This window comes from Flavobacterium sp. LMO8 (genome assembly GCF_009495755.1).
In the GTDB taxonomy this organism is placed as follows: domain Bacteria; phylum Bacteroidota; class Bacteroidia; order Flavobacteriales; family Flavobacteriaceae; genus Flavobacterium.
In genome coordinates, this window is sequence record NZ_WIBJ01000031.1 from 173,015 (window position 1) to 230,685 (window position 57,671).

53 protein-coding genes and 1 tRNA gene (2 of these 54 running past the window's edge) are annotated in these 57,671 nt (G+C 32.8%); 30 read left to right on the forward strand and 24 right to left on the reverse strand.

The genetic code is table 11. The features are described from left to right. The 5 genes from GFJ94_RS08695 to GFJ94_RS08715 form a co-directional block, all read left to right on the forward strand. Positions 1-655 carry the 3' portion of an NAD-dependent succinate-semialdehyde dehydrogenase gene (locus GFJ94_RS08695; protein WP_153201159.1) on the forward strand. Its footprint begins 635 nt before the window's first position, so 655 of the gene's 1,290 nt are visible here — the last part of the coding sequence; its start codon lies off the left edge, out of view; its stop codon occupies positions 653-655. A 122-nt stretch (positions 656-777) separates the two neighbouring features. Next, positions 778-2,112 (forward strand): ammonium transporter, encoded by a 1,335-nt coding sequence (locus GFJ94_RS08700; protein WP_153201160.1) that lies wholly within the window; start codon positions 778-780, stop codon positions 2,110-2,112. Between the two features lie 44 nt (positions 2,113-2,156). Next, positions 2,157-2,648 (forward strand): nuclear transport factor 2 family protein, encoded by a 492-nt coding sequence (locus GFJ94_RS08705; protein ID WP_153201161.1) that lies wholly within the window; start codon positions 2,157-2,159, stop codon positions 2,646-2,648. A 145-nt stretch (positions 2,649-2,793) separates the two neighbouring features. Next, positions 2,794-3,231: a hypothetical protein gene (locus tag GFJ94_RS08710; protein ID WP_153201162.1), complete on the forward strand. Its 438-nt coding sequence runs from the start codon at positions 2,794-2,796 to the stop codon at positions 3,229-3,231. An 18-nt stretch (positions 3,232-3,249) separates the two neighbouring features. Beyond that, positions 3,250-3,834 carry a hypothetical protein gene (locus GFJ94_RS08715; protein WP_153201163.1) on the forward strand — a complete coding sequence of 195 codons (585 nt, stop codon included), beginning with the start codon at positions 3,250-3,252 and terminating at the stop codon, positions 3,832-3,834. A gap of 50 nt (positions 3,835-3,884) precedes the next feature. Here the strand turns inward: GFJ94_RS08715 and GFJ94_RS08720 are convergent, their stop codons facing one another. Next, the gene (locus GFJ94_RS08720) at positions 3,885-4,841 is read right to left on the reverse strand and encodes an NAD-dependent epimerase/dehydratase family protein (RefSeq protein ID WP_153201164.1); all 957 of its coding nucleotides are present in this window, start codon (positions 4,839-4,841) and stop codon (positions 3,885-3,887) included. Positions 4,842-5,062: 221 nt separating this feature from the next. On the opposite strand from GFJ94_RS08720, the gene GFJ94_RS08725 reads away from it, so the two are divergent. The 4 genes from GFJ94_RS08725 (at position 5,063) to GFJ94_RS08740 (ending at position 11,605) form a co-directional block, all read left to right on the forward strand. Then, positions 5,063-5,668 carry a hypothetical protein gene (locus GFJ94_RS08725; RefSeq protein ID WP_153201165.1) on the forward strand — a complete coding sequence of 202 codons (606 nt, stop codon included), beginning with the start codon at positions 5,063-5,065 and terminating at the stop codon, positions 5,666-5,668. 3 nt (positions 5,669-5,671) lie between these two features. Beyond that, on the forward strand, positions 5,672-7,723 hold the full coding sequence (locus tag GFJ94_RS08730) for a T9SS sorting signal type C domain-containing protein (protein WP_153201166.1): 2,052 nt from the start codon (positions 5,672-5,674) through the stop codon (positions 7,721-7,723). Positions 7,724-7,897: 174 nt separating this feature from the next. Then, the gene (gene mfd / locus GFJ94_RS08735; protein WP_370513828.1) at positions 7,898-11,170 is read left to right on the forward strand and encodes a transcription-repair coupling factor; all 3,273 of its coding nucleotides are present in this window, start codon (positions 7,898-7,900) and stop codon (positions 11,168-11,170) included. A gap of 210 nt (positions 11,171-11,380) precedes the next feature. Beyond that, the gene (locus tag GFJ94_RS08740; RefSeq protein ID WP_153201168.1) at positions 11,381-11,605 is read left to right on the forward strand and encodes a hypothetical protein; all 225 of its coding nucleotides are present in this window, start codon (positions 11,381-11,383) and stop codon (positions 11,603-11,605) included. A gap of 272 nt (positions 11,606-11,877) precedes the next feature. On the opposite strand, the gene GFJ94_RS08745 is transcribed toward GFJ94_RS08740, so the two are convergent. The 6 genes from GFJ94_RS08745 to panC are packed head-to-tail and all read right to left on the reverse strand — an operon-like array spanning position 11,878 to position 16,926. Then, positions 11,878-12,084 carry a hypothetical protein gene (locus GFJ94_RS08745; protein WP_153201169.1) on the reverse strand — a complete coding sequence of 69 codons (207 nt, stop codon included), beginning with the start codon at positions 12,082-12,084 and terminating at the stop codon, positions 11,878-11,880. Positions 12,085-12,126: 42 nt separating this feature from the next. Further along, positions 12,127-13,488 (reverse strand): DNA repair protein RadA, encoded by a 1,362-nt coding sequence (gene radA / locus GFJ94_RS08750; RefSeq protein ID WP_153201170.1) that lies wholly within the window; start codon positions 13,486-13,488, stop codon positions 12,127-12,129. Positions 13,489-13,494: 6 nt separating this feature from the next. Then, entirely contained in the window at positions 13,495-14,709 is a 1,215-nt protein-coding gene (locus tag GFJ94_RS08755; protein WP_153201171.1) for an alpha/beta hydrolase-fold protein, read from the reverse strand. Between the two features lie 40 nt (positions 14,710-14,749). Beyond that, positions 14,750-15,712: a lysylphosphatidylglycerol synthase transmembrane domain-containing protein gene (locus GFJ94_RS08760; protein WP_153201172.1), complete on the reverse strand. Its 963-nt coding sequence runs from the start codon at positions 15,710-15,712 to the stop codon at positions 14,750-14,752. A gap of 1 nt (position 15,713) precedes the next feature. Then, positions 15,714-16,064: an aspartate 1-decarboxylase gene (gene panD, locus GFJ94_RS08765; protein ID WP_008255780.1), complete on the reverse strand. Its 351-nt coding sequence runs from the start codon at positions 16,062-16,064 to the stop codon at positions 15,714-15,716. Between the two features lie 13 nt (positions 16,065-16,077). Beyond that, the gene (gene panC, locus GFJ94_RS08770; RefSeq protein ID WP_153201173.1) at positions 16,078-16,926 is read right to left on the reverse strand and encodes a pantoate--beta-alanine ligase; all 849 of its coding nucleotides are present in this window, start codon (positions 16,924-16,926) and stop codon (positions 16,078-16,080) included. A 107-nt stretch (positions 16,927-17,033) separates the two neighbouring features. On the opposite strand from panC, the gene GFJ94_RS08775 reads away from it, so the two are divergent. From GFJ94_RS08775 to GFJ94_RS08830, 12 genes are all read left to right on the forward strand, one after another. Further along, complete coding sequence (locus GFJ94_RS08775; RefSeq protein WP_153201174.1) at positions 17,034-17,840, forward strand: glycogen/starch synthase; 807 nt, start codon at positions 17,034-17,036, stop codon at positions 17,838-17,840. Positions 17,841-17,936: 96 nt separating this feature from the next. Next, positions 17,937-19,658, forward strand: coding sequence for a DUF4270 domain-containing protein (locus GFJ94_RS08780; RefSeq protein WP_162523830.1), 1,722 nt, complete (start codon positions 17,937-17,939; stop codon positions 19,656-19,658). A gap of 7 nt (positions 19,659-19,665) precedes the next feature. Beyond that, a complete protein-coding gene (gene glmS / locus GFJ94_RS08785) occupies positions 19,666-21,513 on the forward strand; it encodes a glutamine--fructose-6-phosphate transaminase (isomerizing) (RefSeq protein WP_153201176.1) in 1,848 nt (615 codons plus the stop codon). Positions 21,514-21,665: 152 nt separating this feature from the next. Further along, on the forward strand, positions 21,666-23,177 hold the full coding sequence (gene atpD, locus GFJ94_RS08790; RefSeq protein WP_153201177.1) for a F0F1 ATP synthase subunit beta: 1,512 nt from the start codon (positions 21,666-21,668) through the stop codon (positions 23,175-23,177). A 47-nt stretch (positions 23,178-23,224) separates the two neighbouring features. Continuing rightward, on the forward strand, positions 23,225-23,506 hold the full coding sequence (locus GFJ94_RS08795) for a F0F1 ATP synthase subunit epsilon (protein WP_153201178.1): 282 nt from the start codon (positions 23,225-23,227) through the stop codon (positions 23,504-23,506). A 61-nt stretch (positions 23,507-23,567) separates the two neighbouring features. Continuing rightward, a complete protein-coding gene (locus tag GFJ94_RS08800; protein ID WP_153201179.1) occupies positions 23,568-24,713 on the forward strand; it encodes a pyridoxal phosphate-dependent aminotransferase family protein in 1,146 nt (381 codons plus the stop codon). 10 nt (positions 24,714-24,723) lie between these two features. Continuing rightward, positions 24,724-25,341, forward strand: coding sequence for a dethiobiotin synthase (gene bioD / locus GFJ94_RS08805; RefSeq protein WP_153201180.1), 618 nt, complete (start codon positions 24,724-24,726; stop codon positions 25,339-25,341). Positions 25,342-25,344: 3 nt separating this feature from the next. After that, positions 25,345-26,616 carry an adenosylmethionine--8-amino-7-oxononanoate transaminase gene (bioA, locus tag GFJ94_RS08810; RefSeq protein WP_153201181.1) on the forward strand — a complete coding sequence of 424 codons (1,272 nt, stop codon included), beginning with the start codon at positions 25,345-25,347 and terminating at the stop codon, positions 26,614-26,616. A 101-nt stretch (positions 26,617-26,717) separates the two neighbouring features. Then, on the forward strand, positions 26,718-27,890 hold the full coding sequence (locus tag GFJ94_RS08815) for a beta-ketoacyl synthase N-terminal-like domain-containing protein (protein ID WP_153201182.1): 1,173 nt from the start codon (positions 26,718-26,720) through the stop codon (positions 27,888-27,890). A 63-nt stretch (positions 27,891-27,953) separates the two neighbouring features. Then, on the forward strand, positions 27,954-29,039 hold the full coding sequence (gene bioB / locus GFJ94_RS08820; RefSeq protein WP_153201647.1) for a biotin synthase BioB: 1,086 nt from the start codon (positions 27,954-27,956) through the stop codon (positions 29,037-29,039). Between the two features lie 81 nt (positions 29,040-29,120). Next, positions 29,121-30,590 carry an RNA polymerase factor sigma-54 gene (rpoN, locus tag GFJ94_RS08825; protein ID WP_153201183.1) on the forward strand — a complete coding sequence of 490 codons (1,470 nt, stop codon included), beginning with the start codon at positions 29,121-29,123 and terminating at the stop codon, positions 30,588-30,590. 10 nt (positions 30,591-30,600) lie between these two features. Continuing rightward, entirely contained in the window at positions 30,601-31,212 is a 612-nt protein-coding gene (locus GFJ94_RS08830; RefSeq protein WP_153201184.1) for a hypothetical protein, read from the forward strand. Here the strand turns inward: GFJ94_RS08830 and GFJ94_RS08835 are convergent. The 9 genes from GFJ94_RS08835 to GFJ94_RS08875 form a co-directional block, all read right to left on the reverse strand. Next, the gene (locus tag GFJ94_RS08835; protein WP_153201185.1) at positions 31,207-31,866 is read right to left on the reverse strand and encodes a porin family protein; all 660 of its coding nucleotides are present in this window, start codon (positions 31,864-31,866) and stop codon (positions 31,207-31,209) included. The genes GFJ94_RS08830 and GFJ94_RS08835 overlap by 6 nt on opposite strands. 70 nt (positions 31,867-31,936) lie before the next feature. Next, positions 31,937-32,410: a biopolymer transporter ExbD gene (locus GFJ94_RS08840; RefSeq protein WP_153201186.1), complete on the reverse strand. Its 474-nt coding sequence runs from the start codon at positions 32,408-32,410 to the stop codon at positions 31,937-31,939. 21 nt (positions 32,411-32,431) lie between these two features. After that, positions 32,432-33,046, reverse strand: coding sequence for a biopolymer transporter ExbD (locus tag GFJ94_RS08845; RefSeq protein WP_153201187.1), 615 nt, complete (start codon positions 33,044-33,046; stop codon positions 32,432-32,434). A 2-nt stretch (positions 33,047-33,048) separates the two neighbouring features. Continuing rightward, entirely contained in the window at positions 33,049-33,474 is a 426-nt protein-coding gene (locus tag GFJ94_RS08850; protein WP_153201188.1) for a hypothetical protein, read from the reverse strand. A 20-nt stretch (positions 33,475-33,494) separates the two neighbouring features. Continuing rightward, a complete protein-coding gene (locus GFJ94_RS08855) occupies positions 33,495-34,307 on the reverse strand; it encodes a MotA/TolQ/ExbB proton channel family protein (RefSeq protein WP_153201189.1) in 813 nt (270 codons plus the stop codon). An 83-nt stretch (positions 34,308-34,390) separates the two neighbouring features. Further along, positions 34,391-34,478: transfer RNA gene (locus tag GFJ94_RS08860), tRNA-Ser, on the reverse strand. A gap of 75 nt (positions 34,479-34,553) precedes the next feature. Continuing rightward, positions 34,554-35,585, reverse strand: a complete 1,032-nt coding sequence (locus GFJ94_RS08865; RefSeq protein ID WP_153201190.1) for an asparaginase — start codon at positions 35,583-35,585, stop codon at positions 34,554-34,556. Next, entirely contained in the window at positions 35,572-36,711 is a 1,140-nt protein-coding gene (locus GFJ94_RS08870) for a 1-acyl-sn-glycerol-3-phosphate acyltransferase (RefSeq protein WP_153201191.1), read from the reverse strand. Before GFJ94_RS08870 ends, GFJ94_RS08865 begins: the two co-directional genes overlap by 14 nt. A gap of 62 nt (positions 36,712-36,773) precedes the next feature. Continuing rightward, positions 36,774-37,547 (reverse strand): TatD family hydrolase, encoded by a 774-nt coding sequence (locus GFJ94_RS08875; RefSeq protein WP_203228651.1) that lies wholly within the window; start codon positions 37,545-37,547, stop codon positions 36,774-36,776. Positions 37,548-37,651: 104 nt separating this feature from the next. On the opposite strand from GFJ94_RS08875, the gene GFJ94_RS08880 reads away from it, so the two are divergent. After that, on the forward strand, positions 37,652-38,089 hold the full coding sequence (locus GFJ94_RS08880; RefSeq protein ID WP_153201193.1) for a retropepsin-like aspartic protease: 438 nt from the start codon (positions 37,652-37,654) through the stop codon (positions 38,087-38,089). A 207-nt stretch (positions 38,090-38,296) separates the two neighbouring features. Here the strand turns inward: GFJ94_RS08880 and odhB are convergent, their stop codons facing one another. Further along, complete coding sequence (gene odhB, locus GFJ94_RS08885) at positions 38,297-39,514, reverse strand: 2-oxoglutarate dehydrogenase complex dihydrolipoyllysine-residue succinyltransferase (RefSeq protein WP_153201194.1); 1,218 nt, start codon at positions 39,512-39,514, stop codon at positions 38,297-38,299. Between the two features lie 85 nt (positions 39,515-39,599). Next, positions 39,600-42,374, reverse strand: coding sequence for a 2-oxoglutarate dehydrogenase E1 component (locus GFJ94_RS08890; RefSeq protein WP_153201195.1), 2,775 nt, complete (start codon positions 42,372-42,374; stop codon positions 39,600-39,602). 114 nt (positions 42,375-42,488) lie between these two features. Here GFJ94_RS08890 and GFJ94_RS08895 point away from each other — a divergent pair, with 114 nt between their 5' ends. Next, complete coding sequence (locus tag GFJ94_RS08895) at positions 42,489-43,034, forward strand: hypothetical protein (protein WP_153201196.1); 546 nt, start codon at positions 42,489-42,491, stop codon at positions 43,032-43,034. On the opposite strand, the gene GFJ94_RS08900 is transcribed toward GFJ94_RS08895, so the two are convergent. Together GFJ94_RS08900 and GFJ94_RS08905 are read right to left on the reverse strand one after the other, a co-directional pair. Next, on the reverse strand, positions 43,031-43,381 hold the full coding sequence (locus GFJ94_RS08900) for a hypothetical protein (protein WP_153201197.1): 351 nt from the start codon (positions 43,379-43,381) through the stop codon (positions 43,031-43,033). The two genes, GFJ94_RS08895 and GFJ94_RS08900, sit on opposite strands and share 4 nt — an antisense overlap. 107 nt (positions 43,382-43,488) lie before the next feature. Beyond that, positions 43,489-44,463 (reverse strand): polyprenyl synthetase family protein, encoded by a 975-nt coding sequence (locus GFJ94_RS08905; protein ID WP_153201198.1) that lies wholly within the window; start codon positions 44,461-44,463, stop codon positions 43,489-43,491. A gap of 159 nt (positions 44,464-44,622) precedes the next feature. Between GFJ94_RS08905 and GFJ94_RS08910 the strand changes: the two genes are divergently transcribed. From GFJ94_RS08910 to GFJ94_RS08925, 4 genes are read left to right on the forward strand one after another with little or no spacing between them, the layout of a single operon-like run. Beyond that, on the forward strand, positions 44,623-45,225 hold the full coding sequence (locus tag GFJ94_RS08910) for a TetR/AcrR family transcriptional regulator (RefSeq protein ID WP_153201199.1): 603 nt from the start codon (positions 44,623-44,625) through the stop codon (positions 45,223-45,225). Between the two features lie 21 nt (positions 45,226-45,246). Beyond that, positions 45,247-46,593 (forward strand): TolC family protein, encoded by a 1,347-nt coding sequence (locus tag GFJ94_RS08915; protein WP_153201200.1) that lies wholly within the window; start codon positions 45,247-45,249, stop codon positions 46,591-46,593. Positions 46,594-46,602: 9 nt separating this feature from the next. Further along, positions 46,603-47,766, forward strand: coding sequence for an efflux RND transporter periplasmic adaptor subunit (locus GFJ94_RS08920; protein ID WP_153201201.1), 1,164 nt, complete (start codon positions 46,603-46,605; stop codon positions 47,764-47,766). Between the two features lie 13 nt (positions 47,767-47,779). Further along, positions 47,780-51,277, forward strand: coding sequence for an efflux RND transporter permease subunit (locus tag GFJ94_RS08925; protein ID WP_153201202.1), 3,498 nt, complete (start codon positions 47,780-47,782; stop codon positions 51,275-51,277). Between the two features lie 51 nt (positions 51,278-51,328). On the opposite strand, the gene GFJ94_RS08930 is transcribed toward GFJ94_RS08925, so the two are convergent. Further along, entirely contained in the window at positions 51,329-51,673 is a 345-nt protein-coding gene (locus tag GFJ94_RS08930; protein ID WP_153201203.1) for a toxin-antitoxin system YwqK family antitoxin, read from the reverse strand. A gap of 162 nt (positions 51,674-51,835) precedes the next feature. Next, positions 51,836-52,843: a TlpA disulfide reductase family protein gene (locus tag GFJ94_RS08935; RefSeq protein WP_153201204.1), complete on the reverse strand. Its 1,008-nt coding sequence runs from the start codon at positions 52,841-52,843 to the stop codon at positions 51,836-51,838. A gap of 91 nt (positions 52,844-52,934) precedes the next feature. On the opposite strand from GFJ94_RS08935, the gene aspS reads away from it, so the two are divergent. From aspS to GFJ94_RS08950, 3 genes are all read left to right on the forward strand, one after another. Beyond that, positions 52,935-54,680 (forward strand): aspartate--tRNA ligase, encoded by a 1,746-nt coding sequence (aspS, locus tag GFJ94_RS08940; protein ID WP_153201205.1) that lies wholly within the window; start codon positions 52,935-52,937, stop codon positions 54,678-54,680. A gap of 2 nt (positions 54,681-54,682) precedes the next feature. Continuing rightward, positions 54,683-54,913 (forward strand): hypothetical protein, encoded by a 231-nt coding sequence (locus GFJ94_RS08945; RefSeq protein WP_153201206.1) that lies wholly within the window; start codon positions 54,683-54,685, stop codon positions 54,911-54,913. Positions 54,914-54,996: 83 nt separating this feature from the next. Beyond that, positions 54,997-55,197, forward strand: coding sequence for a cold-shock protein (locus tag GFJ94_RS08950; RefSeq protein ID WP_008255794.1), 201 nt, complete (start codon positions 54,997-54,999; stop codon positions 55,195-55,197). 96 nt (positions 55,198-55,293) lie between these two features. Here the strand turns inward: GFJ94_RS08950 and asnS are convergent, their stop codons facing one another. Then, a complete protein-coding gene (asnS, locus tag GFJ94_RS08955) occupies positions 55,294-56,742 on the reverse strand; it encodes an asparagine--tRNA ligase (protein WP_153201207.1) in 1,449 nt (482 codons plus the stop codon). Positions 56,743-56,772: 30 nt separating this feature from the next. Then, a protein-coding gene (locus GFJ94_RS08960) for an RND family transporter (protein ID WP_153201208.1) crosses the window boundary here: on the reverse strand, positions 56,773-57,671 show its end. 1,513 nt of this gene lie beyond the right edge of the window; 899 of the gene's 2,412 nt are visible here — the last part of the coding sequence; its start codon lies off the right edge, out of view; it ends in the stop codon at positions 56,773-56,775.

Sequence of the window (57,671 nt, forward strand, 5' to 3'; positions counted from 1 at the left end):
CATTTTAGAAGACGCTAATTTAGAAAAAGCAGTAGCAACAGCCGTCAATGCTCGAATGCAAAATGCAGGTCAAAGTTGTATTGCAGCTAAGCGATTTTTAGTTCACGAAAACATTGCAGAAGAGTTTGTGGTAAAATTCAAAGTTGCCATTCAAAACTTAAAAACCGGAAATCCGTTTGATAAAGAAACTCAAATTGGTTCGTTAGCACGAGTTGATTTAGCCGAAGAATTAGATGTCCAAGTTCGAAAATCCATTCAAATGGGAGCCAAATTAATCATTGGAGGAAACAGAAAAGATGCTTTTTATGAACCTACAATATTAACGAATGTTTCTACAAAAATGCCAGTTTTCAATGAAGAAACGTTCGGACCAGTTGCTTCCGTCATAACTTTCAACACCACTGAAGAAGCAATTGAATTAAGTAATCAATCGGAATTTGGTTTAGGAGTTTCCATTTTTACTCAAGATATTGATTTCATCAAAACTAAGATTTCAGCATTTAACGAAGGTGCTGTTTTTATTAACGAAATGGTAAAATCTGACCCAAGATTACCATTCGGTGGTATCAAAAAATCGGGTTATGGAAGAGAATTAGCTGAAGACGGCATTAAGGAATTTGTAAATGTAAAAACAGTTGTAATTAATAAAATTTAATTTTATGTTTTTTAAGGCTAAACCTTAATTTTATTACATATTAATCATACATCCCCTATATTTTTATAAAAATGTTTTTTATTTAATACTTTTTTTTAAATTTACCCCTTAAAATTTAGGGTATGAAAGTTAAAAAAAGATGGCTGGTTTCTTTTGTGATTATTGCGATTATATCAATTGTAAGTTTGTTTTGGGAAAATAAAAACCAATTGCAATCACAATTTTCTTCTGTTGAAGCAATAAATTTTGCCGATGTTGCTTGGTTATTGACATCATCGTCATTTGTATTATTAATGACGCCAGGATTGTCTTTTTTCTATGGTGGAATGGTGGGGAAGAAAAATGTTATTTCTACAATGTTGCAAAGTTTTATTTCACTTGGAGTGGTAAGTATACTTTGGGTAGTCGTTGGATTTAGCCTTTCCTTTGGAGAAAGTTTAGGTTTTGAAATTGGAGGAAAGCACTATGGTATAATTGGAAATCCATTTGATTTTATGTTTTTTGATAATGTAGGTACAATACCTCATAAACAACTGGCTGGTACAATTCCTTTCGTCTTGTTTGCCTTATTTCAAATGAAATTTGCAGTAATTACTCCGGCCATTATTACAGGTTCATTTGCAGAAAGAGTTCGTTTCATAGGTTATTTGTTTTTCATATGCTTATTCACTTTGTTTATTTATACTCCATTATGTCATATGGTATGGCATCCAAATGGTTTGTTAGGAGCTTATTTTGGGGTTAAAGATTTTGCTGGAGGTACAGTAGTGCACATGAGTGCAGGTTTTGCTGCATTGGCGGGTGTTTTAGTACTTGGAAAACGTAAAAATAGCGAGCATATTCCAACAAATATTCCATTTGTTTTACTGGGAACAGGAATGTTGTGGTTTGGTTGGTTTGGCTTTAACGCTGGTTCAACATTTGCAGCAAACGGAACAGCAGCCATGGCATTTGCTACAACAACCGTAGCTTCAGCATCTGCAATGTTAACATGGGTGTTTTTTGACAGAATTAATGGAAGAAAAGCTTCGGCTCTTGGCGCTTGTATTGGTGCGGTAGTTGGATTAGTAGCAATAACTCCAGCAGCAGGATTTGTTTCGATTCCAAAAAGTATATTCTTTGGATTCATTACGGCTATTGTTTCAAACAAAATGTTGTATTGGAATAAGCTGAAACAAATTGATGATACACTTGATGTATTTGCCTGTCATGGTGTAGGCGGAATTATGGGAATGATTCTTACTGCAATTTTTGCTGAAGGTCAAAACGCTAGTTTGTTACATGGAGGTTGGTCTGTTTTTGGTCATCATATGATGGCTTTAGTTTTAGTTGCCTTCTTTACTTTTTTTGGATCTATTTTATTATATAAAATAGTAAACTGGTTTATTCCTTTACGTGTTTCTGAAGAATCAGAGCAAATAGGGTTGGATTTAACACAACATAACGAAAAATTTTAAAGAGAAATGTTATTTTTGATATTGATAATTTTAAACAATCAATAATGAAACTTTATTATTTTGTTTTTTTAGTAATAGTTAGTTGTGCATCCCATCAAACTAATGGTGTTCAAAAAGAAACTGTTAACACTCTTTTAGATAATTGGCATAAAGCGGCTGCAGAAGCAAATTTTAATAATTATTTTGATGTAATGTCTAGTGAGTCTATTTTCATTGGTACAGATGCGAATGAAAATTGGAATAAAAAAGAGTTTCAAGCTTTTGCAAAACCCTATTTTGATAAAGGGAAAGCATGGAATTTTACAGCTATTGAACGTAATATTTATTTTAGTTCTGATGGTAAAACAGCTTGGTTTGACGAATTGTTAAATACACAAATGAAAATATGCAGAGGTTCTGGAGTTGTAATACAAGAAAATGGACAATGGAAAGTTAAACATTATGTGCTTTCGATGACCGTGCCAAATGATAATGTAGACGAAGTGGTCAAAATAAAATCAATAATAGAAGATAAAATTCTTTCTGTAAAGCAGTAAGAATTATTAAAAATAGTATTCAATCCCAAGATAATTTGTCTTGGGATTTTTTATGTCCAAATGTTAAAAATTCATTTTTTTTCTGTTTGAGAAAACCAAGGTGATGTAGTTCTCGTAAATGCAACTAAACAAAATCTCAAACAAAATGAAAATTAATAAAAAAGTCAAAATTGCGGTAGGAAGTATTTTTCTTATTTTTTTTCTACTTTTTTTAGTCTTAGTGGTTCATATTGCTACTGCTAAACCAGTATATATTGATAATGCATCACTTCAAATAAGTAGAATTGATTTTAAAGAACCATTAGATTCACTTAAGGCAAAAGAGATTCATCGGAATTTAAAGAAAATACCAGGTGTAAAAACAGATAGAATTAATATTGAAACTGGTGCTTTGGTTTTTTTTCATGATATAAAAATTGCCGATTCCAAAACTATTTATGATAAATTAATGACAATGGGCAATTATAAAGCTGAACGCTATATTGTTTCAAATGAACTTGCTTCAAAAAAAGTATGTCCAGTTATGAACGAAGACAGTTTTAGTTATAAGTTTTCAAGAGGCATTCAACGAATTTTTAATTAATTTCCAAATACTATTACTATGAAAAATTTTTCAAAATTAGCCTTATTGGATTTGTTTATTGCATCGGGAGCATTTGTAACTTCATGTAACGATGACAATGATGATAGAGTTGCAGAACCAGCATCTTTGTATGCTAAATTAGGAGGAACAACAATGGTAGCTGATCCAAACAATCCTAGTCAAATGATTGAGCAAGGGCGTTTAAGTTATCGTTCGGTTGTAGATTCTACAATTACTTTAATTGTGTCTGATGTTTTAGATGGATCTGAAGGTAATTTAGGAGAACATTTTGCACCAGTTCTTTCAGAAGCATTGAGTGGCAATTCAACAAATGTAGCTATTTTAAGTAAAAATCTTACCGATTTCTTTTCAGCAAATACAGGAGGTGGCGCTACAAATACCTATACAGGTTTAAGAATGGGAGCAGCGCATGATCCAGCTCAAAACCCTAGAATGGGTAAAAAAGCTAACGATGCAGATTATGATAAATTTATTGGATATGTAGGCACAGCAGCCGGATTAAATGGGGTAACAGACCCTGAATTAATTGGAGAGGTTGTTGCTGTATTAGAATCATTGAGAGCTCCTATCGTTCAGGAGTAAGTTTGTTTTTTGTTTTAATGGAAAACGCCCCGAGAAATCGAGGCGTTTTTTTATTTATTATAAATGTGTTCTTTTAAATTTTTGAACATATCTACTGTCATATTTTCTAAATCGAAATCGTTTTTCCAACCCCAATCTACTCTTGCTGAAGTATCATCTATACTTGCTGGCCAACTATCCGCAATTTTCTGACGGAAATCAGGTTCGTAACGTAACTCGAAATTAGGATAGTGTTTTTTAATTTCATCCCCTATTTGTTTTGGTGTAAAACTCATCGCAGCTAAATTATAAGATGAACGAATTTTAATTTGTTCCGCTGGAGCTTGCATAATTGCTATAGTAGCTTTGATTGCATCATCCATGTACATCATTGGTAATTCTGAATTTTCAGATAAAAAACTAGTGAATTTTCCATCAATAATGGCTTTGTGATAAATGTCTACTGCGTAATCTGTTGTTCCGCCGCCTGCTTCGGTACTCCAACTAATTAAACCAGGATAACGAATACTTCTTACATCAACTCCATATTGATTATGATAATATTCACACCATCTTTCACCAGTTTGTTTTGATATTCCATAAACTGTTGATGGTTCCATTATAGTGTATTGAGGCGTGTTTTTTCTTGGAGTAGTTGGTCCAAAAACCGCTATACTCGATGGCCAAAATATCTTTTTAATTTTCCCTGCTTTGGCTAAATTTAAAACATGAAATAACGAATTCATATTCAAATCCCAAGCAAAAGCCGGATTTTTCTCAGCAGTAGCAGAAAGTAAAGCTGCCATTAAATAAACATCAGTTATTTGATATTGTTCAATTAAATGCTCAATTTGATTGTAATCTAAAGCATTAACAACTTCAAAAATGCCATTGTTTACTACATCGTTGTTTAATTTTCGTATATCAGATGCAATTACATTATTAACGCCATAAGTAGTTCTAAGTTTAGCTGTAAGTTCGGTGCCAATTTGACCACATGCACCTATGATTAAAATTTTTGTTTCCATTTGGTTGTGTAATAGTGGTAACAAATATAATATTTAGTAGTAATTTTTTTGACGAAATTTTGTGAAATTTTTACAAAATATAGGCTTATTTTAGATATTTAATAAATTAACAACTTTATAATGATTATTCTTAATTGATTAACTAAAAGTGTGTTAAGATTTTATAAGAAAAAACAGTTAGTTAATTAAACATTTGTACCTTTGTATATTAAATTTATATAATGAAAGTTTGTATTTATACTCTATTATTTATAGTATTTACACTATTTGCTTGTGAAACTGAAAATCAACAATTAGAAGCTCAAAAAGTAGCTCAAAGGAATGAGGCAGTTTTTAAGAATATTTCTAAAATGTGGCAGTTTCATTTTCCAAGCCCTAGACCAGAAGTTAATGCTACTTTGAATAAATGGAATGAATGGAGACAGTTTGAAATTGAAATGTTACAGAAACCTCAGTCTACATTAACTGCTTTTCAAATGAAGGCGAAGAATTTGTCTTCGAAAGCAGATACATTGGCTTTATCAATTCCAATCGAATATAATAAGCCACAAATATTAAGTAGAATAACAACGCTGAATACGAAATTAAAATCGTTAGAGACATTTATAAATTTAAGGGTAATTCCCGAACAAAGAATTGCAAAACTAATTCCCGAAATTAATGAAGAAATTAAGGGATTGTATAACCAATGGGATGAAATTATTATTAAGAAAGCCATTCCAAAAGAAATTGGTGAAGAATTAATGTTACAAGCATTAGATACAACTAGAAACGCAAAAGGCGTTAACTTTGATGAATTAGAAAAGAAAGAAATTAAAAAAAATTAAGCTATGAAATTAAAATTACTTTTAAGTTTTATTTTGTTTAACAGTCTAGTTGTTGGACAAAATATAATGACTAATCTTTCCGATTGGACAGCAGGTGGAAATGTTACAACTTTAGCTGTTAATGCTGGAGTTTTAGAAATTACCCCTAATGGTGGGAATTTCCCAACAATAAATTATCCAATATCAGTTGATGGAATGACTTATAAATACGTGAGGGTATTAGTAAGAAATAGCTCATCTTATGATCAAATTAGATTTAGAGATGCAACTCCTACTGCTATTGCAACTCCTACTTCATCAATTTTATTTGGACAATCTGTCGCTGACGGATTTACCAATTACTATATTGATTTAACGGCTTTTGCTGCTTGGAGTGATCCTTCTGAAACACAAGGACAAATTCGTTTTTCATCAACTACAACTGGAAACACTAGTTTAATAGAAATTAAAGAAATTGAATTTTTTGGAGATTCAGCAGTTACAGTTTGGAATGGGTCAACTTGGTCAAATGGAACTCCAGACGCTACTAAAACAGCAATTATAGCTTCAGGAACCTTAAATCTTACAGCTAACACTAATATGTATAGAGCAGTTGTTTATAATGGCTCTAATTTAATAGTTACTTCCGGAAATACATTAACTTTAGAAAAAGAACTATCGTGTATTGGAACAGGTTCAGCTGCATTTAGAGTTAATTCTAGTTTACTTCAAAATGACGTAAATGTAGTTAATACTGCAATTACGTATAGAAGGAATAGTACCATGAAACAATTTGACTATACCTATTGGTCATCTCCTGTTAAAAATCAAGTATTAAATTTATTTTCTCCTTTAACATTAGGGGACAAATTTTTTAGTTTTAACGCAGATCCAGTAGTAAATAATTGGGTATTAGAAAATCAAAATAACGTTATGGATTCGGGTTATGGATATGCTATTAGAGCTCCACAAGGTTATACTACTACACCTCAAACATTTAGTGGAGATTTTATTGGTGTTCCAAATAATGGAGATGTCACTGTAAATGTTTATGCAACTACTGTTGGTAATTATAATCTATTAGGAAATCCATACCCTTCAGCAATTAGAGTGTCAAATTTGATAGCTGGCTCTTCAATAACAACGGTCTATTATTGGACACATATAACAGCCGTAACTTCAAATCTCTATACTGCTAATGATTATGCGGTTAGAACAAGTGTTGCTGGAACCGCAGCTATTTCTGGCGGATCTGCACCTTCAAACAATATGGCAGCGGGTCAAGGTTTTTTTGCAACAAGTACCGCAACCGGCCCTGTAACTTTTACAAATGCAATGAGAGTCCTAGGAAGTAATGCAGGATTTTTTAGAAATGAAAATGATGTTAACGCTGAGGAAGACGATAATTTACTACGCTTAGATGTTACAAATACTGATGGAGCATTTAAACAACAAGTTATTTTGTATTTGTCTTCTGCAACTAATGGATATGATTCTGGTATGGATGGAGATCAATTAGATGGGCAATTTGTGAGTTTTTATTCAATTATCCCGGGTCATAATTTAGCTATTCAAGCTAAGGCATTACCTTGGGAAGTTACAGATGTTGTCCCTCTTGGATTCAAATCTACAATTGCTGCAATTACGAGTTTCGATATAACAATTTCAGAATTAGGAATATTTTTTGATGATAAAGATGTTTTTCTTGAAGATAAAGTAACAAATACATTTCATAATTTAAAGGTGAGTCCTTATACTTTTACAAGTGATGCTGGAATTTTTAATAATCGTTTTGTAATTCATTATCAAGATATTTCACTATCAAATGATGATTTCGCTGGAATTGAAAATTCGGTATATGTTTTCAAAGAGAATAACCAACCAAAAGTCGTTTCAACAAAGTCAAATATTGCAAGTGTAATGGTTTATGATACACTAGGAAGAATTGTGTTTTCAAAAGATAAAGTCAACGCTTCAGAAGTTGTTCTTTCAGATTTAATAGCCAACAATCAAGCATTAATCATAAAAACAACATTAGAAAATAACGTTACGGTTGCTAAGAAATTCATTTTTTAACAAACGTTTCTATAATATAACCACTACTTTTCTATTGAAAACGTAGTGGTTTTTTTATTTTTGTAGTCAATTAAAAAATTCATTTTGAGCAAGTCCGACATTATATCCATTTACGATAAGTCACCAAAGATTGCCGTTTTAGAAAGTACATTCGCAGCGCGCCAAAAGTCTCAGATGACGGGTTTGGTTGGCTCGTCGTTGTCTTTTGTGGCACATTCGTTGTTTAAAAAATCCGAACTTCCTTTCCTGATTTTATTCAGCAATAAAGAAGAAGCGGCGTATTATTTAAACGATTTGGAGCAATTAATTAATGTAGAAGATGTACTTTTTTACCCAAGTTCGTACCGAAGACCGTATCAAATTGAAGAAACCGATAATGCCAATGTTCTTTTACGAGCTGAGGTGCTAAATCGAATCAATTCACGAAAAAAACCAGCAATAATTGTTTCGTATGCTGAAGCCATTTTTGAAAAAGTGGTTACCCGAAAAGAATTAGAGAAAAATACGTTGAAATTATCCGTGGAAGACAAATTGTCCATTGATTTTATCAACGAAACCTTGTTTGAGTACAATTTCAAACGCGTAGATTTTGTTACCGAACCAGGCGAATTTTCCGTTCGTGGTGGAATCATCGATGTGTTTTCATTTTCCAATGATAATCCGTACCGAATTGAATTTTTTGGTAACGAAATTGATAGTATTCGAAGTTTTGATGTTGAAACACAATTATCGATTGAAAAACTGAAAAAGATATCGATTATCCCAAATATTGAAAATAAATTACTAGATTCCTTCGGAATGACAAGAGAGGATTTCTTAGATTTCATCAACGAAAAAACGGTTTTAATTATTCAAAATACCGAATTATTAGGACAACAATTGGATAAATTATTCGACAAAGCCAATGAAGCTTTCGAAAAATTATCTAAGGATATTCAACATGCACCGCCAGAAGAATTATTCTTGAGTCAAAAGCAGTTTTTAAAACGTGCGCTTGATTTTTCTGTGATTGAATTGCATGCTAACGCTGTTTTTAAAACAGACAAAAAAGTCGAATTTCATATTCAACCGCAACCTTCTTTCAATAAACAATTCGATTTGTTGTTGAATAATTTGAGCGAGAATCATTTCAACGGGTACAAAAATTATTTGTGTTGTTCTAATGACAATCAGGCGAGTCGTTTTCATGATATTTTTGAAGATATTGATGAAGCCAATCACGAAAGCATTCGTAAGCAATATAAAACCATGGTATTGCCTTTGTTTGAAGGTTTTATCGATGAAGAAAATCAAATTGCGTGTTATACCGATCATCAAATTTTTGAGCGTTACCATAAGTTTTCCATCAAAAATGGTTATTCAAAAAAGCAAACCATTACGTTAAAAGAACTGACTTCTTTGTCGGTGGGCGATTATGTAACACACATCGATCACGGAATTGGAAAGTTTGGTGGTTTACAGAAAATTCAGGTCGAAGGCAAAACGCAAGAAGCCATAAAATTGGTCTATGCCGATAACGATATTGTGTATGTGAGCATTCATTCGCTACACAAAATCTCAAAATACAATGGGAAAGATGGTGCACCACCTAAGATTTACAAATTAGGAAGCAACGCTTGGAAAACCCTAAAACAAAAAACAAAAGCACGTGTAAAACACATTGCGTTCAACTTAATTCAGTTGTATGCGAAGCGAAGATTAGACAAAGGTTTTCAGTTTTCACCCGATAGTTATTTGCAAAAAGAATTAGAAAGTTCGTTCATTTACGAAGATACGCCCGACCAAATTACCGCAACAGCCGATGTAAAAGCCGATATGGAAAATGAACGTCCGATGGACCGATTAGTCTGTGGTGATGTTGGTTTCGGAAAGACTGAAGTTGCGATTCGTGCAGCTTTTAAAGCCGTGGATAACGGAAAGCAAGTCGCCGTTTTAGTGCCAACAACTATTTTAGCGTATCAACATTACCGAACATTTTCGGAACGTTTGAAAGATATGCCGGTTACCGTAAGTTATGTGAACCGATTTAGAACGGCGAAACAAAAAGCCGATACGCTTCAAAAATTGCAAGAAGGAAAAGTGGATATTTTGATTGGAACACATCAATTAGTGAATAAAAATGTAGTGTTTAAAGATTTAGGTTTGTTGATTATCGACGAAGAACAAAAGTTCGGAGTAAATGTAAAAGACAAATTAAAAACTATCGCTACTAATGTCGATACCTTGACGTTAACTGCCACTCCGATTCCGAGAACGTTGCAGTTTTCGTTGATGGCGGCTCGAGATTTATCAGTAATTACAACGCCTCCACCAAATCGTTATCCAATTGAAACGCACGTGATTCGTTTTAACGAAGAAGCCATTCGTGATGCGATTTCGTATGAAATTCAGCGTGGTGGTCAAGTGTTTTTCATCAATAACCGAATTGAAAACATCAAAGAAGTAGCCGGAATGATTCAGCGCTTGGTGCCAGGAGCAAAAGTGGGTATCGGTCACGGTCAAATGGATGGAAAAAAATTAGAAGAATTGATGTTGGCTTTCATGGAAGGCGAATTTGACGTTTTGGTCGCAACCACCATTATCGAAAGCGGTTTAGATGTACCAAATGCGAACACGATTTTCATCAATAACGCCAATAATTTCGGATTGTCTGATTTGCACCAAATGCGTGGTCGAGTGGGAAGAAGTAATAAAAAAGCGTTTTGTTATTTCATTACGCCACCGTATTCGATGATGACGGGTGAAGCGCAAAAGCGTATTACAGCTTTGGAACAATTTAGCGAATTAGGAAGTGGTTTCAATATTGCGATGAAGGATTTGGAAATTCGTGGTGCGGGCGATTTATTAGGTGGTGAACAAAGTGGTTTTATCAATGAAATTGGCTTTGATACCTACCAAAAAATCATGAACGAAGCCATTGACGAACTGAAAGAAAACGAATTCAAAGATTTGTACCAAGAGGAAAACGACATCGAAACCAAAGAATTTGTCAAGGACATTCAAATTGATACCGATTTTGAATTGCTGTTCCCAGATGAATACATCAACAACATTACCGAACGTTTGAATTTATACAACGAGTTGAGCCAAATTAAAGACGAAGCTACGTTGCAACAATTTGAACAAAAATTAATTGACCGCTTTGGCGTCTTACCAAAACCAGCAATTGCCTTACTAAATAGCGTGCGCATCAAATGGAAAGCCACCGCCATGGGAATTGAACGTTTGATGATGAAACAAGGCAAAATGATTGGTTATTTCATTGGCGACCAACAAAGTGATTTCTACCAAAGTAATCGTTTTATGAAAGTGCTACAATTTGCCCAACGCAACGGTAATGTTTGTAAAATAAAAGAAAAAGAAACCAAAAACGGCTTACGTTTATTGCTGACTTTTGATAACGTGAAATCAGTGAACAAGGCGTTGGAGTTGTTGGAGGGGATTTAGTGGTTGAGTCTTCTGAACTTGTTTCAGAATCTAAAGAAATGTTTAAATGATTTATTTAGTTTGATTGATGGAGATTGTGGGTATTGAATGAAATTCCATGCTATCGAAAAAAATTAGTTGGCAATTTTTAAGTTTGTAAATTCAAAAGTTACATTTGATAGTTGAATCAAGCTTTATTTTCTATATTTGTTACAATTAAAATTTAGAAAAATGAAAAAATTCTTAATATTTACTTTGTTATTTTCTTTACAATTATATTCTCAAGATTGTAAAATTAAAGTAGAAAAAGATGCTTTTAATAAGACAATTAAAAGTAAAATAATTCAAAATAATTTATCAGCGGGCTTGTCATGCGACTTTTATAAACTTGAAAAAAGTGATGAAAAAACCTATTATTTAAGTTTTTTTCTAAATAATATAACTTCAAATGTTTAACTGAAAAATCAAAAGTTTATTTCTTATTAGAAAAGGATGAGGTTCTAGAATTTCTTTATCGTGGAAAAATTGATTGTGGGGGAACGTCAATTATAATTAGATTAGACGAAGAACAAATAAATCTGTTATTGAATAGTAAAATTAAACAAATAAGAATATTAATTGAGAGTAATAAAGATTTTAATATTTCTGAAAAAAAAGATTTATTATTTAAAGAAAATTTAAAATGTCTTTTAAGTGACAATAAAAAATAATCTGATTTCTCGTAATTTTTATTTGTGTCTTGAACAATATGAATCACCTCTTTTTGAAACGCAATTTTTACATTGTTTTTTAGTGCTTTTAGCAATTGCTTTACATTGACCGTGTTTACAAGAAACAACATTTGTTCTTGTAGTTTTATTTTCAGATCTTTCAAGATTTAAGGTCGAAAAACTCAACAATCCTAAGAATAAACTATATAAAAGAATTTTTTTCATAATTTTCGAGGTTTTATTTTTTCGTTAGGGAGATATAAAAATCTACCCAAACAATTCACTCACCACATCTTCTATCTTAGCCACTAGAACAATTTTGATTCCCGTATTTTTCAACGAAATTTTGTTGTGTTTCGAAACAAAAATGGTGGTAAAACCTAATTTCTCGGCTTCTTGAATGCGTTGTTCAATGCGGTTAACGGGTCTAATTTCGCCTGAAAGTCCTACTTCTCCTGCAAAGCAAAAACCTTCGGCAATGGCAATGTCTTCGTTTGAGGATAAAATAGCGGCAACAACGGCTAAGTCAATCGCGGTGTCTTCTACAGAGATTCCGCCCGTTACGTTTAAGAACACGTCTTTGGTGCCTAATCTAAAACCAGCGCGTTTTTCTAAGACAGCCAAAATCATGTTTAATCGTTTGGCGTTGTAACCTGTGGTGCTTCGTTGCGGAGTTCCATAAACTGCTGTGCTTACTAAAGCCTGAATTTCCAACATCAACGGACGCATGCCTTCTAAAGTAGTAGCAATTGCCGTACCAGAAAGTTGCTCGTCTTTGTGTGAAATCAAAATTTCGGAAGGATTGTCGACTTCGCGTAAACCAGAACCTTGCATTTCGTAAATACCTAATTCGGCAGTTGAACCAAAACGGTTTTTTAACGAACGTAAAATTCTATACACGTGATTTCTATCGCCTTCAAATTGTAAAACGGTATCGACCATGTGTTCCAAAATCTTTGGTCCGGCGATGGTTCCGTCTTTAGTAATGTGTCCGATTAATAAAACAGGCACATTGGATTCTTTCGCATATTTAATCAACTCTGCCGTACATTCTCTAATTTGAGAAATACTTCCCGCAGACGATTCAATGTAATCCGTGTGTAAGGTTTGAATTGAATCGATAATAACAATATCAGGTTCAATTTCCAATATTTGACGGAAGATATTTTGGGTTTTAGTTTCGGTTAAAATGTAGCAATTATCGCCAGTTGAGGTAATACGTTCGGCACGCATTTTAATCTGTTTTTGGCTTTCTTCTCCCGAAACATAAAGCGTTTTGTAGGGTAATTTCAAAGCAATTTGCAAGAGCAATGTACTTTTTCCAATTCCTGGTTCACCACCTAACAAAGTTAAGGAACCCGGAACTAATCCGCCACCCAAAACCCGATTCAACTCGTTATCAGTCGTGTTCAATCGGATTTCTTGTGCGGTATCTATTTCTTTAATTAGTAAAGGTTTAGTAGCGGCTTTTGAAGTAGCACTTGTGGTTTTCCAAGCTACTTTTTCTTCTTTTTGAACCAATTCTTCTACAATGGTATTCCATTCTTTACAAGCATTACATTGTCCTTGCCATTTTGAATATTGAGTACCACAATTTTGGCAAAAGAAAGCCGTTTTTACTTTACTCATTTTGTTTTATTCCGTTTTTTCAGTTGGTTCTTCTGTTGGAGTATCAGCTGGCACTTCAGCTGGTACTTCTTCTGTTGGTTTGTCTTCTTTGTCTTTTAAAGCTTCTGCTCTGTTTAGCATAAAGTCTTTTGTCAATTCACGTATTGGTTCTTGAGTAAAAGCTCTTTGGTACATTTTAATAGCTTTTTTATAATTGCCTGTTTTTTCAAAATAAAGAGCTCTATGGTATGTTCCTAAAGTTGATTTTGGATAGTGCTTGTCTGCATATTCGCCTAAATTTTGCAATTCATCATATGCTTTGTTTTTTAAAATTGCCGCTTCAATAGCTTTAAAATCTGACAATCTTGGTTTAATTTTAAATCCAAATCTTTTTTCTAATTCATCGTATTTTGCAATTATATAGTCAGCATAACCAGCGTCTAATTTTAAAATTTTATCTTGAAATTCTACCATTGAAATGGGTTGGTACCCATCAAAAATAAAATATATAGCATTTGGAATCGCTTTTGCTACTAACGAATAATGCGAAGCGCCTTTGAAAGCATCATTTAGATATTTAAAAGTAGCATTTGGAATAGCTTTAATATTTGCATCTAATTCCGCTGCTTTTTCATTGATTTCTTTTAAATCGCCTTCACCAGTAGCTTGATAGTAGAAAAGGGGTTTTGTTATTTTAGCCAAACGTTCTGCAATTCGTTTTTCCATTTCTGGAGCCATTTCTGGTGCTAATGAAATATAAGCGTTAAAAATTGGGTTGTCTTTGTAAAGATAAAAATTCATGAAACCGGCTGTTGTGTCGTGGCCTGCAATCATTCTAAAAGGGATAGTACGATACGTTTTGTCTACATAAGGATATAATTCTTGTCCTATGAATTCGAAGAAATTTGCTCCTGTGCCTGATGGAAATCCTGCTTCGTCAAATTCGCTATCTGCAAAACGAGTTTCACCATAATTTTGATTTACAGCGATGATAATCATTTCAGGTAAATCGTCCCAATAAGCGCCATATTTTAAAATACCTTCAAAAGGATCTAATAAATATTCGCCATCTAAAATTAATAATGTTGGGTAGCTTTTTTCTGGACTAGTTGCGTATGATGCAGGAGTTACAACTGTAAAAGTTCGTGTGCCTAATTTTTTAGATTCGATGGTTTCTGGTGTGCGTTGTGCAAATAAGCATGACGATACCATAAATGCAAAAAGGAAAAGTTTGGTTTTCATTTTAAATAGTTTGGTTAAAATAGATTAGCAATTTACTAATTTATTTTTTATTTAAAATAGGTAAAAGCAAATAAGATAATAATCCCAAGAAAATGGTTAAAAGTGTTTGTGAAACCCAGATTAAATAACCAAAGGCGGTTCCGATTCCTTCTGAAATACCATATAAGCCTAAAATTGATGCCACGGCCCACGGATAAGCACCCAAGCCACCATTAGAAAAACCTACAGCAAGTGTTCCAAAAATAAAACCCATTACCACAACATCAAAACTAATATCAGCCGTTTCGGGAAGGGCAAAAATGGTTACATAAAACATAGCTAAATATGAAAACCAAATGAAAAAGGAATGAAAAATGTATTTCCATTTGTCTTTCATTTTTAAGATGCTTTGCATGCCTTCAATTAGTCCAGAAAGTTTTTGTTTTAATTTTAAAATGATTTTCCATTCGGCATAAATCCAAATTAGAGCAAAAAGTATGAATAGTAAAAAGCCAACGATTGCTGTCCAAATCAAGGTTTCAAACTTTACATTTTTATCAAGTAAATAGTGATAAATAGTATCAAACTGAGAAATAAATCCGATTGCTACAAAAAGTAAAAAAATCAACATGTCTACAATCCTTTCAGCAACAATAGTTCCGAAACCTTTGTCAAAAGGTACGTTTTCGTATTTTTTTAATAATGCAGCTCTTGAAATTTCACCGGATCGAGGAATGGTTAAATTAACCAAATAAGAGACGCAAACTGTAAAAAAATCATTGCGAAATTTAGTTTGATATCCTAAGTGTTGTAAGGCAAATTTCCAGCGATAAGCTCGTGACCAAAATCCAAAAAGAGCAATAAATAAGGATAGAAAAATATAGAAATAATCAGCTTTAATAAAACTGATTTTAATTTTTTCTAATTCTTCTGGTGTAAGTGTGGTGTATTGATAATAAATAATGCCTAACCCAATAAAAAGTGGGATAGTAAGGCTTAAAAATTTTCGAATACCAGCTTTCAAACTACGTTAAAGAATTATCTTTCTCGTTAGGAAAAACTAAGGTAGGTTTGAATTTTTTAGCTTCTTCAAAGTCCATAATTCCGTAAGAAATAATGATTACGATATCGCCACGGTGTACTTTACGAGCAGCAGGTCCGTTTAATGTGATTTCGCCAGTATTTCTTGGTCCTTTGATAGCATACGTTTCTAATCGTTCACCATTGTTGATGTTCACGATTTGTACTTTTTCACCTTCAATAATGTTCGAAGCCTCCATAAGTGCTTCGTCTATGGTGATACTTCCTATATAATTCAAATCGGCACCCGTTACGGTTACTCTATGAATTTTTGATTTTACTACTTGAATTTGCATGATGCAAAGGTAATTAATTTAGTGAAATATTATCAATTAATCTGATATTCTCAATGAAAATGGCTATAAATCCGCGATATTTTTTGTTGGATTCTTTTTCAGAAACTGGTAAAAGTGTTGCTTCATCAGCAATTTCAAAATATTCTAATTCAAATTCAGGATATTTTTCGAATTCCTTTTCTACAAATTTTATCGTTTGTTCGGCTGAATTCGTTTTGAAAATTTCTTTTGCCAAATTTAGTGTTTGATAAATAATAGCTGCATTTTTTCTAGCGGTTTCAGAAAGGCGTTCATTTCTAGAACTCATAGCTAATCCGTTTGTTTCTCTGTGAATGGGGCAACCAATAACATCAACCGGAATTTTATATTTTGAAACTAATTTCTTTACAATTTGTAATTGCTGAAAGTCTTTTTCACCAAAATACGCTTTGTTTGGTTGAACAATTTCGAAAAGACGTTTTACAATGGTTCCCACGCCATCAAAATGTCCTGGTCGGTGTTTGCCTTCCATTTGATTTTCTAATCCATCGTAATTAAAATTTTCAGAAACGGTGTTTCCTTCGTAAATATCGGTTACTTCAGGTGCATAAACGATGATGTTGTTGCTTAAATCTTGCATGATTTGCACATCGCGTTCCAATGTTCTTGGATATTTATCTAAATCTTCTGCGTTGTTAAATTGGGTAGGATTTACAAAAATACTCATCACCGTTACATTGTTTTCTGAAAGCGAATTTTTCAGTAACGATAAGTGTCCTTGATGCAGCGCTCCCATTGTAGGAACAAATCCAATGGATTTTTTTTGTTTGATTAATGGGCTTAAAAAAGCACTTAATTCGGACTTTTTATTAAAAATGAGCATTTTTTACTTTGTTGTTTCAGGTGCAAACTTACTATTTTAGTGGATAAATCCATAAAATTTTGTAATTTTGCAAGGTTTTTTAAAACAATAATTAACTAGAATACATTATGGAAGACAAGAGGATATTGTATGTATCATCTGAAGTGGTGCCTTATTTAGCGGAGAACGAAGTGTCAATACAGTCGTATGAAATGCCAAAAATGATCAATGATTTAGGTGGACAAATACGAATTTTTATGCCTAGATATGGTAATATTAATGAAAGAAGACACCAATTACATGAAGTTATTCGTTTATCAGGGATGAATTTGGTAGTGAATGATATGGATATGCCTCTAATTATTAAAGTAGCTTCAATTCCTAAAGAACGAATTCAGGTATATTTTATTGATAACGACGAATATTTCAAAAGAAAAGCAACTTTTTCAGACGAAGAAGGTGTTTTATATCCAGATAATGACGAAAGAGCTATTTTCTTTGCAAAAGGAGTAGTGGAAACGGTAAAAAAATTAAATTGGGTTCCTGATGTAATCCATGTTCACGGTTGGATGGCAGCGATGTTGCCAGTTTATTTAAAACATTATTATAAAGATGAGGGTATTTTTGCTGAAACAAAAATCATTTCTTCGGTTTATGAGCAAGGATTTGAAGGTCAATTAGACAATGAATTTATCAATAAAGTTGTTTTTGACAATATTAGTAAAGAGGCTGTTTCAGATTTAGAACTGCCTACTTATGAAAACTTAATGAAGGTGTCTATCATGCATTCTGATGCTGTAGTCGCAGGCTCTGAGGCGTTGTCTCCAACTTTAACAAAATTTATAGAAAGTTCAAACAAACCTTTTTTACCTTTCGCCTCTAAAGACACAATTAAAGAAGTGTATACTTCGTTTATCAAAAATCACGTATTATAAAAGGGTTTTACCACTATGAAAAAAAGTTTTATTAAAATATTTGCTTTAATCACAATCACATTTGCAGTTGTTGCATGTGATAAAGATTTTAATACTTTGGGCTCTGATCTTGTAGATGATTCGCATTTTAATTTAGAAGAAGTAGAGGTTGAGAATTTGAAATCTTATTCTATTGCTACTCAGTCTGTTCAGTCTAATAATTTGCCAATTAATGCTTTGGGGATTTATAAAGATCCTTATTTCGGTACATCAAAGGCTCATTTTGTTAGTCAAGTTGAATTAAGCAATTCAAATCCAACAATAGGAGATACACCTGTTATCGATTCTGTTTATTTGTACGTTCCATATTTTAGTACATTGGAATCAACAACAGATTCGGGTGAAAGAATATATGAATTAGATTCTGTTTATGGTTATGATGAAAATGCTAAATTTAAATTGCATGTTTATGAAAACGGTTATTTTATAAGAGATTTCGATCCAAGTACTAATTTTCAGAGTTCACAAAAATATTACACGAATGGAAAATCTATTATAGATCCTTTCAAAGGAACTGAATTATTAAATAATAGCCCAAATTTAGCTCAAAATGATGAATTTTTTATAAGTAATAAAGAACTATATATATATAAGACTAATGGCAGTGGTTTATATGTTGATAGTGCTGGAGATGTATTAGCAAATCAATCAGATGTTTCTTTGCGTGTTATTAAAGAAAGAAAAACACCGGGTATTTGGTTAGATTTAAAAAACAGTTTTTTTCAACAAAAAATATTAGATGCTGCTGCATCTGGAGTACTTTATAATAATAATATATTTAAGGACTATTTTAGAGGATTGTTATTTGAAGTTCAAGAAATTACCCCTGGACAAGGTTCAATGGCTATGTTAGATTTTTCGACAGCAGAATTCAAAATTATTTTTAAATCATCAATTGGTGGAGGAGATATGCTTAGAAGAACATTGAGTTTACAGATGGGTTATTCTTCAACTAGCTCTAAAAAAAGTAATTCAATTAATTTTTTAGAGCATACTAAATCTCTAGATTATAATGCGGCACTTAACGCTTCAAATCAATTAACAGGTGATGATAAGCTTTTTATAAAAGGTGGAGATGGTTCATTAGCTTTTATTGATGTTTTTGATCTAGATGAAGACAACCTTACCCTAACAGATGACGGAGAACTTATAGGTTCTGATTTATTACCTGAACCAAATTTAGTACCTGATGATTTAGATAGATTAAGAAGTAATATGAAATTGAATAAATGGTTAGTTAATGAGGCTAATTTAGTTTTTTATACCGAAAATTCAATAATGAGTGCTACTGACATAGTTGAGCCACAAAGAATTTATATTTTTGATGCTACTAACGATAAGCCAATAATAGATTACTACTCAGATCCATCTACTAATAATTCAGATATTAAGAAAAATAAAACATCATTTGGAGGTTTAATAGCAGAAGTAAAAGATGAAAATGGTGATGTTATTGGGACAAAATATAGTTTCAGAATTACTGAATACATCAAAAGGTTATTAATTAATGAAGATACTAGTAATAATACAAATTTAAGAATTGGAGTTTCAGTTACAGAATCAATAAATATTAATACAAACGCATATATCAATCCTGACAACACTCAACCAATAGTTATTAATGGTGATATTGTTGAATTTTTACCAGTTGCATCTGTTATGAATCCTTTAGGAACAGTATTACATGGACCTTCAAGTACAGCAACTTATGTTGATGAAAAAGGGAATGTAGTTCCTATGAAATTAAGATTAAGAATTTATTTCACTAAACCTAACTAAAGATTATATGTGTGGAATTGTAGGTTACATCGGTCATAGAGATGCCTATCCTGTAATTATTAAAGGATTACATCGTTTAGAATACAGAGGTTACGACAGTGCAGGTATTGTTTTATATGATGGAAAAGATTTAAAATTATCAAAAACCAAAGGAAAAGTTTCTGACTTAGAGGTTAAAGCCCAAAGCGAGAAAACAACTATTGGTAAAATAGGGATGGGACACACACGTTGGGCAACTCACGGAGTTCCTAATGATGTGAATTCTCACCCACATTTTTCTAACTCTGGGAAATTAGTGATTATTCATAATGGAATCATCGAAAATTATGAACCATTAAAACAAGAATTAATCAAAAGAGGTTACACTTTTAAATCGGATACTGATACTGAAGTATTAGTAAATTTGATTGAAGAAGTTAAGAAAAAAGAAAATTGTAAACTTGGAAAAGCAGTTCAAATCGCCTTAAACCAAGTAATTGGAGCATATGCAATCGCGGTAATTGATGTCGAAAATCCAGACGAAATTATCGTTGCTCGTTTAGGTAGTCCGTTAGCAATTGGAATTGGTGAAGACGAGTTTTTTATCGCATCAGATGCAACTCCATTTATCGAATATACTTCAAATGCTATTTATTTAGAAGATGAAGAAATGGCAATTGTGCGTTTACACAAACCATTAAAAGTTAGAAAAATCAAAGATGATTCATTGGTTGATCCTTATATTCAAGAACTTCAATTAAACTTGGAGCAAATCGAAAAAGGTGGTTACGATCATTTCATGATGAAAGAAATCTACGAACAACCAAGTGTAATCAAAGATACATACAGAGGAAGACTTTTGGCAAACAAAGGAATTATCCAAATGTCAGGTGTTGAAGATAACTTAGAAAAATTCTTAAACGCAAAACGAATCCTTATTGTAGCTTGTGGAACTTCATGGCACGCAGGATTAGTTGCAGAATATATTATCGAAGAATTTTCAAGAATTCCAGTAGAAGTAGAATATGCTTCAGAATTCAGATATAGAAATCCTATTATCAATAATGACGATGTTGTTATCGCAATTTCACAATCAGGTGAAACCGCCGATACTTTAGCAGCAATCAAATTAGCTAAAGAAAACGGAGCATTTGTATTCGGAGTTTGTAATGTGGTAGGTTCGTCAATTTCTCGCGAAACTCATGCAGGTGCTTACACGCACGCAGGTCCAGAAATCGGAGTAGCTTCTACAAAAGCATTTACAACTCAAATTACAATTCTTACTTTGTTAGCATTGCGTTTAGCAAAAGCAAAAGGAACAATGCCAAATTCAGATTACCAACGTTATTTATTGGAATTGGAATTAATGCCAGAAAAAGTGCAAGAAGCATTATTAACAAATGACGTAGCCAAACAAATTGCTGAAATTTATAAAGACGCAACCAATTGTTTGTACTTAGGAAGAGGTTATAACTTTCCAGTGGCTTTAGAAGGAGCTTTAAAATTAAAAGAAATTTCATACATACACGCAGAAGGATATCCAGCAGCAGAAATGAAGCACGGACCAATTGCGTTAATTGATGAATCTATGCCAGTAATTGTAATTGCTCCAAATAAAGGACATTACGATAAAGTGGTAAGTAATATTCAAGAAATAAAATCAAGAAGCGGTAAAATTATTGCTGTAGTTACTAAAGGAGATACACAAGTTAAAGCTTTAGCAGACCACGTAATTGAAATTCCAGAAACAAACGAACCATTTACACCATTATTGACTACAATTCCGTTACAATTATTGTCGTATCACATTGCAGTTTTAAGAGGTTGTAACGTAGATCAACCTAGGAATTTAGCAAAATCCGTTACTGTAGAATAACATTTTAAAAGCGAAATTGGAAGATTTCGCTTTTTTATTGCAAAAAATTCAAAAAATAAATTGCAAAATTGTTTTAGAAAAAACTATCTTTGCACTCGGAAAAATACATCATTTTTTCAACATTAATTAGCTATTAAATAAATACATAAGCAATGTCTAGAATCACAGGAAAAGTTGCACAAATTATCGGGCCAGTTGTTGACGTCGTTTTCAACGATTCAAATAACGAATTACCTAAAATTTACGATTCATTAGAAATCACTAAAAAAGATGGTACTTTATTAGTACTTGAAGTTCAATCTCACATTGGTGAAAACACTGTTCGTACCATTTCTATGGACTCTACAGATGGTTTGTCAAGAGGAGCAGAAGTAGTTGCTACTGGTGCTGCAATTCAAATGCCAATTGGAGCAGACGTTTTTGGTCGTTTATTTAATGTAATTGGTGATGCAATCGACGGTTTAGGAGATTTACCTAAATCAGGCGCAAATGGTTTGCCAATTCACAGACCAGCTCCAAAATTTGAAGACTTATCAACTTCTTCTGAAGTTTTATTTACAGGTATTAAAGTAATCGACCTTATTGAGCCTTATGCAAAAGGAGGTAAAATTGGATTATTTGGTGGTGCTGGAGTAGGTAAAACTGTATTAATTCAGGAGTTGATTAACAATATTGCAAAAGGTCACGGTGGACTTTCTGTATTCGCAGGAGTAGGTGAAAGAACACGTGAAGGAAATGACTTACTTCGTGAGATGTTAGAGTCAGGAATTATTAAATATGGTGACGATTTCATGCACTCTATGGAAAATGGAGGATGGGATTTGTCTAAAGTAGATATGCCTGGAATGAGAGATTCTAAAGCTACTTTCGTTTTCGGACAAATGAATGAGCCACCTGGAGCTCGTGCTCGTGTAGCACTTTCAGGATTATCTATCGCAGAATATTTCCGTGATGGAGCTGGATCTGACCAAGGTAAAGATGTATTATTCTTCGTAGATAATATCTTCCGTTTTACTCAAGCAGGTTCTGAGGTATCGGCTTTATTAGGTCGTATGCCATCTGCAGTAGGTTATCAACCTACATTAGCAACTGAAATGGGTGCAATGCAAGAGCGTATTACTTCAACTAAAAAAGGATCTATTACATCTGTACAAGCGGTTTACGTTCCTGCGGATGACTTAACTGACCCTGCACCAGCAACAACGTTTGCTCACTTAGATGCAACAACAGTATTGTCTCGTAAAATTGCTGAGTTAGGTATTTATCCAGCGGTAGATCCATTAGATTCTACTTCTCGTATCTTAACTCCAGAAATCTTAGGAAACGAGCATTATGACTGTGCTCAAAGAGTAAAAGAGATTCTTCAAAAATACAAACAATTACAAGATATCATCGCCATCTTAGGTATGGAAGAGTTATCTGAAGAAGATAAATTAGCAGTATCTCGTGCACGTCGTGTACAACGTTTCTTATCACAACCTTTCCACGTAGCGGAGCAATTTACAGGTATTCCTGGAGTATTGGTTGATATCAAAGAAACTATCAAAGGATTTAACATGATTATGGATGGTGAATTAGATCACTTACCAGAAGCAGCGTTTAACCTTAAAGGTACTATCGAAGAAGCTATCGAAGCTGGACAAAAAATGTTAGCAGAGGCATAATTTTTAATAGCTTAAAGCCTAAAGCTTAAAGCCTAAAGCATAAAAAAATGATTTTAGAAATAGTATCACCAGAAGCTACATTGTTTAAAGGAGAAGTTACTTCGGTAGCAGTTCCTGGAATTAACGGTGAGTTTCAAATGCTAAATAATCACGCACCTATTGTTTCATTATTAGCAAAAGGGAATGTGAAAATCAATGCTCAAAATATTAAAATTGAAAAAGAATTCGTTACTAAATTCAATAAAGTAAATGAGCAAACGTATTGGTTGCCTATTAATTCAGGTACCATCGAAATGAATGAAAACAAGATTATTGTTTTAGCCGACTAAGACAATAGATTTATAGTAAAAAAGTCCTGCAAATTGCGGGACTTTTTTTATTTTTGATACTATGAAAATTCCTAAATCATTACAAGAAAAATTAAACAAGCGCATTGCTGATAACGCATTGCGTCAATTGACTATTCCTTCTAAAAACAGAATAGATTTTTATTCGAATGATTATTTAGGTTTTGCACATTCCGAAATTATATTTAATCAAGCGCATCAGTATCTTTTAGATAATAATTTCAAAATAAACGGAGCTACAGGTTCTCGATTAATTTCGGGAAATCATGAAGTGTATACTATTGCAGAAGACTTTATTTCTAATTTTCATCAATCCGAATCGGCTTTAATTTTTAATTCAGGTTACGATGCGAATGTTGGGTTTTTTAGTGCTGTTCCGCATCGAAACGATATTATTCTGTTTGACGAATTGTGTCACGCTTCTATTCGTGATGGTATTCAAATGAGTCATGCAAAAGCTTTTAAGTTTCAACACAATAACAGGGAAGATTTAGAAAACTTACTTTTGAAATATCAATCCGAAACAAACGAGATTTATATTGTTACGGAATCTGTTTTTTCAATGGATGGTGATGCTCCAGATATGAAGAAACTAATTCAGATTTCTGAACAATATGGTGCTTATTTAGTAATTGATGAAGCACATGCCTTAGGTGTTTTTGGAGAAAAAGGAGAAGGTTTGGTCCAAAGTTTAGGTTTTCAAGATAAAGTTTTTGCCCGAATTATGACTTTTGGAAAAGGATTAGGTTGTCATGGAGCAGCCGTTTTAGGAAGTCAAGAATTAAAAAGTTATTTGGTTAATTTTTCTAGAAGTTTTATTTATACTACTGGACTTTCGCCTCACTCGGTTGCTACAATTTTAATTGCTTACCAATATTTGGAAGAAGAAAAAGTTGCTTTGGCAAAATTAAAAAGCAATATTCAATTCTTCAATCAACAGAAAGTGCAATTGGAATTAAAATCTTTATTTGCACATAGTGAGTCTGCCATTCATTGCGCTATAATTCCTGGTAATGAAAAAGTAAAAAGTGTTGCGAAACAATTGCAAGAAAACGGGTTTGATGTAAAAGCAATCTTATCGCCAACCGTTTCCGAAGGTCAAGAACGATTGCGTTTTTGTTTGCACAGCTATAATTCGGAACAGGAAATTAATACGTTACTTCAACAGTTAAAGTTGTTGATTTTTTAAATTTAAACAGATGAAAATATTCATAACCGGAATAGGAACCGACGTAGGAAAAACAATTGCTTCATCAATAGTAGTAGAAGCTTTAGAAGCTGATTATTGGAAACCAGTTCAAGCTGGAGATTTAGACAATTCTGATAGCCATAAAATCCAGCGTTATATTGTAAATTCTAAAACTAAAATCTACGAGAATAGTTATAAGTTAAATACACCAGTAAGTCCACATTTAGCAGCGGAAATAGACGGAATTACTATCGATTTAAAACAAATAAAAGAGCCAAAAACGAAGAATCATTTGGTAATTGAAGGTGCTGGTGGTGTTTTAGTTCCTTTAAATAATACCGATTCTATTATCGATTTAATTCAAAAAGATTACAAGGTTATTGTAGTTTCACGTCATTATTTAGGAAGTATTAATCATACTTTATTAACACTTGAAGCTTTAAAAAATAGAAATATTTCTGTGGCGGGAATCATTTTCTCTGGAGATGAAAATAAGGCTTCAGAAGAAATTATTCTGTCGAAAACAACAGCGAAATTCATAGGTAGAATAGAAAACGAACCGTATTTCGACCAAAATGTAATTCAATATTACGCCGATAAGTTTCGAGAAAATCTTTTAAGTTTATAGACCATGAACCTTTCCGAAAGAGATAAATTATACAATTGGCATCCGTATACCCAACACAAAACCGCAAAGTATTTCCCTGCTATTGTAAAAGGAGAAGGCGCATTGTTATGGGATGAAAATAATAAAGAATACATTGATGCAATTGCTTCGTGGTGGGTGAATCCATTTGGACATTCTAATAGAACGATTGCAGATGCTATTTACAAGCAATTAACCACATTAGAGCACGTTTTGTTCGGTGGTTTTACGCATGAACCTGCCATACTTCTTGCCGAAAAACTGATGGAAATTTTGCCTTCCAATCAAAAGAAACTTTTCTATTCTGATAACGGTTCCACTGCGGTTGAAGTTGCAATTAAAGTTGCGATGCAGTATTTCTATAATCAAAATATAAAGAAAACTAAAATCATTGCTTTTGAAGATGCTTTTCACGGTGATACTTTTGCAGCGATGGCAGCTAGCGGAATTTCGTTTTTCACCGAAGCATTTCAGGGTTCGCTTTTAGAAGTGGTTCGAATTCCAGTCCCAACAGTTGGTAACGAAGAGAAATCGATTCAGATTCTTGAAAAATTAGTTAATGCTAATGAATATGCCGCTTTTATTTTTGAACCATTAGTACAAGGTGCAGCTGGAATGGTCATGTATCCGTCTGAAGTTTTAGATAAATTAATTTCCATTTGTAAACAAAATAATGTTTTTACCATAGCCGATGAAGTAATGACAGGTTTTGGAAAAACAGGAAAAACATTTGCTTCAGATTATTTGATTGAAAAACCCGATATGATGTGTTTGTCAAAAGCGCTTACAGGCGGAACAATTCCGATGGCGATTACCACATTTACAAAAGATATTTTTGATGGTTTTTATGATGATGACACAAATAAAGCGTTGTTTCACGGACATACGTTTACAGCAAATCCAACTGGTTGTGCTGCGGCTTTAGCAAGTATTCAATTATTGCAAACCGAAGAAATCCAGTTGAATATTCAACAAATTCATCAAAGTCATTTGAAGTTTGAAAACAGTATCAAAAATCATCCAAAAGTAAAATCTACGCGAATTTTAGGCGTTATTTTTGCATTGGAAGTAGTAACGGAAAATCAAGAAAGTTACTATGGCACACTTCGAAATAAATTGTATGATTTCTTTATCGAAAATGGAATTATTTTGCGCCCTGTAGGAAATATTGTCTACATCTTGCCGCCGTATGTAATTTCACAAAATCAATTGGAAAAAGTGTATGAAACAATTGAAAAAGCTTTAGAAATAGTGTAGTTTTGTAACTTAACCGCAAAGGTCACAAAGAATGCACTAAGTGCGCTAAGCTTTGTGTTCATCGTGTTTGCTTAGTGTACTTAGTGGTTAAATTTTTATTATTGAAAACTAAAATTGCCATAACGTCTTTAGCCTCACTTTCACCATTAGGAAATTCTCCTGAAGTCATTTGGCAAAATTATCTTTCGGGAAAGTCATTGATTAGAATTAAAGATTTTTACGGCGAACCTCAATTTGTAGCGCAAATTTCAAGCGAATTAAAAGTGCTAATTGAACAGCTAAGAAAATCTGACATCAAATACAAAGCATTAGACGAAACGGTTTTAATGGCTATTTTGGTGTCGCGCCAAGCCATTAAAAATGCAGGTTGGAAAGTAGGCGATGATTTCGGAATTAATATTGGTTCCTCTCGTGGGGCTACACAATTGTTTGAAAAACATCATAAAGAATTTATTGAAACAGGTAAAGCGGGAACATTAGCTTCTCCAACTACTACATTAGGAAATATTTCGTCTTGGATTGCCCATGATTTAAAAAATAACGGTCCCGAAATTTCACATTCTATAACATGTTCAACGGCTTTGCATTCGGTTTTAAATGCTGTAGCTTGGTTGCAATCAGGTATGGCTAATAAGTTTTTAGTAGGAGGAAGTGAAGCACCATTGACCGCTTTTACGATTGCTCAAATGCACGCATTAAAAATTTATCCAAAACCAAATTCTTCGGAAAACCAAGAATATCCTTGTAGAGCTTTCGATTTTTCAAAAACTAAGAATTCAATGGTTTTAGGAGAAGGCGCTGCTGTAGCTTGTTTGGAAATTGGAACACATGAAAACGCTTTAGCCTATATTGAAGGCATAGGTTATGCTACCGATGATATTAAACATAATATTTCCATTTCAGATGAAGCGATTTGTTTTCAAAAGTCAATGAAAATGGCCTTGAAAAATACCAATCCAGAAGAGGTAAATGCTATTGTGATGCACATGCCAGGAACATTAAAAGGCGATACTTCGGAATACAAAGCTATTCAGAAACTATTTGGAAATACACTACCAATGCTTACTACCAATAAATGGCAAGTGGGGCACACATTTGGTGCTTCGGGAATGTTGAATTTTGAAATGGCTGTTTTAATGATGCAACACAATCATTTTATTGAAGTGCCGTTTGCCGAAAAACAAAATCTAAAAAATGAAATAAATAAAGTATTGATAAATGCCGTAGGATTTGGAGGAAATGCCGTGAGTATTTTGCTTTCAAAAGATTGCTAAATAAACAATTAATGATGTTATTTTTATCCGAAATCCTTACATTTGAAAAATAATTTGAACATGATGAATACAACTAGACATAACTGGACCAAAGAAGAAATTATAGCTTTATACAACAAACCGATGATGGATTTATTGTACGAAGCAGCAACAATTCACAGAATAAACCACGATCCTAATGTAGTACAAGTTTCTACTTTATTATCTATTAAAACAGGAGGATGTCCTGAAGATTGTGGTTATTGTCCGCAAGCAGCAAGATATCACACAGATATTGAGACAAACGATTTAATGTCGGTACAACAAGTAAAAGCTCAAGCTTTACGCGCTAAATCATCGGGTTCTTCAAGAGTTTGTATGGGAGCGGCTTGGCGTAATGTTAAAGACGGACCAGAGTTTGAACAAGTGTTGGAAATGGTAAGAACCATCAACAAATTAGATATGGAAGTATGTTGTACTTTAGGTATGATTACTGAAAATCAAGCAAAACGTTTGGCCGAAGCTGGTTTGTATGCTTACAATCACAATTTAGATTCATCAGAAGAATATTATAAAGAAGTAATTTCTACAAGAGGTTACGAAGACCGTTTAGAAACGATTGCTAATGTTAGAAAAACTAATGTAACGGTTTGTAGTGGTGGAATTATTGGAATGGGAGAATCAGTAGAAGATAGAGCTGGAATGTTAGTTGCCTTAGCTTCGTTGAATCCACAACCAGAATCGGTGCCAATTAATGCTTTAGTTGCAGTTGAAGGAACACCACTAGAAGACGAAAAACCAGTTGAAATTTGGGATATGATTCGTATGGTAGCTACTACTCGTATTGTAATGCCAGAAACACAAGTTCGTTTATCAGCAGGAAGAACACAAATGACAAGAGAAGGACAAGCGATGTGTTTCTTTGCAGGTGCTAATTCTATTTTTGCGGGAGATAAATTATTAACGACTCCAAATCCAGATGTTAATGAAGACATGAAAATGTTTGATTTGTTAGGATTAAATCCTCAAAAGCCATTCATCAAGAAGATGCAACCTGAAACCGTAGAAGCAGAAGATTCGGCTTATCAACCATTAGGTGAAAAACCAAAATGGACGAGACCAGGGCATAAAATTGAAAAAAATATTGAAGCATCAATTACTAAAAAGTAATTTCAATTTATTTAGAACTATTAATGTATTGATTTGTTTTTGAAGTATTAAACAGAATAGTGTCATTATTATTAAGTTGTTATGTTAAAACACAGTTTACAATTCAAATTATCTCAAAAATTATCGCCTCAACAAATTCAGTTGATGAAGTTAATTCAATTGCCTACGCAAGCATTTGAGCAACGTCTTCAGGAAGAATTGGTTGAGAATCCTGCTTTGGAAGAAAGCAGCAAAGAAGATAATTACGAAGCAGATGATTACGAAGTAAACACAAACGATGACGATTACGACGATTATGACAACGACCATATCGACGCACAAGATATCAACATCGATGAATATTTAAGTAACGACGAAACGCCCGATTACAAATATCAAACTAATAATTACAGCGATGACGATGATGACAAATCACTTCCGTTTGCTGCGCCTGTTAGTTTTCATCAAGATTTAATCAATCAGTTAAATACATTTATTTTAAGTGATGACGAACGCGATATTGCCGAATTTTTAGTAGGAAGTATTGACGATATGGGTTACATCAGAAGAACTACACAAGATATTGTAGACGACATGGCTTTTACCCAAGGTATTTATACCGATGAAGCTTCAGTTGAACGTATTTTGCATTTGGTACAAGAATTAGAACCTGCTGGAGTTGGAGCACGCGATTTACAAGAATGTTTGTTGTTGCAATTAAAACACAAAACACCGTCGGATTCTATCAATTTAGCCATTCAAGTTATTGAACAGCAATTTGATGCATTTAGTAAAAAACATTACGATAAATTATTGCAAAAATTTGATGTTTCGCAACAACAATTAAGAAAAGCCATTGACGAAATTGAAAAACTAAATCCGAAACCAGGAGGTAGTTTTGACGGCAATCAGAAAATGGTAGAACACATTGTTCCCGATTTTACGATTCGAATTGTTGATGGCGAATTAGAATTGCTATTAAACGGAAGAAATGCTCCAGAATTACACGTTTCTAAAGATTATCAAGAAATGTTGCAAAGTTACAAAGACACTTCTGAAAAATCGACTTCTCAGAAAGATGCGGTTCAATTTATCAAACAAAAATTAGATTCGGCAAAATGGTTTATTGATGCGATTAAACAGCGTCAGGAAACCTTATATGTGACCATGAATGCGATTATGTTTTATCAGCAAGAATACTTTTTAGAAGGAGAAGAAACTAAACTTCGCCCGATGATTCTGAAAGATATTGCTGATATGGTTGGTTTAGACATTTCAACGGTTTCTCGTGTAGCAAATAGTAAATATGTTGATACTCCTTACGGAACGAAATTAATCAAAGAATTCTTTAGTGAATCAATGACGAACGACCAAGGAGAAGAAGTTTCTACTATTGAAATTAAAAATATCTTACAACAAGTAATTTCGGAAGAAGATAAAAGAAAACCGCTACCAGACGATCAATTAGCTGAAATTTTAAAAGAAAAAGGTTATCCAATTGCCCGAAGAACAATCGCGAAATATCGCGAACAATTAGATATTCCAGTAGCTCGTTTGAGAAAGAAAATCTAACAGTGTAATTATGGATTTAAAAAAAATATTACCTGTTTTTTCGTATATTTTTCATCCCATATTTGTTTCAATTTATGGTACTTTATTTTTCTTTTTAATTGCCAATTCTTTTTACTACAATTCGCAAATCATCGTAACATTAATTCAAGTAACAATCCTTACTTTGTTATTGCCATTATCGATGTATTTTTTATTTAGATCGTTAGGTGTAGTTAGCTCGTTTACAGAAGCCAGTATTAGCGAGAGAAAAATGCCTATTGCAGTACAAGCAATTTTGTTGTTTGTACTAATAAAATTTAGTGTTTCACAAGATTCTGTTGCTGAATTGTATTTCTTTTTCCTTGGTGGATTTTTAAGCAGTATAATCGTTTTAGCGAGCGTTATATTAAAATTCAAGGCAAGTTTGCACATGATAGGAATTAGTGCTTTAACGTGCTTTATTTTTGGTTTAAGCATGTATTACCAATTGCATTTTGTAAACCTTATTGCTTTTTGTATTGTTTGCATTGGTTTAGTAGCTTCTTCTCGCTTATACATGAAAGCACATACGTACACCGAACTTATTGCAGGAATTATTATAGGAGCCGGACCACAAGTGTTTTTGTATCAGTATTGGTTATAAGATATAAAACATTAGTCCAACCTTTAAAGATGTAACATTGTTTTCTGAAGCAGTTTTATTTTCATCTATAAATGGATTTAAACCATAATGAATGTATGCGTTCCAGGTATTAAACCCAAAAGTTAGATAGGTTGCATATTGAAATTTATTTAAAATAGCATTTAAATTTTCTTTTCCTGAAACTGTATCACTTTCAAATTTAAAATTTCCATTAATCAAATAACTAGTTACGAAACCACCATAAATTCTCCAAAATTTATGACTATTAGGAGTTGCATTTCTCCAACGAATTTCTAAAGGAATATCAACATAGTGCAAATAGATACTACTTTTAACCAATTTAAAATCAGGATCATTGGTAACAACAGACAAATCAATTGTTTGCTTTAAATCATTATATGAATAACCTATTCCTGGAGCTATTGCCCAATGGCAATTTTTAGATATTGGAAAATCTCTTAAAAATCCAGCAGAAATACCAGTAGAAAATGAGTATTGCTTAAAGTTTTCAGGGATTTTTTGTAAGATATTATAAGAAATAGAAACATAGAACTGATCTTCTCTAAAAAGAGAATCCGCAACAGGTTTTGTCTCAAATTGTGAAAAACCAATTGTTATGTTGAGCAGAAAAAAAAGGGATACAAATAATCGCATTATATTTTTTTATAAAAATAATAAAAAAAGGCACGCAATAGCGTACCTTTTAATTTATAAGATAAAAATACTATTCAACAGGATTTCCCTGTGTTGTTGTATAATTTACTTTTAATTGATCTATTTTACGTAATTCTAATTTAATAGCACTTACTAAACCCATTTTCACTTGTTTATCAATTTTCAATGAAGTAGTAAGGTATTTTTCATCTTCAGAGTTACGTTGTGCTCTTTCTGAAATAATAAAGTTTCTGATATCGGCTGGTGAAGCCATTTTATCAGCTAATTGAATACGATCTGAAGACCCAAGAGAGGCACGATATCTCGAACTTGGTTTTCCAGCATAAACATACATTACATATTGCTTTTTGTGCAATTTAGCGGTTTGATTCGCTTTTGGTAATGTATTTTCAATTTTTAAGTCACTATCTTTCATAGTAGTAGCCGTCATGAAGAAGAACAAAAGCATAAATACAATATCTGGCAAAGATGCAGTTGAAATAGCAGGTAAATCTCCCGATTTTTTCTTTTTAAATTTAGACATACTTACTTAATATTATATTAATTATTTTTTTGGCTCAGCTTCAGAAAGTCTCATAGGAAACATTTCTTGAATCTTTTTTACTTTTGGTTCTAAATCCTCTACTAAACCTTCGGTTGCTTTAGAAGCTGGATCACTATAAATGTATTCCATTTCTGTAAAAGTCATACCGTAACGTTTCTTACATTCTCTATTTCTTAAGAAATTATAAGCTGCAACTAATTCATTTTGAACAGCAATATAAGTTTCATAAGATGTTTGCCCGTCATTATTTAATGAAATAACCGCATCAACAGGACTGTCTGAAGAATTTGGATCTTTTTTTCCATTACAATAAGCACATATATTTTTACCATTGTTTTCAAGAAAATCTATAGCAGTTTGTCTCAGGTCTTTAATTTCAACTAATTTCTCTTCAACAAGAAGTTGGTTGTCTTTATTAACTAAAACTGTTAAAATATTTCTATCATTAATAGGTGGAACTGGTGGGTTCTCTTCATAACGAGGCAAGAGTCTGTTAATCCCTTGGTCAACTCCAATAGTGGTAGTTACCAAGAAGAAAATCAGTAGTAAGAAAGCGATATCTGCCATTGATCCGGCATTTACTTCAGGTGGTAAACCTCTTCCTTTTCTAGCCATAATTATTTTTTAATTTTGTTAAATCCTGTCCAAAACATAGTACCAATTGCTACAAGAGCTAATAAATAAAATGTATTTAAACCAGTACTAACCCATTTAGATGTGCTTTCTGAAGCAATAATTTCATTTGAAGCTGATTTAATTTCTGTACCATCGGCTAAAATAAATGAAACTAATACTACTCCGAAGAATACACCTATATAAATAAGTGTTTTCTTTAAATTCTCTTTATTTGAGAATAAATTCTTAAATACATAAATTAAAACTACTACTACGCAAGCAAGTAGAATTACATAAGATAAATATATAAGAGGAGAAATCCAACTATTGTCTTCGCTATCGCTTGTAGCCATTAAGCCTCCTAAGGCAACTAAACTTAATATTGAAATTACAATAGCTGCTATTTTTGTTACTTTGTGTAAATTCATAACAGTTATATATTTATTAATTATTTTTTGCTGTAATCAGATAACATATCTACTAAAGAGATAGATGCATCTTCCATATCGTTAACGATAGAATCGATTTTAGCTGTAATATAGTTATAGAAAACCTGTAAAATAATAGCAACGATAAGACCGAATACTGTTGTTAATAAGGCTACTTTAATACCTCCAGCAACTAATGATGGCTCCATAGATCCAGCAGACTGAATTTGGTCAAACGCTTCAATCATCCCGATAACAGTTCCCATGAACCCTAACATCGGTGCTAAAGCGATAAATAATGAAATCCAAGAAACGTTTTTCTCTAATTGACCCATTTGAACACCACCGTAAGCTACGATTGATTTTTCAGCTGAATCTAAACCATGAGAATAACGATCTAAACCTTGGTAGAAAATTGACGCTACAGGTCCAGCTGTGTTTCTAGCTACTTCTTTAGCAGCATTAACTCCACCTGAATTTAAAGCGATTTCTACTTCACTAATTAATTTTTTAGAATTTGTAGAAGATAAGTTTAAATAGATGATTCTTTCAATTGCAATTGCTAAACCTAAAATTAAACAGATTAATACAATTCCCATGAAAGCAGGACCACCTTCAATAAAACGTTTTTTCATTCCTTGTGTAAAAGTAACTTCTTCAGCTACAGCTTCGTCAGTTGTTGTTGCTGCTGCCTCATCAGTTGTTGCTTCTGTTGCAGTTGTATCAGCTACTTGTTCTGTAGCAGGAGCTGCTGCTTGAGTTGAATCTTGAGCTTGAACATTTCCAAAAGTCATAAGCCCCGTGATTGCTAAAATAGAAAATAATCTTTTCATCGCTTTTGTTCTTAAATTTAATTAGTTAATTGGGTTTAAAGATATAAAAATATTTATAAAATTTTAAAATTAATATCATTCTGCAGAGAGGAAGGGATTCGAACCCTCGATACCCTTGTGGAGTATACACACTTTCCAGGCGTGCGCCTTCGACCACTCGGCCACCTCTCTATTGAAACAATACTCGATTTTAAGGGTGCTAAATAACGCAAAAAAACTCATGTATAAAAATTTTAAACGTTATTTTTATAACATTTCTCCTCGGATTCCCGTTTCAAATATGGTCTTAAAAACATTATTTGATACTTTTTGACCTAAGAGATACATCAATTTAGTGATAGCAGCCTCAGTAGTAATGTCTTTACCTGAAATTACTCCTATATTTTTTAATTGTGTACTGGTTTCGTAATTTCCCATCGAAACACTTCCTCCACTACATTGTGTAACGTTAATAACATGTATATTATTATGAATTGCATGCTCTAATGTTTGCACAAACCATTCTTCTGTGGGTGCATTTCCTGAACCATACGTTTCTAAAACAATTCCTTTTAAATTAGGAATGGCAAAAAAAGCATTTAAAACATGTTGATTAATACCTGGGAAAATCTTTAAAATAGCCACATTGTCATCAAAATCGGTATGTACTTTTAGCTTTGTAGTTGGCTTTTGTCTTAAAATAACATCATTATTTACCTTTAAATGCACTCCTGATTCCGCCAATTCAGGAAAATTTGGTGATGTAAAAGCATTAAAATGTTCGGCGCTGATTTTTGTGGTACGATTTCCGCGATATAATTTATATTCGAAATACAAACATACTTCTTGAATTACCGGTTTTTTATTTTCTTGAAGTGTAGCTACTTGAATAGCTGTGATTAAATTTTCTTTAGCATCCGTACGTAAATCCCCAATTGGCAATTGCGAACCTGTAAAAATAACTGGTTTTGTTAAGTCTTCTAACATAAAACTCAATGCTGAAGCACTATACGACATCGTATCCGAACCATGTAAAACTACAAATCCATCAAATTTTGAATAATTTTCCTCGATAATTTTGGCCATTTTTTGCCAATTGGAAATATTCATATTTGAAGAATCGATAGGCACATCAAACGAAATGGTTTCAATTTGACAATCTAATAAATGTAATTCGGGAATTCGGCTTAACAACTCATTAAAATCAAAAGCTTTCAAGGCTCCTGTTTCAAAATCTTTTACCATTCCGATGGTACCACCGGTGTAAATTAAAAGTATTTTTGGTTTATGAGATGTCATTAGTATATTTCAATTTATTCACAACCGGATTAGCGTACATTGCCAAGAAACCTTCTCTCATGGTTTCATTATCGGCATCAATTCGCATTTCTAATCTTCTTTCAAACAATTGACGTTCTTTTTCGTTGTACAAATGCTCAAATCGAGTTGTTTTGTATAAAATATCGTAAGCAATAAAATTCGTTGGCCACAATTTATAAGTCTGAAGAATTGAATCATCAATTACTTGAGCCAAAGCTTGAATTTGCTTGTTGTTGTTATCGGTTTCCGCTTTAATTTTTTCATATTCCTTTTCTAAAACGTCGCCCACATGAATGTGAATGCGTTTCTTTTGCCCGATGATTCCACTTAATAGTGTTATAAAATCTTCGTTTTTCTCCTTAATATATACTTCGTCTTTTGAAAGCGCTATTAATTGAGGCATTTTCAAAGCATCAGTTGGATCATATTCGTACGAAATAGAAACTGGAACAATTTTTAATTTCTTAAAGAAGTCCATTCCTTTTTCCTCGTCGTTTGCCATTCCTACCATTTTCAACACACCTTGATGCGTGGCATCGTTACCGTCTTTGGTTCTTCCTTCGCGTTGGGCAATCCAAACCGAACGATTTTCTTTTGACAATAAATGACACATGTATTCTGACATCAATTTTGAACTTTGTAATAATTCTCTAGGCGATAATCCTCTTTGAACTAAAAAATTTCTGTTCAATTTCGATAATTTCAAAAGGAAATCTTTTTGTACCAAATTATCTCCAATAGCCGAAGCCGTCATCACTAATCCATGATCAATTAATGAAACATTCAACAAAGAAGTATCCAAAATAATATCACGGTGATTGGAAATAAACAAATACGAAGTATTAGGTTCTAATTTCTCAAAACCCGAAGTGGTAAGTCCTTCCGAACTTCTCTCTAAAACTCTTTGAATGGATTGATACACAAAATTAACTTGAAAATCGCGAATAGAATGCGTTCTACTCAATTGCAATTTCCATTCTTCTTCCTCCATTTCTGGAAAAGTAAAATCCATCATGGCCTTCATCATAGGGTGATGCAACAAAGACTTTATGGCTTCGTTAACTTCTGAATCATAATACGGGCGAATAGAATCGAATTTTGACATAGTTTTTTTGAAATCAATTCACAAAAGAACAAAAATTTTATGAATTGGTGTTTGATTTTAGATTAAATTCCGAAAATTTGTTTTGAATTTTCTGTTGTAATTTTTGCAATTTCTTCTACAGACAACTGATAAATTTCAGCTAACTTTTGTGCAACTAATAAGGTATAACTGCTTTCGTTTCGTTTTCCTCTGTATGGAACTGGCGCTAAATAAGGCGAATCTGTTTCTAAGACAATCTGTTTCAAATCGATTTCATTTAAAAATTGGTCAATTTTTCCGTTTTTGAAAGTAGCAACACCTCCAATTCCAAGTTTCATTCCTAACGAAATTGCTCTTTGGGCTTGACCCAAATCACCCGTAAAACAATGAAAAATTCCGAATAAATCAGGGGCTTTTTCGCTTTCCAAAACCTCAAAAACTTCATCAAAAGCATCACGACAGTGAATATTGATTCCTAATTTATATTTTTTTGCTAATTGGATTTGGTGTTTGAAAGCATGTTGTTGTTCCTTCAAAAACGTTTTATCCCAAAACAAGTCGATTCCGATTTCTCCAACGGCATAAAATTTTCTCGAAGCCAATTCTTTTTCCACATGCGCTAATTCTTCCAAATAGTTTTCCTTCACATACGTTGGATGCAATCCCATCATTAAAAACACGTTTTCGGGATATTGCTTTTCTAATTCGTACATTTTAGCTGTATAATTAGAATCGATAGCAGGAACAAAAAAACGAGAAACGCCAGCGTTGATGGCTCTTTTCATCATTTCGTTGCGATCTTGATCGAATTCTTCTGAATATAAGTGAGTATGTGTATCGGTAAGGATTAATTGCATGTTCAATGTTGCGAGTTTTAAAGTTTCGAATTGTGGTGCAAAGTTATATTCTGAAATCTAAAATTGTTAATCATAAATCATAAATTTTAGTTTATTTTTGATTCATGGAAGATTTGCAAGACTTTTTAAAAGGAAAAAAATATAAAAAGATAAAATTCACGGTGCTAAAAACCCAACATTTATTAATCAAAGGAAAAATAAATGGCATTAAAGGCAACTTTATTTTAGATACTGGAGCGAGTAATAGTTGTGTAGGATTTGAAAGTATTGAACAGTTTAAATTAGATGCCCAATTTTCTGAGACTAAAGCCGCTGGTGCTGGCGCTACTGGAATTGAAACGCAATTAGCAAGGAATAACCAAATTCAATTTGGAAGATGGAAAAACAAAAAATTCCATCTTATTGTTTTTGACATGAGTCATGTGAATGAAGCTTTAACTCAATACAAAACCAAACCCGTTGATGGCATTATTGGTGCTGATATTTTACTAAAAGGAAAAGCGATTATTGATTATAGCAATCATTGTTTGTATTTGAAGTGAAACAAGTTCAAGTACAAGTTCAATCTCAAAAATCAAAATCAATATTTGAAAATCAAACTTTTATTCTCAAACCTCTTTTGTCTTTTTTTGTAACACAGATTAAAAAATTTGAATAAATTTAAAAAGAAAAATCCCAAACTCTTACGAATTTAGGATTCTATATTTATACCTACAAGGTTTTAGAAACCTTGCAGGATATTTAACTAATTATAATTCTAACGCTTTTTTCACATTTCCACCCATTAATAATTCTGTTGGGTTTTCTAATGCTTCTTTAACTGCAACTAAGAATCCGACTGACTCGCGCCCGTCGATGATTCTGTGGTCGTATGATAAGGCAACGTACATTACTGGAGCAATTACAATTTGACCGTTTTTAACGATAGCTCTTTCTACCACATTGTGCATTCCTAAAATACCAGATTGTGGCGGATTGATAATTGGTGTAGATAACATACTTCCGAAAACACCACCATTAGAAATTGTGAATGTTCCACCTGTCATTTCATCAACTGTGATTTGTCCGTCACGAGCTCTGATAGCTAATCTTTTGATTTCTGCTTCAACACCTCTGAACGATAATGTTTCTGCATTTCTCATTACAGGAACCATTAATCCTTTTGGACCAGAAACCGCTACTGAAATATCACAGAAGTCATAAGAAATTTTCTCTTGACCATCAATCATAGAGTTTACATCTGGATATAATTGTAAAGCACGAGTTACTGCTTTTGTAAAGAACGACATGAAGCCTAATCCTAAACCATGTTTCGCTTTGAACTCTTCTTTATATTGATCACGTAAAGCGTAAATAGCCGTCATGTCTACTTCATTGAAAGTAGTTAACATTGCTGTTTCGTTTTTAGCCGAAACCAAACGCTCTGCTACTTTTCTACGTAACATAGAAAGTTTTGTTCTTTCTGAACCACGGTTTCCACCTGTTGGCGTTCCCATTGATGGAACTGCGTTTACAGCGTCATCTTTAGTGATTCTTCCACCTTTACCTGTTCCTACAATTGCAGAAGGCTCAATGTTTTTTTCGTCTAATATTTTTCTAGCTGCTGGAGATGGCGCTTGAGTTGCGTATGTTTTTTCTGCTACTGGAGCTACTTTTGGAGCCTCAGCTTTTGGAGCTTCAACCGCTTTTGCTTCTTCTTTAGCTGGAGCTGCACCACCCTCTGGTTTTGCTGCACCTGTATCGATTAAACAAACTACAGCACCAACAGCTACTGCATCACCTTCTTCTGCTTTTAATGTAATGATTCCACTTGCTTCAGCTGGCAATTCTAATGTTGCTTTGTCTGAATCAACCTCAGCAATCGCTTGGTCTTTTTCTACATAATCACCATCTTGTACTAACCATGTAGCAATTTCTACTTCTTTAATTGATTCCCCTGGAGAAGGGACTTTCATTTCTAAAATCATGTTTTTTAGTTTAAAAGTTTAAAATAAGTTTAGAAGTTTAAAAGTTGTGTTAGTCTTAAACCTAAACTATTATCTGTTTTTATTTTTATTGAAATAATGTTTTATCAAATACCATAGCGATAGCATTTTTCTGACGTTTTTTAGAACGCTCATAACTTCCAGCTGCTGGTGCACTATATGCTTTTGGCGAAGCTAATCTTAATTTTACAAGATCAAAATTCATTAACATATATGAATAAGCTCCCATGTTTTTAGGTTCTTCTTGTGCCCAAACATAATCATCTACATTTGGATAACTGTCGATAATGGCTTTGATTTGGTCAACTGCTAATGGGAATAATTGTTCTAAACGAACAACCGCCACATCGTTTCTACCTAATTCTTCTCTTTGTGCAATAATATCATAGTATACTTTACCTGTACACAATACTAATGTTTTAATCGCCTTTTTGTCTGTTACATTTGGATCATCTAAGATTTCTTGGAATTGACCTGTAGCTAATTCTTCTTTAGTAGAAACTGCTAATGTGTGACGCAATAAACTTTTCGGCGTAAAAACGATTAACGGCTTACGAAACTTGGTTTTCATTTGTCTTCTTAACAAATGGTAAAAGTTTGCAGGCGTAGTACAATCTGCAACATACATATTGTGTTTTGCACACATTTGTAAATATCGCTCCATACGTGCAGATGAATGCTCTGCTCCTTGATTTTCATATCCGTGTGGCAACAACATAACCAATCCGTTTTGGTTATTCCATTTGTCTTCACCTGCCGAAATGTATTGGTCAATCATAATTTGAGCACCATTAGAAAAATCTCCAAATTGCGCTTCCCAAATTGTTAAAGTGTTTGGAGATGCTAATGCATAACCATACTCAAAACCAACTACACCATACTCTGAAAGGTGTGAATTATAGATATAAAAATCACCTTTTTTATCATTTATTTTATCTAAAAGAATTACTTCTTCTTCAGAATCTTCAACTTTTACAACTGCATGTCTGTGGGAGAATGTTCCTCTTTCAACATCTTGTCCAGAAATACGAACATTATATCCTTCACTAATTAATGAACCATAGGCTAATAATTCTCCCATTGCCCAATCTAAATTATTATTCTCAAAATACATATCATTTCGATCTTTAATAATTTTTGTGATTTTACTAATGAATTTTTTATCAGATGGTAGTTCGCATATTGTTTTTGCAATATCAGTTAATTTATTTTGATCAAATGTTGTGTCGTATTTTTTTAACATTCCACTATCAGAAACTTGCTCAAAACCAATCCACTCATTTTGCATAAATGGTGTAATAACGGTTAAATCTTTTTTACGAGATTCTTCTAAATTCTCATCTAATTTTGCCTTGTATTTTGCTTCTAATTCTTTTACATAATTTGCATCAATAATTCCTTCTTGAATTAATTTTTCTGCATAAATATCTCTAGGATTTTTATGTTTAGAAATTGCTTTATATAAAATTGGTTGTGTAAATTTAGGTTCATCACCTTCATTATGACCATATTTTCTGTATCCTAGTAAATCGATAAATACATCCGAACCAAATTCCATTCTATAATCTAACGCAAATAACATCGCATGAACAACTGCTTCTGCGTCATCTGCATTTACGTGTAAAACTGGTGATAAAGTTACTTTTGCAATATCAGTACAATAAGTAGATGAACGTGCATCTAAATAATTCGTTGTAAATCCAACTTGGTTATTAATAACTAGATGAATAGTTCCTCCTGTTTTATAACCGTCTAATTTTGCCATTTGTATAATTTCATATACAATACCTTGTCCTGCAACAGCGGCATCTCCATGAACTGCAATTGGTAAAACTTTCGAAATATCATCCTTGTAAAATGAATCTTGTTTTGCACGAGCAATTCCTTCAATTACGGCACCAACTGTTTCTAAGTGTGAAGGATTTGGTGCTAAATTTAGATTTATTTTTTTTCCCGAATCTGTTAATCTATCTGAAGTTAATCCTAAATGGTATTTAACATCCCCATCAAAATACATATCATCGTCATAATCTTTACCATCAAATTCTGAGAAAATATTCTGTGTGTTTTTACCAAATATATTTGCTAAAACATTCAAACGACCTCGATGAGCCATTCCCATTACAAATTGCTCCACACCCTTTTCTGCAGCTGTTTCAATCAGTGCGTCTAAAGCAGGAATTGTTGACTCGCAACCTTCTAAAGAGAATCTTTTTTGACCAACATATTTAGCGTGTAAAAATGTTTCGAAAGAAACCGCTTCATTCAACTTTCTTAAAATATTTTTCTTTTGGTCATAAGAAAAACTTGGTTGGTTATCATTAATATCTAACCTATTTTTAATCCATTCTTGAATTCTCGGTTCACGAATGTACATAAACTCAACTCCGATAGATTGACAATACACGTTTTCTAAATGCTTAACAATATCTGCCAATGGACTTGGCTTCATATTAACCATTTTAGCCGCATCAAAAACCGTGCTCAAATCGGCTTGAGATAAACCAAAATTTTCAAGTGCTAATGAAGGTCCGTGAACTCTTCTATCTCGAACTGGATTTGTTTTTGTAAATAAATGACCACGTGTTCTATATCCTTCAATTAATTTAAGAACATTGAACTCTTTTTGCATTTTTTCAGAAATTTCTCCTGAAGCACCCGAAGCTACTTGAACTACTTGTGCGGCAACTTCTTCAGAACCATAACCCGCTTGCGCGAAGTCAAATCCTTGAAAAAAACTTCTCCAGCTTGGCTCTACGCTATCCGGGTTTTGTAAATATTGTTCGTATAAATCTGCAAAAAATGCAGTATGTGCAGCGTTTAAAAAGGAAAACCTATCCATAGTGTGTTGTCGGTAAGACCTATTAATTAAAATTTACGCAAAAGTAAAACATTTTATAATAATCTTTCAAGGATTTTTATACTTTTATAACATTAATTTTTTTAAAATTGATTTATGAAAAAGAATTTCGTAATAAATTTAACATTTTTGTTGGCCATTGTGGTTTTATTTGGATTTAATTCAGAAATTTATGCACAAGAAAACACCGAAATGAAAACAAAAAGTGATTTTTGGAACCATGTTCAATTTGGTGGAGGTTTAGGCTTAGGATTCGGCAATGGTTATGCCGATATTATGGTGGCACCAAGTGCTATTTACAACTTTAATCAATATGTTTCAGCAGGTTTAGGCGTGCAATACAACTATGTAAAACAACGCGATTTATACAAAGCGAATATGTATGGTGGCAGTGTAGTGGCGTTGTTTAATCCCATCGAAGAATTACAAATTTCAACCGAATTAGAGCAATTAAGAGTGAACAGAACTTTTAATGATTCATTTGGAAGCGATTCTCAAGATTTTTGGAATACCGCTTTGTTTGTTGGAGCTGGATATCGTAATGAAAATGTAACTATTGGAATTCGATACAATCTTTTGCACAAAGACAGAGACAATATTTATGCTGAAGCTTTTATGCCTTTTGTGAGAATTTATTTTTAATACTTATTCCGAAACCACACTTTTTGCCACTCGCGTTTTAAGACCAAAAAAGCAACTTGTTCCGATAATTCAACCAAATCAGAACCATCTAATTTTTTGATTTGTTCTTCTGGAACATCAATAATATAGAGTAAATTCAAGTATTCAGCAAATTTATATTGAATGAGTTTGTAAATTTTTTCTTGAACCAAATTCTTAAATTCAAAAGGAAAAATACTCGCTGGCACATCTAAAGATTCATTCGCCAAAGCAAAATCTTTATTGACTTGTTCAATCAATTTAAAGTACAAATGTTCTTCTTCGGCTTGCGAGATTAAAGCATCAATATTTGCTGGTGGATTATACATTTTTCAAGTTCAATTACAAGTTCAAAAGTCAAGTTCAATTACAAAAATCAATAGCAATTACAAGTTTCAAATTTGAACTTTGAAATTGATATTGTCATTGTTCTTGATTACACGTTTCTTCCCATTAAATTCTCTCCAAAAGCTTTTAAAATAGCTTTCTTTTCAGCTTCGATATCCATTTTTTCTAATGTTTCAAATGCTTTGAAAGTGAAATCTTTAATCGCTTTTTTAGTCGCTTCACTTGCTCCAGAGGCATTAAAAATAGCTTTTACTGATTCAATTTTATCTGTATTTTCGGAAGGTTGAATGGAAAACAAATGCAATAATTGTTGTTTTTCTTCGGCTTTTGAAAATTCAATTGCTTTTAAGTATAAATAGGTTTTTTTGTTTTCGATAATGTCTCCACCGACTTGTTTTCCGAAGGTTTCTGGATTTCCAAAAGCATCTAAATAATCGTCTTGTAATTGAAATGCAATACCTAAATTTAATCCGAAATCATAAATCAAATCGGCATTTTCATCAGAAGTTTCGGCTACAATTGCACCCATTTTCATAGCAGCACCAACTAAAACCGCTGTTTTGTATTCAATCATTTTTAAATATTCTGGGATCGTAACATCGTCACGCATTTCAAAATCTACATCATATTGTTGCCCTTCACAAACTTCTAAAGCGGTTTTACTAAATAATTTTGCTAATTTTTGGAATGTTGCTGGCTCGTAATTTTCAAAAAATTGATACGCTAAAATCAGCATCGCATCACCCGATAAAATTCCGGTATTCAAATCCCATTTTTCATGAACGGTTTGATTGCCTCTTCGTAAAGGAGCATCATCCATAATATCATCGTGAATTAATGAAAAATTATGAAACACCTCAACAGCTGTCGCAGCAGGAATAGCTTTCTCGCAATTAACATTAAAAACTTCGCTTGCCATTAAAGTCAAAACCGGACGCATTCTTTTTCCACCAAGCGATAAAATATACTCGATAGGTTCGTATAAATTTTTAGGTTCTTTATTGGCAACGATTTGCGAAAAATGATTGCTCATTTTTTCTTGATAGTACGATATAGAATGCATTATTTGAATTTTTTGCTAAAATACTCCAATATTCTGAAATGTGACGAATTTATCAAATGTTAAATTTGTGTAAAAACAATGGAAACTATTTTGGTGTTAAAAGTTTCCGATATACATTTGTGCTCGAATTTTATCCCCAAATTAAAATTTAATTAAAAAATGAAAGATAAAATAATCAATAAAGCTAAAGAAATGTTTTTGAGACTGGGTTTCAAAAGTATTACTATGGACGATATTGCTTGCGAAATGTGTATTTCAAAAAAAACTATTTACAAATATTTTTCCAATAAAGACATCCTAATTGAAGAAAGTGTTCAAATGGTGCACAAAGAAATTCATGAGACAATCGACAAAATTGTAGGACAGAATTTTAACGCCATTGAAGAGAATTTTGAAATTAGAAGAATGTTTAAAGAAATGTTCAAATCAGCAGAATCTTCTCCAATATATCAATTAAAAAAGCATTATCCTGAAATTTACGAGAAAGTTTTGAGTCTGCAAGTTAGTGTTTGTGAAGATTGTTTTAGAGACAACATTATTAAAGGAATCAACGAAGGTTTGTATCGAAACGATTTAGACATTGAAAATTATGTGAAGTTTTATTACACCCTGATTTTCAGTATAAACGAAAACACTATGCTTGAAAAAGAGGCTCAAGAATTAGAAGTAAAAGCATTAGAATATCACATTAGAGCCATGGCAACATTAGCTGGAATAGTAGAACTTGAAAAACAATTAGAAACTCAAATACTTAATCATTAATTAAACATCAATAATCAATAAATGAAACAAAAACTAATACTAACCTTATTGTTCGTTTCACTTTTCTTGAACGCTCAAGATAAAAAAGAAACCTATAGCTTTACATTGCAACAAGCAATTGATCATGCTATTGAAAACAACTATACTGCAATTAATGCAAAACGTGATATTGAAGCTGCCAAACAAAAAAAATGGGAAACAACTGCAACTGGACTTCCACAAATTAGTAGTAACTTACAATATATAAACAATCTTGACTTTCAAGTACAAGGGGTTTCAGGAAATGCATTTAATCCAAGTGGAGATCCAAACGAAATTTCAACTATTGCTTTTGGAACTAAACACAGCGCAAATGCTTCTGCAACCTTAAACCAATTAATTTTTGATGGTTCTTATATTGTAGGATTACAATCGGCTAAAGTGTATTTGCAAATTTCTCAGAATGCGAAAGACAAAACCGATTTAGAAATCAAAGAAATGGTTACGAATGCCTACGGAAATGTACTTTTAGCAAGAGAAAGTGTTTTAATCATTGAAAAAAACAAAACCACTTTAGAAAAAACATTATTTGAAACAAATGAAACGTTCAAAAATGGTTTAACCGAAGAAGAAAACGTAGAACAACTTCAAATTACATTAACGCAATTGAAAAGTTCTTTGTCGAATGCACAAAAAAGAGCCGAAATTGCATTGAATCTACTAAAAATTTCTATGGGAATTGACATCAATAACGATGTAACTCTTACAGAAAAATTAGACGATTTAGCACTTAAAAATGTAGATTTAGCTGTGCTTTCAGAAGAATTTAATTCGCAAAATTCTATCGATTATAAAATCCAACAAAACAATGAAGAATCGAAACGTTTGTTATTAAAATTAGAACGTTTTAGAGCTTTGCCAACAGTTGGTGCACAATTGAATTATGGCGCTAATACATTTTCTAATGAATTTGATATAATTTCTGCACAACAAAAATGGTATAACTACTCTAATTTTGGTGTAAATGTAAGTATGCCAATATTTAGCAGTTTTAGAGATAGAGCCAGAACTCAACAAGCAAAAATTGCATTTGAACAAGCAAAAACACAACTTACCGAAACAGAGCAACGTTTAAAACTTCAATTTCAACAAGCTAAAACTGATTACGAATACAGTATTGAGCAATATTCAGCATCAAAAAGTAATTTAAAATTAGCCGAAAGAATCGAAAACAAACAACAAATAAAATTCAAAGAAGGACTTTCTACAAGTTTTGAATTTACCGAAGCACAACGTCAATTATACACAGCACAACAAGATTATTTACAAGCCATGATTGATGTTTTAAACAAAAAAGCAACTTTAGACAAACTAACCAATAAAAAATAAAAACACGTAATGAAAAAAATACTATACATCAGTTTATTAGGTTTACTAATTACTTCATGTGGTGGTGATTCAAAAAAATCAACTACTTCAATAATCGAAAACGGAACGCTTGAAGAAATGCGTGCCAAAAGATCTGAACTTGTAGCACAAGCCGAATCGCTTAGAAAAGAAATGGAACTTTTAGACGTTGCCATTGGTAAAAAAGATACCAACGAAAAACTAACCTTAATTACAACCTTAACAGCAAAAGACACTGTTTTCAATCATTATGTAGAATTACAAGCAACGGTTCAAACCAAAGAAAACCTAATGTTGAGTGCCGAATTTGGTGGAATTTTACAACAAGTTTATGTGAAAGAAGGTCAAAAAGTAGCCAAAGGTCAAACCCTTGCAAGAGTTGATGATGGCGGATTATCTTCACAATTAGCACAAATGGAAACGCAAGCTGCATTAGCAAAAACAACTTTTGAAAGACAAGAAAACCTTTGGAAGCAAAAAATTGGTTCTGAAATTCAATATTTACAAGCTAAAACCAATTATAATGCACAGTTAAAAGCGGTTGCCCAAATGAAAGCACAATTAGCAAAAACAGTTATTAGAGCTCCATTTTCGGGAACTATTGATGAAATTGCTTCTGAAAGAGGAAGTGTTGTTGGTCCTGGAACTCCAATTTTAAGAATTGTAAGTTTAGGAAATATGTATTTGGAAGCAGAAGTTCCAGAAAAAAACATTGGGACTATCAAAAAAGGTTCAGATGCCATTGTGAATTTTCCAGTTTTGGGAGAAACGTTTAATGCTAAAGTTACACAAGCAGGAAATTACATCAATCCAGCCAATCGTTCGTTCATGATTCAAATTGCTGTTCCTAATAAAAGTGGAAATATCAAACCAAATCTTTCTTCAAAAATTCAGTTAAAAGATTATTCAAATTCAAAAGCAATTACGGTTCCAATTAGCATAATTTCTGAAAATGCAGATGGAGAACAATTTTTATATGTAGCTCAAAACCCTGACAATAAAGGTAATGCAATTGCAAAAAAAGTAATTGTAAAAGTAGGTTTATCGCAAGGTGAATTAGTAGAAATTGTGGACGGAATTAAAGATGGAGATTTAATCATCAAAGAAGGTGCTCGAAGCGTAAAAGACGGACAAAAAGTATCGATAATTAAATAAGTAGCAAACAATTATGAGCAATAAAAATAATAACGAATTCAAACTTTCTTCTTGGGCAATTGAGAACAAGATGACGGTTTATGTAATGATGGTGATTATCTTATTCTTGGGATTATCAGCTTATTACAGCATGCCAAGAGAAGATTTTCCTGAAATAAAAGAAACCAAAATTTACATCAGCACGGTTTATCCAGGAAATACAGCCGAAGATATCGAACGCTTAATTGTGGATCCTTTAGAGGAAGAAATCAAAAACGTAAGTAACGTAGTTAAAGTACTTTCCACTTCGCAAGAAGATTACGGAATTATCACGGTAGAATTTGACGAAAAAATTACGGTTGAAGCTGCCAAACAAAAAATAAAAGACAAAATTGATACCAAAACAGGTGGCGAAGATTGGCCAACTTTTAACGGTGCAAAAGTAGAACCGAATGTTTTTGACTTAAATATTTCGGAAGAAGTTCCAATACTAAACATCAATCTTCAAGGAGATTATCCAATCGAAAAACTTAAGGTTTTTGGCGAATATTTGGAAGATGAAATCGAAGCATTAGAAGAAATTAAACAAGTAGATATTCGTGGTGCTCAAGAAAAAGAAGTAGAAGTTGCTGTTGATATTTACAAAATGATGGCTTCAAAAGTAAGTTTTGATGATGTCATCAATGCGGTTAGAAATGGAAACGTAACCATGTCTGCTGGAAATTTAGTAGCAAACGAACAAAGAAGAACCATCAGAATTTTAGGAGAAGTTGAAAATCCATCGGACTTAGAAAATTTTGTGGTTAAAACACAAGGTGGTGCTGTTTATCTTAAAGATATTGCTGAAGTTTCATTCAAAGACGTGGACAAAACTACTTTTGCAAGAGAATTTGGAAATAGTGTGGTGATGTTAGACGTAAAAAAACGTGCTGGTAAAAACATGATTGAAGCTACTGAAAAAATTAAAACCATTTTAGAAGATGCCAAAATCAATCATTTCCCTTCCGATTTGACGGTTTCTGTTACCAATGATCAATCGTCAAGAACCTTAAATCAAGTAGATGATTTAGTAAATAATATCATTTTCGGAATTATATTAGTTGTTGGTGTTTTAATGTTTTTCCTTGGGTTTAGAAATGCACTTTTCGTTGGATTTGCCATTCCAATGTCGATGTTTATGTCGTTTATGATATTAGACGCGTTAGGCTACACCATGAACACGATGATTTTGTTCGGATTAATCATGGGATTAGGAATGCTAGTTGATAACGGAATTGTAGTAGTCGAAAACGTGTATCGATTAATGGAAGAAGAAGGCATGAGTCGCATCAAAGCCGCTAAAGAAGGAATTGGTGAAATTGCATTGCCTATTATTATTTCGACTTTAACCACAGTTGCAGCCTTTGTGCCTCTTGGAATGTGGCCAGGAACCATGGGACAATTCATGATTTATTTCCCAATAACATTATCTGTTGTATTAGGTTCGTCATTATTTGTGGCTATCTTTTTCAATTCGGTTTTCGTTTCACAATTCATGGATATTAACGAAAAAGTAGTTTCCAAAAAACAATTAATTCGTTTGTCGATCATTTTAGGTGGATTTGGAATTCTAATTTTAGTGTTTGGTGGAGCGGTTAAGGCATTAGGTTCGTTAATGATATTTACAGCCATCATGTTTTGGTTATATAAATATTTGATTAAAGGATTAACTACAGCTTTTCAAAACAAATTATTAACTCGTTTAGAAAATTTTTACGAAAAAACATTGCGTTATTTCTTATCGGGAAGAAAACCTGTAATTACTATAATTGGAATGGTTGTGATGTTTTTTGTGGTAATTATGTTATATTTTGGATGGAGTGTTGGAAGCGGAAGAACAAAAGTGGAATTTTTCCCAGACAATACACCCAATCAAATTATTGTTTATATCGAATATCCACAAGGAACAGACATCAACAAAACCAATGAAATTACAAAATCTATCGAAAAACGTGTATTTAAAGTTTTAAATTCGGAAGAATTTGTTTACAAAGATGAAAACGGTACAAAACAAAATTATTTGGTTGAAAATGCTGTGGCTCAAGTAGGTGAAGGTGCCGGAAATCCTCAAACCGATGGTGGTTCTACTGCAGAAATGCCTCACAAAGGAAAAATTACTATTTCTATGAAAGAATTCAAATTTAGAAATGGTAGAGATTCTGAAGAGTTACGTAAAAAAATTCAGGCTTCCTTGAAAGATATTTATCCTGGAGTTTCTATTTCTGTCGAAAAAGATGCAGTTGGTCCACCAGCAGGTTATCCAATTAATATCGAAATAAAAGGAAACGATTACACCGAATTAATCACTACTGCCGAAAGAATGAAGGATTATTTGAATGCTAAAAATATTCCTGGTGTTGATGAATTAAAAGTTGATGTAAACAAAGATAAACCAGCCATGAAAGTGGTTATTGATAGAGAAAAAGCTGGAGAATTAGGTGTTGCTGCTGGGCAAGTTGGAAATCAATTAAGACGTTCTATCTTTGGAGAAAAAGCTGGTGTTTACAAAAAAGATGGCGAAGATTATGATATTTATGTTCGTTTTAACGAAGAAAATAGATACAACAAAAGTGCTATTTTTAATCAGAACATCACGTTTAGAGATATGGCTTCGGGTCAAATTAAAGAAATTCCGGTTTCTACTGTTGCCAGTCAAAAGAATACCTCATCGTTTAGTGCTATTAAACACAAACAATCAGGCAGAATTGTAGTTTTATATTCGGCTTTAGCTCCTGGTTTTACCGATGCTGGTGCTGTTGTGGCTCAAATTCAGGCAGAAATGGCTTCGTTTGATGCACCAAAAACGGTTAAATTTGATTACACAGGACAATTAGAAGAACAAGGAAAACAAATGGCTTTCTTAATGGGAGCTTTGTTTACAGGTTTATTCTTAATTTTCTTAATCTTAATTTTCCAATTCAATTCGGTTTCAAGACCAGCTATTATTATGGTAGCAGTTTTCTTGAGTTTCATTGGTGTATTTTTAGGATTAATGATTACCGGAAAACCATTCGTAATTATGATGACCATGATGGGAATTATTTCGTTAGCCGGAATTGTAGTTAATAATGGAGTTGTTTTGCTCGATTATACCGACTTATTAATTGCACGAAAACGAGAAGAACTTGGAGTAGGCAAAAAAGAACTTTTAAGCAATGAATTGGTTTTTGATGCTATTGTAAAAGGTGGTAAAGCCCGTTTAAGACCTGTATTATTAACTGCAATTACAACTGTTTTAGGTTTAATTCCATTAGCCATTGGATTTAATATGGATTTCTTTTCGCTTTTTGCTTCTGGAGATGCTAAAATTTACATGGGTGGAGACAACGTAATTTTCTGGGGACCATTAGCATGGACAGTAATCTACGGACTAATCTTTGCTACATTTTTAACGTTAATTGTTGTTCCTGTTTTATTTTATTTAGTCAATCGATTAAAAGTTAGAATGAAGAATAGAAAAAACAAAGACTCTGAAATAGTACCATCAGTATAAAACAAAAAAATCCCGATGAAAATCGGGATTTTTTTATACTTTAAATTTGAATTAGTTTTTAACTAATACGTCTTTTGACCATTTTTTTACATCAGCAATTCTACTATCTGAAAAATCTACTTCGCTTAATGAAGCATCACTCCAAAAAAACCATTTTCCAGTTTTAGCACCATTCAGATATTCTCCAATAGATTGTTTTGAACCATCTTCGTTATAAGCCATCCATTTTCCATGTAATTTTCCGTCTAAGTAATACCCTTCTTGTTTTACTTGTCCGTTATCATAATAATATGTTGCTTTTACCATTTGGTCAACCACCTCAAATTTTGGTTTTACTTCTTGTGCAAATGACAAACTTGAAACCAATAATACTGCTGCAATCATTAATTTTTTCATAGTCTTCTCTTTTTAGGTTAACATTACAGTAACAAATATATAATTTATTTTACAATAAAAAAACTTTTGCTTAACAATTTGGTAACATTAAACAAAATTTAACATTTAAAAAGCCAGTGCATAATGCACTGGCTTTAAATGAGGTATAAAAAAATGTTGTAATTATTTCACTAAACCATCTAATAATTCAGTTAATGATGCTGATGATGGACGCGCTGCATCTGCTTTGATTACTTTTCCATCAGGTCCAATTAAAATGAATCTTGGAATTGAATTAATTCCAAAAGCTTTAATAAAATCAGATGTCCAGTTTTTATCTGCAAACAATTGAATTCCACCTAATTCTTTAGCTGTTACCATTTTTTTCCATTTCTCATGATCTTTTTCAGTATCTACAGAAATACTAACAAACTCGATATTTTTTCCGTGATATTTTGCTTCTACTTTCTTTAAATATGGAATCTCTGCCAAACATGGACCACACCAAGTAGCCCAAACATCTATATAAACATACTTTCCTCTTAAATCTTCTAATTTTGTTTTCCCACCTTTATGGTTTTCATATTCAAATGATGGTGAAGCAACTCCTTCCATTTTCTTAGCCGCCACTTTTTGATTGTAATAATCTAACAAGAATTTTTCTTCTTGATCAAATGAAGGACGTAGCATTTTTACTAAAGTTTTATCAAAACCTTTCCCGTCAATCATGCTAATATCATTCGCTTTCTTTTTAGCTAATGCCTCTTTAAAAGTAGCTTCGTTAGCATCAAATAAAGCTTCTAGCTCCATCTCAAACTTTTCATCAGATAATGCTTTTTTTGCTAAATAGTTGTTTTCATTAGCTCCTTTTCCTTTGTAAACAATAGTTTCATCAAAATCTTTAGTATCTAATGTTAAGGTTAAATCATATCCGTTTTTAAGAAACATTGTTGTTCCTTCATTACCATCGTTTAACCGGTATACTCCTCCATCTTTAGAAGCTTCGAAAGTAGTTTGAAATTCTCCTTTTTTATTAATGCCAACTTTTTGTTTAAAAGTTCTTCCCGAAGAAATTGTAATTGTATCGGAAAATCTATTTGTAATTTTCACGTTTAAAGAAACCGTATTGGTCGTATTTTGAGCAAATCCTGAAAGAATTGCGGCAAAAAACAAAATGAATGCTTTTTTCATGTTTTAAAAGTGTTATTTATTGAATCAAATCTATTAAAATTAAACGAATAAAATTAATATTTGTTACTACATTTGCAAAAAATTTCAAGAAATGTACAGAAGTCATAACTGTGGTGAATTAAATGCTTCACACATCAATACAGAAGTTACCCTTGCAGGTTGGGTTCAAAAATCGAGAGATAAAGGTTTTATGATTTGGGTTGATTTACGTGACCGTTATGGTATCACGCAATTAATCTTTGATGAACAAAGAACCGACAAAGCTGTTATTGAAAAAGCAAAATCTTTAGGAAGAGAATTTGTTATTCAAATCAAAGGAACAGTTATTGAGCGTGTTTCTAAAAACCCAAATATGGCAACGGGTGACGTTGAAATTTTAGTTGCTGAATTAACGATTTTAAACGAAGCACAATTGCCTCCATTTACTATCGAAGACGAAACAGATGGTGGTGAAGATATTCGTATGAAATATCGTTATTTAGATATCAGAAGAAATCCGGTTAAAAATAACTTATTGTTCCGTCATAAAGTGTCCATGGAAGTTAGAAAATATCTATCAGACCAAGGTTTTTGTGATGTAGAAACGCCTTATTTAATTAAATCTACTCCAGAAGGTGCGCGTGATTTTGTGGTGCCAAGTAGAATGAATGAAGGACAGTTTTATGCACTTCCACAATCACCTCAAACGTTCAAACAGCTATTGATGGTAGGTGGAATGGATAAATATTTCCAAATTGTGAAATGTTTCCGTGACGAAGATTTACGTGCTGACCGCCAACCAGAATTTACTCAAATTGACTGTGAAATGGCATTCGTAGAGCAAGAAGATATTTTAAATATGTTTGAAGGCTTAACACGTCATTTACTAAAAGAAATCAAAGGAATTGAAGTAGATAAATTCCCAAGAATCACCTACGATTACGCCATGAAAACCTACGGAAACGACAAACCAGATATCCGTTTTGAAATGAAATTTGGGGAATTGAATGAAGTTGCACAACATAAAGATTTTCCAGTTTTCAATTCGGCTGAATTAGTAGTCGGAATCGCTGCTCCAGGTTGCGCAAACTATACCAGAAAAGAAATTGATGCTTTAATTGATTGGGTAAAACGCCCACAAATTGGAGCTTCGGGAATGGTTTACGTGAAATGTGAAGAAGATGGAACTTTCAAATCATCAGTAGATAAATTCTACGATCAAGAAGATTTGAAAAAATGGGCAGAAATTACCAATGCAAAAGCCGGAGATTTAATTTTAGTATTATCAGGAAAAGCAGATAAGACAAGAACACAATTATCAGCACTTCGTATGGAAGTAGCTACACGTTTAGGTTTGAGAAAATCTGACGAATTTGCTCCATTATGGGTGGTTGATTTTCCATTATTAGAATGGGATGAAGAAAGCGGAAGATACCATGCAATGCACCATCCGTTTACTTCTCCAAAACCAGAAGACATGGCATTAATCGAAACCGAACCAGGAAAAGTTCGTGCCAATGCTTATGATATGGTATTAAACGGAAATGAAATTGGTGGAGGTTCTATTCGTATTCACGATAGAGAATTACAAAGTAGAATGTTCGATTTATTAGGATTTAGTAAAGAAGAAGCTTTAGCTCAGTTTGGATTCTTAATGAATGCCTTTGAATTTGGAGCGCCACCACACGGAGGTTTAGCCTTTGGATTGGATAGATTAGTTTCTATTTTAGGTGGCCAAGAAACGATTCGTGATTTTATTGCTTTCCCAAAAAACAACTCAGGAAGAGATGTAATGATTGATGCACCATCGATTATTGACGAAGCGCAATTACAAGAATTGCATATTAAATTACGATAAAAATGAAAAAAATTATTTTTCTTTTACTTTTAATAATCATTGGCCTAATTTCTTTTGGCTATTTCCAAAAAAACAATGGCTTAAATGGTGATAAATGGATTGGAATTGGCGTTTTATTGATTGCATTTGCATTAATGCCTTTATTCATATATCACAGATATAAAAATAAAAATGTAAAAGATTATCTAATGTCAAACTTTACTCAAGAAAAAGAAAACACTGATAATCAGTAATTTTGAAATATTTTTAACTTTTTCTTGTTCGTGTCAGAAATAAGTATATCTTTGACTATTATTAATTTTTTTATATTACAAAAATGCGCACAGGCAAAGTTAAATTCTTCAATGAATCAAAAGGTTACGGTTTTATTACAGATGATGAAACAGGAAAAGACATTTTCGTACACGCAAGCGGAATGAGAGTTGAATCTCTTAATGAAGGTGATGCAGTTAGCTACGAAGAAGAAGAAGGAAGAAAAGGTAAAGTAGCTGCTCAAGTAGTAGTTATCGAAGACTAATATATATTATTTTTTGATTACCTAGAAAGAACAAAGTCCCGATTTAATCGGGACTTTTTTTATGAATTTTAAAAAAATTCTATAGTATGTTTGTTATTAAAATTCTGCGTTTTGTGGCGTTCTTGGGAAAGGAATTACGTCTCTAATGTTACCCATTCCGGTTACAAAAAGCACTAATCTTTCAAAACCTAATCCAAAACCTGAGTGAACAGCCGAACCGAATCTTCTCGTATCTAAATACCACCAAAGTTCTTCTTCGTCAATTCCTAAAGCTTTCATTTTTTCTACTAATACATCGTAACGCTCTTCTCTTTGAGAACCTCCAACGATTTCTCCAATTCCTGGGAATAAGATGTCCATTGCTCTAACGGTTTCTTTTCCTGGTTCAGTATTGTCGTTTAAACGCATGTAAAACGCTTTAATTTTCGCTGGATAATCAAATAAAATTACCGGACATTTAAAGTGTTTTTCTACTAAGAAACGTTCGTGCTCACTTTGTAAATCAGCACCCCATTCGTTAATGATGTATTGGAATTTTTTCTTTTTATTTGGAGTTGAATCTTTTAAAATATCAATAGCTTCCGTATAAGAAACACGTTTGAAGTTGTTGTCTATTACAAAACTTAATTTTTCTAAAAGCGTCATTTCGCTTCTATCTGCTTGTGGTTTTGACTTTTCTTCTTCTAACAATCTACTTTCTAAGAATTTCAAATCATCACCACATTTGTCAACGGTATATTTGATAACGTATTTGATGAAATCTTCCGCCAAATCCATGTTATCTGCTAAATCGTTGAAAGCTACTTCTGGCTCAATCATCCAAAACTCTGCTAAGTGACGCGAAGTGTTTGAATTCTCTGCACGGAATGTAGGTCCAAACGTATAAATTTGACCTAAAGCCATAGCAAAAGTTTCACCTTCTAATTGTCCAGAAACAGTTAAATTGGTTTGTTTTCCGAAGAAATCTTCTTTGTAGTTGATGCTTCCGTCTTCGTTTCTTGGAGTAGAACCATCAATTGGTAAAGCAGTTACTTGGAACATTTCTCCAGCACCTTCGGCATCAGAACCTGTGATGATTGGTGTATTCACATAGAAAAATCCTTTTTCTTGGAAATATTGGTGCACTGCAAAAGCAAGAGTTGAACGCACACGCATAATTGCTCCAAAAGCATTCGTTCTTACACGTAAATGAGCATTTTCACGTAAAAACTCTAATGAGTGTTTTTTAGGTTGCATTGGGAATTTCTCCGCATCACTATCTCCTAAAATCTCTAATTTTGTTACTTGAATTTCTACTTTTTGTCCAGCACCACGGCTTTCTGCCAAGGTTCCAGTAACGCAAATTGCAGCTCCAGTTGTAATTCTTTTTAAGGTTTCATCAGGTGTGTTTTCAAAATCTACCACACACTGAATATTATGAATGGTTGAACCGTCGTTCAACGCAATAAATTGATTGTTTCTAAATGTTCTAACCCAACCTTTTGTTGTTACTTCATGTAATGTTTTCGTACTGTTTAAAAGGTCTATTACTTTTGAGTGTTTCATTTTGATTTATGATTTTAAAATACAAATATACTATTTCTCGTTTGAATTTTCTTCTTCAATATCTTCTGCTAAAATATCTAATGTTGGTTCTAAGAATTCTTGTTGGTTAGCAATAGTTTTGTCTAAAGAAAGTAATAATGCAGGAAGCAAAATTAAGTTAGATAACATCGCGAATAACAATGTTGTTGCAACCAATCCTCCTAAAGCAACTGTTCCTCCAAAATCTGAAAGCGTAAATACTGAGAATCCAAAAAACAATACTACAGAAGTATAAAACATACTGATTCCTGCTTCTTTTAAAGTGGCATAAACAGAGCGTTTTATTTTCCAATCGTTCGCTTTTAATTCTTGACGGTATTTAGCCAAAAAGTGAATGGTATCATCTACTGATATTCCGAAAGCAATACTAAATACTAATATGGTTGAAGGTTTAATTGGAATTCCTAAAAAGCCCATTAATCCTGCGGTCATTACCAAAGGTAAAATATTTGGCAACAATGATACTATAATCATCTTAAACGAACGGAACATATATGCCATTAATAGCGAAATTAGAACAATAGCAAAAAGTAACGATTGTACTAAGTTATCAATTAAATAATGAGTTCCTTTTTCAAACACATAAGCTTTTCCGGTTATGGAAACTTCATAGCGTTCATTTGGAAAAATATGATTGATTTTATCTTGCAAACGTTCTTCAATTTTTTGCATTTTATCAGTTCCAATATCTCTCATAAAAGTAGTAATTCGAGCATATTGTCCTGTACTATCAACATAACTTTTCAGCATGTTTTCATTTCCTTTTTGAGTCGAATTTTTGATGTAGGATAAAATAAATGCTTCCTCTTGTTTAGTAGGTAATTCGTAAAATTCCGGATTTCCATTATAGTAAGCTTGTTTGGAATATTTGACCAAATTCACCACTGAAA

What these genes read in the sequence shown, in the direction of transcription:
- GFJ94_RS08700 (WP_153201160.1), top strand. Translation starts at nt 778, where the DNA reads ATGAAAGTTAAAAAAAGATGGCTGGTTTCTTTTGTGATTATTGCGATT.
- GFJ94_RS08705 (WP_153201161.1), top strand. Translation starts at nt 2,157, where the DNA reads ATGAAACTTTATTATTTTGTTTTTTTAGTAATAGTTAGTTGTGCATCC.
- GFJ94_RS08710 (WP_153201162.1), top strand. Translation starts at nt 2,794, where the DNA reads ATGAAAATTAATAAAAAAGTCAAAATTGCGGTAGGAAGTATTTTTCTT.
- GFJ94_RS08715 (WP_153201163.1), top strand. Translation starts at nt 3,250, where the DNA reads ATGAAAAATTTTTCAAAATTAGCCTTATTGGATTTGTTTATTGCATCG.
- GFJ94_RS08720 (WP_153201164.1), bottom strand. Translation starts at nt 4,841, where the DNA reads ATGGAAACAAAAATTTTAATCATAGGTGCATGTGGTCAAATTGGCACC.
- GFJ94_RS08725 (WP_153201165.1), top strand. Translation starts at nt 5,063, where the DNA reads ATGAAAGTTTGTATTTATACTCTATTATTTATAGTATTTACACTATTT.
- GFJ94_RS08730 (WP_153201166.1), top strand. Translation starts at nt 5,672, where the DNA reads ATGAAATTAAAATTACTTTTAAGTTTTATTTTGTTTAACAGTCTAGTT.
- mfd (WP_370513828.1), top strand. Translation starts at nt 7,898, where the DNA reads ATGACGGGTTTGGTTGGCTCGTCGTTGTCTTTTGTGGCACATTCGTTG.
- GFJ94_RS08740 (WP_153201168.1), top strand. Translation starts at nt 11,381, where the DNA reads ATGAAAAAATTCTTAATATTTACTTTGTTATTTTCTTTACAATTATAT.
- GFJ94_RS08745 (WP_153201169.1), bottom strand. Translation starts at nt 12,084, where the DNA reads ATGAAAAAAATTCTTTTATATAGTTTATTCTTAGGATTGTTGAGTTTT.
- radA (WP_153201170.1), bottom strand. Translation starts at nt 13,488, where the DNA reads ATGAGTAAAGTAAAAACGGCTTTCTTTTGCCAAAATTGTGGTACTCAA.
- GFJ94_RS08755 (WP_153201171.1), bottom strand. Translation starts at nt 14,709, where the DNA reads ATGAAAACCAAACTTTTCCTTTTTGCATTTATGGTATCGTCATGCTTA.
- panD (WP_008255780.1), bottom strand. Translation starts at nt 16,064, where the DNA reads ATGCAAATTCAAGTAGTAAAATCAAAAATTCATAGAGTAACCGTAACG.
- panC (WP_153201173.1), bottom strand. Translation starts at nt 16,926, where the DNA reads ATGCTCATTTTTAATAAAAAGTCCGAATTAAGTGCTTTTTTAAGCCCA.
- GFJ94_RS08775 (WP_153201174.1), top strand. Translation starts at nt 17,034, where the DNA reads ATGGAAGACAAGAGGATATTGTATGTATCATCTGAAGTGGTGCCTTAT.
- glmS (WP_153201176.1), top strand. Translation starts at nt 19,666, where the DNA reads ATGTGTGGAATTGTAGGTTACATCGGTCATAGAGATGCCTATCCTGTA.
- atpD (WP_153201177.1), top strand. Translation starts at nt 21,666, where the DNA reads ATGTCTAGAATCACAGGAAAAGTTGCACAAATTATCGGGCCAGTTGTT.
- GFJ94_RS08795 (WP_153201178.1), top strand. Translation starts at nt 23,225, where the DNA reads ATGATTTTAGAAATAGTATCACCAGAAGCTACATTGTTTAAAGGAGAA.
- GFJ94_RS08800 (WP_153201179.1), top strand. Translation starts at nt 23,568, where the DNA reads ATGAAAATTCCTAAATCATTACAAGAAAAATTAAACAAGCGCATTGCT.
- bioD (WP_153201180.1), top strand. Translation starts at nt 24,724, where the DNA reads ATGAAAATATTCATAACCGGAATAGGAACCGACGTAGGAAAAACAATT.
- bioA (WP_153201181.1), top strand. Translation starts at nt 25,345, where the DNA reads ATGAACCTTTCCGAAAGAGATAAATTATACAATTGGCATCCGTATACC.
- bioB (WP_153201647.1), top strand. Translation starts at nt 27,954, where the DNA reads ATGAATACAACTAGACATAACTGGACCAAAGAAGAAATTATAGCTTTA.
- rpoN (WP_153201183.1), top strand. Translation starts at nt 29,121, where the DNA reads ATGTTAAAACACAGTTTACAATTCAAATTATCTCAAAAATTATCGCCT.
- GFJ94_RS08830 (WP_153201184.1), top strand. Translation starts at nt 30,601, where the DNA reads ATGGATTTAAAAAAAATATTACCTGTTTTTTCGTATATTTTTCATCCC.
- GFJ94_RS08835 (WP_153201185.1), bottom strand. Translation starts at nt 31,866, where the DNA reads ATGCGATTATTTGTATCCCTTTTTTTTCTGCTCAACATAACAATTGGT.
- GFJ94_RS08840 (WP_153201186.1), bottom strand. Translation starts at nt 32,410, where the DNA reads ATGTCTAAATTTAAAAAGAAAAAATCGGGAGATTTACCTGCTATTTCA.
- GFJ94_RS08845 (WP_153201187.1), bottom strand. Translation starts at nt 33,046, where the DNA reads ATGGCTAGAAAAGGAAGAGGTTTACCACCTGAAGTAAATGCCGGATCA.
- GFJ94_RS08850 (WP_153201188.1), bottom strand. Translation starts at nt 33,474, where the DNA reads ATGAATTTACACAAAGTAACAAAAATAGCAGCTATTGTAATTTCAATA.
- GFJ94_RS08855 (WP_153201189.1), bottom strand. Translation starts at nt 34,307, where the DNA reads ATGAAAAGATTATTTTCTATTTTAGCAATCACGGGGCTTATGACTTTT.
- GFJ94_RS08865 (WP_153201190.1), bottom strand. Translation starts at nt 35,585, where the DNA reads ATGACATCTCATAAACCAAAAATACTTTTAATTTACACCGGTGGTACC.
- GFJ94_RS08870 (WP_153201191.1), bottom strand. Translation starts at nt 36,711, where the DNA reads ATGTCAAAATTCGATTCTATTCGCCCGTATTATGATTCAGAAGTTAAC.
- GFJ94_RS08875 (WP_203228651.1), bottom strand. Translation starts at nt 37,547, where the DNA reads ATGCAATTAATCCTTACCGATACACATACTCACTTATATTCAGAAGAA.
- GFJ94_RS08880 (WP_153201193.1), top strand. Translation starts at nt 37,652, where the DNA reads ATGGAAGATTTGCAAGACTTTTTAAAAGGAAAAAAATATAAAAAGATA.
- odhB (WP_153201194.1), bottom strand. Translation starts at nt 39,514, where the DNA reads ATGATTTTAGAAATGAAAGTCCCTTCTCCAGGGGAATCAATTAAAGAA.
- GFJ94_RS08890 (WP_153201195.1), bottom strand. Translation starts at nt 42,374, where the DNA reads ATGGATAGGTTTTCCTTTTTAAACGCTGCACATACTGCATTTTTTGCA.
- GFJ94_RS08895 (WP_153201196.1), top strand. Translation starts at nt 42,489, where the DNA reads ATGAAAAAGAATTTCGTAATAAATTTAACATTTTTGTTGGCCATTGTG.
- GFJ94_RS08900 (WP_153201197.1), bottom strand. Translation starts at nt 43,381, where the DNA reads ATGTATAATCCACCAGCAAATATTGATGCTTTAATCTCGCAAGCCGAA.
- GFJ94_RS08905 (WP_153201198.1), bottom strand. Translation starts at nt 44,463, where the DNA reads ATGCATTCTATATCGTACTATCAAGAAAAAATGAGCAATCATTTTTCG.
- GFJ94_RS08910 (WP_153201199.1), top strand. Translation starts at nt 44,623, where the DNA reads ATGAAAGATAAAATAATCAATAAAGCTAAAGAAATGTTTTTGAGACTG.
- GFJ94_RS08915 (WP_153201200.1), top strand. Translation starts at nt 45,247, where the DNA reads ATGAAACAAAAACTAATACTAACCTTATTGTTCGTTTCACTTTTCTTG.
- GFJ94_RS08920 (WP_153201201.1), top strand. Translation starts at nt 46,603, where the DNA reads ATGAAAAAAATACTATACATCAGTTTATTAGGTTTACTAATTACTTCA.
- GFJ94_RS08925 (WP_153201202.1), top strand. Translation starts at nt 47,780, where the DNA reads ATGAGCAATAAAAATAATAACGAATTCAAACTTTCTTCTTGGGCAATT.
- GFJ94_RS08930 (WP_153201203.1), bottom strand. Translation starts at nt 51,673, where the DNA reads ATGAAAAAATTAATGATTGCAGCAGTATTATTGGTTTCAAGTTTGTCA.
- GFJ94_RS08935 (WP_153201204.1), bottom strand. Translation starts at nt 52,843, where the DNA reads ATGAAAAAAGCATTCATTTTGTTTTTTGCCGCAATTCTTTCAGGATTT.
- aspS (WP_153201205.1), top strand. Translation starts at nt 52,935, where the DNA reads ATGTACAGAAGTCATAACTGTGGTGAATTAAATGCTTCACACATCAAT.
- GFJ94_RS08945 (WP_153201206.1), top strand. Translation starts at nt 54,683, where the DNA reads ATGAAAAAAATTATTTTTCTTTTACTTTTAATAATCATTGGCCTAATT.
- GFJ94_RS08950 (WP_008255794.1), top strand. Translation starts at nt 54,997, where the DNA reads ATGCGCACAGGCAAAGTTAAATTCTTCAATGAATCAAAAGGTTACGGT.
- asnS (WP_153201207.1), bottom strand. Translation starts at nt 56,742, where the DNA reads ATGAAACACTCAAAAGTAATAGACCTTTTAAACAGTACGAAAACATTA.